The 57671-nt window shown below is 29.0% G+C and carries 44 protein-coding genes and 1 pseudogene (1 of these 45 running past the window's edge); 18 read left to right on the top strand and 27 right to left on the bottom strand.

Translation table 11 applies throughout. The features are described 5' to 3' along the window. The 4 genes from MSCUN_RS03650 to MSCUN_RS03635 form a co-directional block, all read right to left on the bottom strand. A protein-coding gene (locus MSCUN_RS03650) for an NAD(P)/FAD-dependent oxidoreductase (protein WP_338041715.1) crosses the window boundary here: on the bottom strand, positions 1-366 show its start. It extends 1221 nt beyond the left edge of the window; the window shows 366 of its 1587 coding nt (coding positions 1-366); it begins with the start codon at positions 364-366; the stop codon falls past the left edge of the window. A 103-nt stretch (positions 367-469) separates the two neighbouring features. Then, positions 470-1528 (bottom strand): Ni-sirohydrochlorin a,c-diamide reductive cyclase catalytic subunit, encoded by a 1059-nt coding sequence (cfbD, locus tag MSCUN_RS03645; protein WP_095607973.1) that lies wholly within the window; start codon positions 1526-1528, stop codon positions 470-472. Then, on the bottom strand, positions 1528-2697 hold the full coding sequence (locus MSCUN_RS03640) for a nucleotide sugar dehydrogenase (protein WP_095607858.1): 1170 nt from the start codon (positions 2695-2697) through the stop codon (positions 1528-1530). The genes cfbD and MSCUN_RS03640 overlap by 1 nt, the downstream gene beginning before the upstream one ends. Before the next feature lie 85 nt (positions 2698-2782). Beyond that, positions 2783-3976 (bottom strand): redox-regulated ATPase YchF, encoded by a 1194-nt coding sequence (locus MSCUN_RS03635; RefSeq protein WP_095607857.1) that lies wholly within the window; start codon positions 3974-3976, stop codon positions 2783-2785. A gap of 293 nt (positions 3977-4269) precedes the next feature. Between MSCUN_RS03635 and MSCUN_RS03630 the strand changes: the two genes are divergently transcribed. Both MSCUN_RS03630 and MSCUN_RS03625 read left to right on the top strand, forming a co-directional pair. Continuing rightward, positions 4270-4518, top strand: coding sequence for a DUF362 domain-containing protein (locus tag MSCUN_RS03630; RefSeq protein WP_095607856.1), 249 nt, complete (start codon positions 4270-4272; stop codon positions 4516-4518). Between the two features lie 61 nt (positions 4519-4579). Beyond that, positions 4580-4828: an ATP-binding protein gene (locus tag MSCUN_RS03625; protein WP_095607855.1), complete on the top strand. Its 249-nt coding sequence runs from the start codon at positions 4580-4582 to the stop codon at positions 4826-4828. Between the two features lie 296 nt (positions 4829-5124). Here MSCUN_RS03625 and MSCUN_RS03620 read toward each other — a convergent pair whose 3' ends face one another. Then, positions 5125-5751 (bottom strand): cobalt-precorrin-7 (C(5))-methyltransferase, encoded by a 627-nt coding sequence (locus MSCUN_RS03620; RefSeq protein WP_095607854.1) that lies wholly within the window; start codon positions 5749-5751, stop codon positions 5125-5127. Positions 5752-5986: 235 nt separating this feature from the next. Here MSCUN_RS03620 and MSCUN_RS03615 point away from each other — a divergent pair, with 235 nt between their 5' ends. Further along, a complete protein-coding gene (locus MSCUN_RS03615) occupies positions 5987-6319 on the top strand; it encodes an NgoBV family restriction endonuclease (RefSeq protein ID WP_282956250.1) in 333 nt (110 codons plus the stop codon). 1 nt (position 6320) lies between these two features. On the opposite strand, the gene dcm is transcribed toward MSCUN_RS03615, so the two are convergent. The 4 genes from dcm to ileS all read right to left on the bottom strand — a co-directional run bounded on the left by dcm (position 6321) and on the right by ileS (position 14746). Then, positions 6321-7643, bottom strand: a complete 1323-nt coding sequence (dcm, locus tag MSCUN_RS03610) for a DNA (cytosine-5-)-methyltransferase (RefSeq protein WP_095607852.1) — start codon at positions 7641-7643, stop codon at positions 6321-6323. 191 nt (positions 7644-7834) lie between these two features. After that, positions 7835-9124: a site-2 protease family protein gene (locus tag MSCUN_RS03605; RefSeq protein ID WP_095607851.1), complete on the bottom strand. Its 1290-nt coding sequence runs from the start codon at positions 9122-9124 to the stop codon at positions 7835-7837. 145 nt (positions 9125-9269) lie between these two features. Beyond that, positions 9270-11444 (bottom strand): phosphoribosylformylglycinamidine synthase subunit PurL, encoded by a 2175-nt coding sequence (gene purL / locus MSCUN_RS03600; RefSeq protein WP_095607850.1) that lies wholly within the window; start codon positions 11442-11444, stop codon positions 9270-9272. 128 nt (positions 11445-11572) lie between these two features. Beyond that, a complete protein-coding gene (gene ileS / locus MSCUN_RS03595; RefSeq protein ID WP_095607849.1) occupies positions 11573-14746 on the bottom strand; it encodes an isoleucine--tRNA ligase in 3174 nt (1057 codons plus the stop codon). Between the two features lie 412 nt (positions 14747-15158). Here ileS and MSCUN_RS03590 point away from each other — a divergent pair, with 412 nt between their 5' ends. Continuing rightward, complete coding sequence (locus MSCUN_RS03590) at positions 15159-15941, top strand: flavodoxin family protein (protein ID WP_095607848.1); 783 nt, start codon at positions 15159-15161, stop codon at positions 15939-15941. Positions 15942-16236: 295 nt separating this feature from the next. On the opposite strand, the gene MSCUN_RS08290 is transcribed toward MSCUN_RS03590, so the two are convergent. From MSCUN_RS08290 to MSCUN_RS03570, 3 genes are all read right to left on the bottom strand, one after another. Further along, a complete protein-coding gene (locus tag MSCUN_RS08290) occupies positions 16237-16875 on the bottom strand; it encodes a hypothetical protein (protein ID WP_170104027.1) in 639 nt (212 codons plus the stop codon). An 840-nt stretch (positions 16876-17715) separates the two neighbouring features. Continuing rightward, positions 17716-22614, bottom strand: a complete 4899-nt coding sequence (locus MSCUN_RS03575; RefSeq protein ID WP_109582979.1) for a beta strand repeat-containing protein — start codon at positions 22612-22614, stop codon at positions 17716-17718. A gap of 1023 nt (positions 22615-23637) precedes the next feature. Continuing rightward, positions 23638-24861, bottom strand: a complete 1224-nt coding sequence (locus MSCUN_RS03570; protein WP_095607844.1) for a methionine adenosyltransferase — start codon at positions 24859-24861, stop codon at positions 23638-23640. A 315-nt stretch (positions 24862-25176) separates the two neighbouring features. On the opposite strand from MSCUN_RS03570, the gene MSCUN_RS03565 reads away from it, so the two are divergent. Genes MSCUN_RS03565 through MSCUN_RS03555 form a run of 3 tightly spaced genes read left to right on the top strand, consistent with a single transcriptional unit; the run spans position 25177 to position 27183 of the window. Beyond that, positions 25177-25542 (top strand): DUF192 domain-containing protein, encoded by a 366-nt coding sequence (locus MSCUN_RS03565; protein ID WP_095607843.1) that lies wholly within the window; start codon positions 25177-25179, stop codon positions 25540-25542. Continuing rightward, positions 25539-26438, top strand: coding sequence for a metallophosphoesterase (locus tag MSCUN_RS03560; RefSeq protein WP_245837607.1), 900 nt, complete (start codon positions 25539-25541; stop codon positions 26436-26438). The genes MSCUN_RS03565 and MSCUN_RS03560 overlap by 4 nt, the downstream gene beginning before the upstream one ends. Before the next feature lie 31 nt (positions 26439-26469). Then, entirely contained in the window at positions 26470-27183 is a 714-nt protein-coding gene (locus tag MSCUN_RS03555; protein WP_095607842.1) for a flavoprotein, read from the top strand. A 31-nt stretch (positions 27184-27214) separates the two neighbouring features. On the opposite strand, the gene MSCUN_RS03550 is transcribed toward MSCUN_RS03555, so the two are convergent. The 6 genes from MSCUN_RS03550 to MSCUN_RS03525 all read right to left on the bottom strand — a co-directional run bounded on the left by MSCUN_RS03550 (position 27215) and on the right by MSCUN_RS03525 (position 37939). Beyond that, positions 27215-29362 carry a phage holin family protein gene (locus tag MSCUN_RS03550; protein WP_095607841.1) on the bottom strand — a complete coding sequence of 716 codons (2148 nt, stop codon included), beginning with the start codon at positions 29360-29362 and terminating at the stop codon, positions 27215-27217. A 258-nt stretch (positions 29363-29620) separates the two neighbouring features. Further along, positions 29621-30889 (bottom strand): serine hydroxymethyltransferase, encoded by a 1269-nt coding sequence (gene glyA / locus MSCUN_RS03545; RefSeq protein WP_095607840.1) that lies wholly within the window; start codon positions 30887-30889, stop codon positions 29621-29623. 313 nt (positions 30890-31202) lie between these two features. Further along, complete coding sequence (locus MSCUN_RS03540) at positions 31203-33167, bottom strand: CoB--CoM heterodisulfide reductase iron-sulfur subunit A family protein (protein WP_095607839.1); 1965 nt, start codon at positions 33165-33167, stop codon at positions 31203-31205. Positions 33168-33416: 249 nt separating this feature from the next. Next, on the bottom strand, positions 33417-34319 hold the full coding sequence (locus MSCUN_RS03535; RefSeq protein ID WP_095607838.1) for an AEC family transporter: 903 nt from the start codon (positions 34317-34319) through the stop codon (positions 33417-33419). Positions 34320-34509: 190 nt separating this feature from the next. Then, complete coding sequence (gene radA, locus MSCUN_RS03530) at positions 34510-35478, bottom strand: DNA repair and recombination protein RadA (RefSeq protein ID WP_095607837.1); 969 nt, start codon at positions 35476-35478, stop codon at positions 34510-34512. 58 nt (positions 35479-35536) lie between these two features. Continuing rightward, positions 35537-37939, bottom strand: coding sequence for an OB-fold nucleic acid binding domain-containing protein (locus MSCUN_RS03525; RefSeq protein ID WP_095607836.1), 2403 nt, complete (start codon positions 37937-37939; stop codon positions 35537-35539). Between the two features lie 951 nt (positions 37940-38890). On the opposite strand from MSCUN_RS03525, the gene hacA reads away from it, so the two are divergent. From hacA to mmp11, 5 genes are all read left to right on the top strand, one after another. Then, on the top strand, positions 38891-40147 hold the full coding sequence (gene hacA, locus MSCUN_RS03520; protein ID WP_095607835.1) for a homoaconitase large subunit: 1257 nt from the start codon (positions 38891-38893) through the stop codon (positions 40145-40147). Positions 40148-40180: 33 nt separating this feature from the next. Next, positions 40181-40690, top strand: coding sequence for a 3-isopropylmalate dehydratase small subunit (locus tag MSCUN_RS03515; protein ID WP_180738324.1), 510 nt, complete (start codon positions 40181-40183; stop codon positions 40688-40690). Between the two features lie 2 nt (positions 40691-40692). After that, complete coding sequence (locus MSCUN_RS03510; protein WP_095607834.1) at positions 40693-41667, top strand: isocitrate/isopropylmalate family dehydrogenase; 975 nt, start codon at positions 40693-40695, stop codon at positions 41665-41667. Between the two features lie 301 nt (positions 41668-41968). After that, positions 41969-42373 (top strand): 6,7-dimethyl-8-ribityllumazine synthase, encoded by a 405-nt coding sequence (gene ribH, locus MSCUN_RS03505; protein WP_095607833.1) that lies wholly within the window; start codon positions 41969-41971, stop codon positions 42371-42373. A gap of 202 nt (positions 42374-42575) precedes the next feature. Further along, entirely contained in the window at positions 42576-43532 is a 957-nt protein-coding gene (gene mmp11, locus MSCUN_RS03500; protein WP_095607832.1) for a methanogenesis marker protein 11, read from the top strand. 72 nt (positions 43533-43604) lie between these two features. On the opposite strand, the gene MSCUN_RS03495 is transcribed toward mmp11, so the two are convergent. Next, positions 43605-43904 carry a hypothetical protein gene (locus MSCUN_RS03495; RefSeq protein WP_095607831.1) on the bottom strand — a complete coding sequence of 100 codons (300 nt, stop codon included), beginning with the start codon at positions 43902-43904 and terminating at the stop codon, positions 43605-43607. A gap of 114 nt (positions 43905-44018) precedes the next feature. On the opposite strand from MSCUN_RS03495, the gene cofE reads away from it, so the two are divergent. From cofE to MSCUN_RS03480, 3 genes are all read left to right on the top strand, one after another. After that, complete coding sequence (cofE, locus tag MSCUN_RS03490) at positions 44019-44783, top strand: coenzyme F420-0:L-glutamate ligase (RefSeq protein ID WP_095607830.1); 765 nt, start codon at positions 44019-44021, stop codon at positions 44781-44783. A gap of 25 nt (positions 44784-44808) precedes the next feature. Next, the gene (gene cofD, locus MSCUN_RS03485) at positions 44809-45705 is read left to right on the top strand and encodes a 2-phospho-L-lactate transferase (RefSeq protein WP_095607829.1); all 897 of its coding nucleotides are present in this window, start codon (positions 44809-44811) and stop codon (positions 45703-45705) included. 270 nt (positions 45706-45975) lie between these two features. Then, positions 45976-46737, top strand: coding sequence for a GTP cyclohydrolase III (locus tag MSCUN_RS03480; protein ID WP_095607828.1), 762 nt, complete (start codon positions 45976-45978; stop codon positions 46735-46737). Positions 46738-46940: 203 nt separating this feature from the next. On the opposite strand, the gene hemA is transcribed toward MSCUN_RS03480, so the two are convergent. The 5 genes from hemA to MSCUN_RS03455 form a co-directional block, all read right to left on the bottom strand. Further along, positions 46941-48137 (bottom strand): glutamyl-tRNA reductase, encoded by a 1197-nt coding sequence (gene hemA, locus MSCUN_RS03475; protein ID WP_095607827.1) that lies wholly within the window; start codon positions 48135-48137, stop codon positions 46941-46943. A 78-nt stretch (positions 48138-48215) separates the two neighbouring features. After that, a complete protein-coding gene (locus tag MSCUN_RS03470; RefSeq protein ID WP_095607826.1) occupies positions 48216-48848 on the bottom strand; it encodes a precorrin-2 dehydrogenase/sirohydrochlorin ferrochelatase family protein in 633 nt (210 codons plus the stop codon). Between the two features lie 182 nt (positions 48849-49030). Beyond that, entirely contained in the window at positions 49031-49513 is a 483-nt protein-coding gene (locus tag MSCUN_RS03465) for a methanogenesis marker 9 domain-containing protein (RefSeq protein WP_095607825.1), read from the bottom strand. Positions 49514-49711: 198 nt separating this feature from the next. Next, positions 49712-50443, bottom strand: coding sequence for a tRNA-dihydrouridine synthase (locus MSCUN_RS03460; protein WP_095607824.1), 732 nt, complete (start codon positions 50441-50443; stop codon positions 49712-49714). Positions 50444-51246: 803 nt separating this feature from the next. Further along, on the bottom strand, positions 51247-51909 hold the full coding sequence (locus MSCUN_RS03455) for a type IIL restriction-modification enzyme MmeI (RefSeq protein WP_095607823.1): 663 nt from the start codon (positions 51907-51909) through the stop codon (positions 51247-51249). Here MSCUN_RS03455 and MSCUN_RS08475 point away from each other — a divergent pair. The 3 genes and pseudogenes from MSCUN_RS08475 to MSCUN_RS03445 form a co-directional block, all read left to right on the top strand. Next, positions 51908-51988: pseudogene (locus MSCUN_RS08475) on the top strand (hypothetical protein); the annotation flags it as partial. The gene MSCUN_RS03455 and the pseudogene MSCUN_RS08475 overlap by 2 nt on opposite strands. Positions 51989-52168: 180 nt before the next feature. After that, a complete protein-coding gene (locus tag MSCUN_RS03450) occupies positions 52169-54067 on the top strand; it encodes a class I SAM-dependent DNA methyltransferase (RefSeq protein WP_109582977.1) in 1899 nt (632 codons plus the stop codon). 253 nt (positions 54068-54320) lie between these two features. Next, the gene (locus MSCUN_RS03445; RefSeq protein ID WP_095607821.1) at positions 54321-54806 is read left to right on the top strand and encodes a universal stress protein; all 486 of its coding nucleotides are present in this window, start codon (positions 54321-54323) and stop codon (positions 54804-54806) included. 238 nt (positions 54807-55044) lie between these two features. Here the strand turns inward: MSCUN_RS03445 and MSCUN_RS03440 are convergent, their stop codons facing one another. The 3 genes from MSCUN_RS03440 to MSCUN_RS08285 all read right to left on the bottom strand — a co-directional run. Next, positions 55045-55716, bottom strand: a complete 672-nt coding sequence (locus MSCUN_RS03440; protein ID WP_143744836.1) for a hypothetical protein — start codon at positions 55714-55716, stop codon at positions 55045-55047. Between the two features lie 233 nt (positions 55717-55949). Next, positions 55950-56645 carry a hypothetical protein gene (locus MSCUN_RS03435; RefSeq protein WP_095607819.1) on the bottom strand — a complete coding sequence of 232 codons (696 nt, stop codon included), beginning with the start codon at positions 56643-56645 and terminating at the stop codon, positions 55950-55952. A gap of 7 nt (positions 56646-56652) precedes the next feature. Beyond that, positions 56653-57671, bottom strand: a 1019-nt coding sequence (locus MSCUN_RS08285; protein ID WP_170104025.1) for a hypothetical protein, incomplete at its 5' end; no start/stop codon positions are given.

Here is a 57671-nt window from a genome sequence, read left to right as displayed (position 1 = left end):
TCCTGGTATTGGTGGTATTAGTGGTTTTCCACCTGTTGCTATTACGAGTTTATCGTATTTTATTTTTTCATCAGTTTCAGAATCTTTAGTTTTGTATGTTATTTCTGTGTTATCTTTGTCTATACTTGTTACTGTGGTTTCTGTCATTATTCTGATGTTTTTACGCATATATTCTCCTGGTTTATGCATAATTATATCATCAAAGCTGTCTATATGTCCACCTATTACATATGGTATTGCACATGGGGAATATGCTACATTCTTTTGTGTTGTAAATACAATTATTTGAGATTCATCATCATATTTTCTTATGTTGGATGCGGTTGTTAACCCGGAGGCTCCACCTCCGATTATTACAATATTCAATTATGTCACCTTTATACAAAATTATCTAATATATATTATATATGAATTTTATTTATTTTATATTTTAGCTATTTTTTTTAAAAGTTTTTTAATTTTATATATTTTATTCGATTATTCCACGTAGTGTTTGTGCAAATTCTGATTCTACAATATTATCCACACCAAGTGTTTTTGAATGTGCATCTAGTTCTGTTACAACGTAGTCATAACCCATTTCCTGTAATGGTTTTACAAGTCTTGGTCCATCTGTAACTGCTATTGTCATACCTGGTATATTTGCTACATTTACAGCATGTGGAACTCCTAGTATTATTGTTACATCAGAATTAAGATCTTTTAGTATTTCTTCAGCTTTAATACCTGTTATTGGATATTCATCAAGTCCCCCGGTTGTATAGTCAACTGGTTTGCTGATTGTTTCATTCACTGTTTTTGCATGTTTTTGAATGTAGTTAAGTCCAATTGTTTCATCTGTATTTGCAATGTATGTTGGTGGTGTAAGATCATAATCTTGCCAGTTTATAGTCATAATATCAGCAAATAGGTAGCTTGTTTCTTTTTTAGCATTTAATACTATTGTTACTTTCTTGTTATCTTTCATTGCATCAAGTATTATTTTTGCTACTTTTACTTTATTATCTCCATAATTTGGTTCTATGTATTCACCTTTTGCCATTCCACGTGTTTTTTCAAGTTCAGTAGCTTTTTTTAGCATTTCACTTTGTCGTTCTACTTCTTTGTGATTTATTACTCCTGCATCTTCTGCAGCTTTTAGTGTTGCTATTGCACCTGTTGTGTTATCACCAGCACTTACTCCTCCATGTGTTTCAACGATAATTATATCAAAATCTTCTGCAGCTTCTTGTGCTGCTTTTTTCATATCTTCGCCTATTATCATACTTACACATGTTCCAACAATTCCAATTTTTTTAGGCTTAAATGTGTCTGCTACTTCATGTATTGTTTCAATTAGTTTATTTGAAGCTCCGAAGATGTAATCATTTTCATTCATTGCTGTTGTTATTACATGTACTCCATCATCTTCAAGCAAGCGTCCTGTTCTAAAACAACATCCTGCAGGACCATGCATTATTATTACATCAACTTGAAGATCACGTAGAGTATAAAGTGCTGCTGCTATTGGACTTGGTCTTGGGTGTATCATAACATTTCCTCTTTTTTAAGTCTGTATTGTCCAACACTTGAGTATTCTTTATCATCAAATTCATCTTTATTAAGTATTGGTAGTGCTGATATTACAACTTTTTGTACTTTATCATGTTCTAAATTTTTAAATTGTGGATCATCTGTCATTATGATGATACAATCAGCTTCATATGCTTCATCTAGTGTTATTTTCTTTGCTCCATGTTTTTGGATTATTTCTTCTGGTATTTTATCATCACATACTAATACATCTACATCTCGTGATACAAAGTCATCTATTAATATTAATGATACGTTGTTATCTTCTGTTATGAGTTTTGGATCTTCTGTTATTCCTAGTATTGCTACTGTTGTTTCAAACATTGCTAAATGTTCTTTTAGGTATAGTTCTTTTTCTGCCATGTATGCAACGTGGTATGCTACATAGTTGTTTGTATCACGTGTAGTTTGTGATAGTTGTGCTGCTTCTCCATATTCATCAGCTAGATTTACAATTTCCTGGCTATCTCGTATTATATCATTATGTAGTACTGGTTGTGGATTAAGAAGGTTGATATCTTTATTCATATTTGCAAGTTTTATTGCTTCAATTAAATCTATAGTTATAGCTTCTGATAATATAGCTGTTTGGTTTGCTAGTGCTATTAATGTGTCTTTGTATGCATTTTGTATTATTGGTACACATTCTGCTGTTTGTATATTATTTGTTGTTTCAGTTTTTAATGCCATGTCTTTATATAGATCTGTTATTAGGTTTTTTGTATTTTCATTTGAATATCCTATTAGTTGTGTATCATCATCTATATGTGTTATATATGCAAGGTTCATATCTTTTATGATTCCAAGATCATCTATTACTTTTGACATTTTATATACACTTCTTGGTGGAAGTGGTGTATCAAATACTATTGTTTTATTTTCATCTACAAATTCTCTGATTTGTTCACATGCTTGTTTTATGTTTTCTAGGTTATATTTACCAGTGTTAATGCAGCTTTGTGTTAGTATGATTACATCAGCTTCAAGAAGTGTCTGATCTGTGTCATCTTTAGTAATTTGAGTATCGTTTATTTGGACGTTTTTATTATATATTTTTAGATCTGTGTTTAGTTTTTCATATTTTTTAAGATCAGTTTGACTATCTGGGTATATTATTGTTTTCATTTTAGAATCATCTCTATTATTTTTTTTTTATTTTATTTCCCACTAATCCCCTTTTTTTTATAAGTAATAATAATTTGTATAGTTTCTATTTATTTGATATTATACTTATGATATCTGATTGTTTTAGTTCTTGTTCACTTGATATTCTCATGTTTCGTCTTGCATCTATTGCATGGGTAAATCCTTCACCTATATCTGTATGTATACAGTATGCTAGATCTCGTGGATTTGATCCTTTTGGTATTAGTAGTGCATCAGGTAGTATGTTTCCTTTTTGATCTGAGTATTTATGTTCATCTTCAACAGGATATACTACAATTTCATTTAGCACATCATATACAGCTGTATTTAGTGTTTCTTGTATTCCGGTTGATCCATATTTTTTAAGAACATTTTCATCAATATACATTAGAGCTGCTTTTTGTTTATCTGATAATTTAGCTTCATCAACTATTGTAAAATGATCATCACCTGACTGGTATTTGATAAGTCCTGCTTTTTGTGCATTTACTAATGCGAGTTCTGATTCTGCACTTGTTGGTATTACTTGGTCATATTTTTCTTGTAGTCTTTGTATGTTTTCATATGCAGTTGGTGTATCTATTTTGTTTGCTACAATTATGATTGGTTTTGCATGTTCTAGTATTTTTTCAATAAAATCTAGTATTTCATCTTTTTCCCATTTATCATAATTTGTATCGGTAATGCTTCGTTCAGCTTCTAGTACATCATCAAGAAATACTCCTGCTCCACTTAGTTGTTCTGCTATTACTTTTGCAAAGTTAAGATGTTCTGACATAACTTTTCGTATGAGTCGTGGCCAGTTACGTTCAAGTATTGAGTATACCCACATGGTTACTTCTCCTTTTAGGAAGTTTACATCATCTAGTGGGTCATGGCTTCCAGCTTCACATGGATTTCCCTCAGCATCTGTTGATCCTGATGCATCTATTATATGAATTAATGCTCGAGCTTGACTTAAATCATCAAGAAATTGGTTTCCAAGTCCTTTTCCTTCATGTGCTCCTGGTACTAAACCTGCTACATCTATTAATTCTACTGGTATGTAGCGAATGTGTTCTTCACATTTTCCTGTTCTTGGGTTGCATGTAACTTCTAGTTCTCCACATGGACATGGACTTGTTACATATGCAATTGCTGCATTTGCATCTATGGTGGTAAATGGGTAGTTTGCTACTTCAACTTCTGATAGTGTTGCTGAGTTAAAGAATGATGATTTTCCAACGTTTGGTTTTCCTGTTACTGCTATTTGTAACATGTTATTTTTTTCCTCCTGAAAAATATTTTTTTTTTGAAAATGATTATCTTTATTTAAATTAAAACAATTTTTTTTTTATTGTAATTTTTCTAGTATTCTAATATATGTTTATCTTTTTTCTAATTAAAATTAGTTGTTAATAAAAAAAAGTTAGTATTTTATGGTCGTAAATATTAAAATTTAGTTGATTTAAGCTCTTATATTTAGTATAACCTAAAATGAACTATGGAAATCTTAAAATATAATTAATTTAAAAGTAGTCTATATCAAAATAAAAAATATAGGTGATAAAAATGGTAGTATATACAATTACCACAGCATGTGAAGGATGTGAACATGGACCATGTCTAGATGCATGTCAATTTGATGCAATAACAAAAGGAAATCCATACAAAATCAATCCGGAAATATGTACAGGTTGCGGAGCTTGTGTAAAAGTATGTCCGGTAGATGCAATTGTACCAATACAAGAAAGTATTAATTCAGAAGCACAAAAATATGCAGAAAAATACGTAGATGAAGTAGTACAACTTGACGACTAAAAAAAAATACACATAAAAAAAATTGAAATCAAAAAAAAGGAAATAAAGTAGGTGATTAATAATGGTAGTTTATACCGTAACAACAGCATGTGAAGGCTGTGGACATGGACCATGTCTTGATGCATGTCAATTTGATGCAATAACAGAAGGAAATCCATACAAAATCAATCCAGAAAAATGTACAGGTTGTGGAGCTTGTGCTAAAGTATGTCCGGTAGAAGCAATAGTTGAAGTTCAATCAAGTATAGATCCAGAAGCTGAAAAATTATCAGAAAAATACGTAGATGAAGTAGTGCAACTTGATGATTAAAACATTATAGGAAGAATATGCTATTAAAAAGATAATTTTTTAATGCTTTTTCTTTTTCTTTTTTTTATAATTTTTTTTACAATAATATAAATTTCATTTGAAAACTCATTTTTTTTTGGGGAAACTTATATTTAATTTTTTTATAATAATAATTCTTATTTTTTCATATGGAAGTATAGTTAAAAATAATAAGTTAAAAAAAAATATGCTCTTTAAATAATAAAGATTTTAGTGGAGATGAAATTTGATAGTATAAATTAACACTATCAAAAAGATTTTTTTTCTTTATAGTAGTATTATATTACTACAATACACATGTAACCAAATTCCATTTGTCTAGCTTCACCTAGTGTTACATGTACTATTTGTTCATCAGGATAACTTAGTTTTTCACAGATTATTATTTCATGTTCTGGACTATATCCATGATCAATAAGATATTCTGCAAGTTCACTTATATGTCTATTTGGTAGTACTATGTTTTTCTTATTTTCATCAAGTTCTTTGAGTAGTTTCTCTGTTGGTGCTCGTCCTCCATGTATTGTTATGAGATTTGCATCATCCCATGGTATTTGTAGTTTTGCTGATGCTAATTGTATTGAACTTATACCTGGTATTACATTAAGTTTTGTTTTTGGTGATAGTTTCTGCATTGTTTTAAGCATTCCTGAAAATCCTGGATCTCCTGTTGAAAGTATTGTTACATTAAATCCATCATCTAAGTATGATACTGCTTTTTTCACTGTTTTTGGAATGTCTCGTGGTTCAAGTACTACCATTTGTGCATCAAGATAATCAAATGGTTCTAGTGATCTTTTACTTCCTACTAGTACATCTGAGTTTTCTATTGTTTCAAGTGCTCCTATTGTTAGATATTCACGATCTCCTGGTCCTATTCCTACTATGTTCATTTTTTTAGTCATACTATCTAAATCCTCTATAATTATTTAAAATTATAATCTTATGTATAAGTTTATTAAACTGTTAAATATTTTATCTTTTCTGTATTTTTAATATAATTATCTTATTTAATTTTTTTTATAAAACATTAAATAATTGTTCTTTTTGATAGATAATAAATAAATATGAAAAAAAAGAAGGGGATTCTTATTCAAAAAAAAGTTACAGCAACATACATTCTTAAAAGTTTAAGAAAAGATCTTAAAAACGAATTATCTAATCTTTGGTTATACAATGAATGATGGACTAATATCTATTCAAAAAATATGGCTTAAAGAAATTTGGGAAATTACAGGAACTTCTAAAAAATATCCTTTAAAACTTCAAGTAAAACAAAATAAAATATATAATATAAGACCAAATTCTAACTTTAAATATGATAAAGAATGTGTCTTTAAAAACGAAACTGATTTTCTAAAAGCTCTACTTAAAACTATTAAATTAGAAAAAGGTGAAAAAGTAGCACAAAAATGGAAAGAAGAATTTTATAATAATTATGAGAAATATTATCATAAAAATATTATTTTTTAACTTATAATTCTAAAGCTATTTTATTTGCTACTTCATATACAACAGGAATAACAACGGTATTACCAAGTAAGTCAAAAGCCTTTGTAATTCCTTTACTATCATTTTTAAACATTGATAAGTTATAATCTTCTGGAAATCCAAATAAACGTAGACCTTCTCTAATTGTAATATTTCTTATTTTTTTATTATCAATAACACCTACTCTTGATATGTCTGTTGCAACAAGTGTAGGAGCAATATCATTAGGATCAAGAATTTTTGTAAATTCAAAGCTTAATTTTCCAGTAACAATATTATATCCTTTAGGTTTACTTTTATCTTCACATCGTTTACTTATTTCTTTTCCATTTTTAGATTTTACTTTAACTAAATCCTTTGGATATTCTTTAACAAGATAACCTTTCTTAACAAGGTCAATAAGCATACTTTCAAGATTTTCAGAATCATAAAATGTAGAAATTTGATCTTTTGTTAAAGGCATTCCATCCATCCATTTAATTCCAATATCTTCAGCCCAGTGTTTTTTTCTTCTTTCACGTAGCATTTTTTCAAGTAACTCTTTTTGTTGTTGAGATACGCTTCCTTTTATTTGAATATCCCAACTATGAATATTATTTTCTCCGCCTCTTTTATCTTTAATAGCTTTTCCATATAATTCTTCAGGTTTATAATGTTTTAATATACATCTTGTAAACTTAGTATTTTTTGTTGGTTTATTTTCTTCTAATATTTCAGATAAAACACTTTGTTTACTATTAAAATGATCTAAATTAATTTTTTTATCTTTTGTCCCTACTATGAAAATCCTTTTTCTTGATTGCGGTATTCCAAAATCTTTACTATTTAATAACTTCCATGTAACTTTATATCCTAGATTTTTTAGATTATTTAATATTATTGTTAAAGTCCTACCTATTTTGTCTGTTTTTTTTATTTTATCATGGGTAATTAATCCTTCAACATTTTCTAGTATGAATCCATAGGGCTTTTTTTCACGTAGAATTCTTTCAACTTCAAAAAATAATGTTCCTCTTGTATCATTAAAACCTAATTGATTTCCAGCTACACTAAATGATTGACAAGGAAATCCAGCAAGTAAAAAATCAAAGTCTGGTATTTTTTCGGATTTTATTTTACATATGTCACCTTGGATATCCTCATCATTAAAATTTTCTTTTAATGCTCTAATTGCATGAGGCTTAATTTCAGATGTTAAGACACACTGTGTTTTATATCCTAAATCATTAAAAGCACTTTCAAAACCAATTCTAAGACCACCTAATCCAGCAAATAAGTCAACAAACTTTATAATATTTTTTTCCATTGAATTAAACCTTCTATACCTTTAATTATATTGTTTTTTGTATTTGATAAATAGTTTTTAATAGATTTTTTTTTATTCGGACTTCTAAAAATAACTATGTTATAATTATATTTTACTTATATAAGTTAAATTTTTTTATAATATGAATAATCAAAAAAAAATAAGTAGAAAAAATGAGGTGTTGAAGTATGTTATAGCATTTGTAGTATTCCTGGTACTGTTCCATAGATTATAAGCATTAGTAGTATTACAATGAAGAATGTTGATATTGCTCTCATTATGATTGCTACTTTTTCATCACTTATTGGATGATTAGCTATGAAGTTTAATAGACTATTAAATCGTCTACTTATAAAGCATCGTATTGACATTGGTAAATGTCGTGTGTAATGATTTAGTGTGTCATTAAATTCTTTTCGTCTATCATCACGTATACGTGTTTTTAGTATTTCTTCAAGTATTAATCCACCATCAAGTGGTTTCATTGGTAGTAGGTTGAATGTTCCCACAGCAAAGTTTAGTAGGAAAATTAATGAAAATAATTCTTCAAGTGTTGGTAGTATTGATGGTAGCCATGTTCCATATTTCTTTTGGGCTTCAGGTGTTATTATCTTATGTTCTCCACTACGAACTCCCATGTACGACTTTGTTGAATTTGATGGACTTTCAGCTAATGTTAGATTATAATGTCCCGTATTTGTTGTTATATTAATTCTATCACCTATATGTGTATTATTAAGTGCTTTTATATAGGATGAGTAGTTATTTGTTGTTTGATTATTAATACTTGTTATAATCATTCCATCTTTTAATACTCCTTCAGCAGGACTTGATGGTACTACACTTGATATTTCCATACCATCTGATGTATATAAGTTTTCTGATGCCATAAATCCTGAAATACCACTCATAATAACAAAAGCTATGACACATAATACAATATTTGCCATAGGACCTGCAAAGTATACACGAAGCTTACTTATACCATTTGCCTTTTCAACTTCCTGTTGATTTGGTTCAACAAATGCTCCTGGAATAACAGCTAAAAGTAATAATCCAACAGAATCAATACTAATATTTTCAGCACGAGCAAGAACACCATGACCTCCCTCATGTATAATCATAACAGTAGCAAGAGCAATAAGACCTGTACCAAATGGAATATAAAGAGGAGATCCTGGAATATCAACACCAGGTAAAATTAATGAAACTGTAGGTTGTGTATACATAAGTTGTAATGAATAAATAACACTAATTACCATTACAATTATGAAAAATACACCAATAGGCATTAAAATATTTGTAAACTTCTTCCAAAAGCCATGTGAGATACCAGCAATTCTATCTATAACTCCACGTAGCTTATCAGTTTTAAGCATTATAACAATACCTTCAAATGATATGTAAGGCTTTTTGCGTAGTGCAAATGCAATTATGTATACAATGATAAAACCAATAGCATAATAATATAATGCATTCATAAAAAAATTTACCTCAAAAAAATTTTAAATATTTTATAAAATATTTTTTCTATTTTCTAATATTTAATATAATTTATCATATAATATTTCTTAAAAAAATAATAAAAAAAAAGTAAAATGGTGGTGAATTAGTATAAAAAACTTTTTATGTCATTTGATCTTCAATTGTTGTTGTATTATATTTAACGAGATCATCAACACTAAGATGTATAAGTTCATCATCATCTTTTTTAATTGTAAGATCAGATGGTACAACTTCTCCAATTTCAGCATGAGCAATACCAAGTTGTGTTAGAGCATCTTTAATTGTTGAGAGTGCTTCTGGTTTAACAGTTATAAGGAATCTACTGTTAGATTCTGAAAATAGCTGCATTGTTGTTGTAAGATCTTCTTTTGATGGTATATTATTAAGACTAATAAATGCTCCTTTATTACTATTAATACACATTAATGCTATTGCAACAGCAAGTCCACCTTTAGATAAATCATGTACTGCTGTTATATTTTCTGATTGATTTTCAATTATTGTACGTATTGCCATTGATGTTGCATAGTTTTCATCAAGTCTTAGTATAGGTGGGAATCCTGCTACTGTTGCATGTACTTCTTTTGCATATTGTGATCCATCAAGTTCATCATATGTATTTCCAACAAGAAGAATTATATCTCCATCGTTTTTAAGTGTCATAGTTTTAATATTTTTATTATCTACAACTCCAACTGTTCCAACAATTGGTGATGGATTTACTGTTACACCTTCTGTTTCATTGTAGAAACTTACATTTCCACTGATAAATGGTGTGATAAATTTACGTGCTACATCACTCATTCCACGAACTGCTTCTTTAAATTGCCAGAATACTTCAGGTTTTTCAGGATTTCCAAAGTTTAGACAATCAACTAATGCTATAGGACGTCCTCCCATACTAATTGAGTTGTTTATACTTTCAAGTACTGCTGATGCTGCTCCATCATATGGGTCAAGTAGTACATGAGTACTATTACAATCTGTACCAATTGTAAATGATGTATCTTCATCTACTTTTACTACTGCTGCATCATCACCTGGTTTTACTACTGTTCTTAGTTGTACTTCATGATCATACTGGCTGTAAACCCATTTTTTACTTGTAATATTTTCTGATTTAAGTAATTTAATTAAATCTTCTTGTGCATTAGTTGTTTCAGGTATTTCTACATGATCAAGATCTTTTTCAGGTGCTTTTGCAGGACGTTCTATAATAGGAGCATCTGTAAATAATACATTTGGTGCATGACAAATTACTTCACCATTATCTTCTATTATAAATTCACGTTTATCTATAATTGTACCAATAACAGCACATGAAAGATCGTTTTTCTCACATATTTTAGTTGCTTTTTCTACATCATCTGGTGATATTGCAAATACCATACGTTCTTGTGATTCTGATAGCATGATTTCATATGGTGTCATGTTTTCTTCACGTAGTGGTATTTTTTCAAGATCAATAAGTGATCCATTTCCGCCTTTATCTGCCATTTCAGATAAACAGCATGTTAGACCTCCTCCACCTAGATCTTTTACTCCATGTACATCAATAGTATCAAGTATTTCATATGTTGCTTCCATTACACGTTTTTTTGTAAATGGATCTGCTACTTGTACAGCTGGTCTATCTTCTATTTCTGAGTTACTTGTTAGTTCTTCTGATGCAAATGTTACACCATGTATTCCATCACGTCCTGTGGTTCCACCCATAAGGAAGTATACATCTCCTACTACTGGTGCTGATCCATATACTATTTCATCTTTTTTTACAAGTCCTGCACATACAACATTTACCATTGGATTATATTGGAAGTTATCATCAAATTCAATTTCTCCACCAACTGTTGGTACTCCTATACGATTTCCATAGTCTGAGATTCCTTTTACAACATAATCAAATATGTATTTAGATCTTTGATCTGACATGTGTCCAAATCTTAGTGCATCAAGTAGTACTACTGGTTTTGCTCCCATACTTATAATATCACGTACTATTCCACCAATTCCTGTTCCTGCTCCTCCATATGGTTCGACTGCTGATGGGTGGTTGTGGCTTTCCATTCCTATTGCAAGTGCATATTCATCTGTTAAACTTACAATTCCAGCATCATCTCCAGGTCCTAGTATTACATCAGGTCCATCTGTTGGGAAGTTTTTTAGTATTGGTCTACTACTTTTATATGAGCAGTGTTCTGAGAACATTACATCCATCATTCCAAGTTCTAATTCATTAGGTTTACGTCCTAATACATCTTCTATATATTCAAGTTCATTATCAGTTAAAACCATAAACTCATACAACCTTTTAATTATTATTATTTTTTTTTATATTATTATTTTTAGTTTCTTTTTTTTTTAGATTTTACTTTTTTGCTATTAAAAGTAAAAAAAAAGGTTAACAGAAAGAATATTATAATCTATTCTGTTATTGATATTTTTAGTTCTTCATCTTCAATTTTCCAGTCTTTCATGTATCCATCAAACTCAACGTCTCCAAATTCTAGTGTTTGTGCACGTACTTCATTTGATATGTAGTCAATGTGTGGTTCTACTGCTTTTTGGAATTTGTCACTACATTTGAGTTTTACATCGATGTTTGCTTCTACATTTAAGTCCATGTCTTTTCTCATATCTTGGATACGACGTATTAATTCTCGTGCCATTGCTTCTGAGTATATTTCATCTGTAAGTTCTGTATTTACATATACACTTCCTTGGTTAAATTCACAGCTTACAAGATTTTCTGGTACTTCTTTTTCAAAGAGTATTTCATCAGTTTCTAGTGTTATGTCTTTATCATCAAAGTGTATTGTGTATGTTCCATTAGCTTCTAGGTCTTGTTGTATTTCTGATCCATCTACATCATCACGTTCGAAGTATTGTTTTACACGTCCTAGGTCTCCTCTGAGTTTTGGTCCTAGTATTGCCATGTTTGGTTTTGCTATGATTATTGCATTATCTAGTTGTTCTTCGATTGTGATTTGTTTGGTGTTTGCTTGTTCTAGGAAGATTTCTTCAAGTGATTCAATTGCATCTTTTACTTTCATATCCTCTGTTACAATTGTAATGTTTTGTACAGGCCATCTTAGTTTGAATCTTGCTACATCACGTGCATGTGCTGCAGCTTCTAATATGTCACGTATGTAATTCATGTTTTCTTCAAGATCAAGATCTATTTCATCTTCATCATATGTCCAGTCAAGCATGTGTACACTTTCAGGTGCATCTTCTTCTACTTCTCTTACAATGTTTTGGTAGATTTCTTCTGCTATATGTGGTGCTATTGGTGCAAGAACACAAGTTAAGTCTTTTAGTGTGTTATATAGTGTATAGTATGCACCTAACTTGTCTGGATCATCACTTTCTACCCATGTTCTTCCACGTATTAATCTTACATACCATCGACTTAGATCTTCTAGTATGAATTCTGATATTTTTGCTGTTGCACGGTTAAATTCTAGATCTTCAAGGTCTAATCCTACATTTTTAATTAATGAGTTAATTTTTGATCTTATCCAAAGATCTTCATCACGGAAGTGTAAATCTTCTTTGTTATAAAGTGTAGGATTAAAGTTGTCAAGACTCATATATGTTGTTGAGAAGTAATATACATTCCATAGTATATTAAATAGTTTTGCTGAGTTTTGTACTTCATCCCAGTGGAATTTTAGATCATCCCATGCTTTGTTTGCATCAAGTAAGTAGAAACGTAGAATGTCAGCTCCATATTTTTCTATTACTTCTTCAGGTGATACAACATTTCCTAGGGATTTACTCATCTTTTTACCTTCTTGATCTAATGTAAATCCATGCATTAGTACTTTTTTGTATGGTGCTTTTCCGAATGCTGCAACTCCTAGTCCTAGTTGTGAGTAGAACCATCCACGTGTTTGGTCGTGTCCTTCTGTTATGAAGTCATATGGGAACCATTCTTCAAAGTTTTCTGATGGATCTTGTGGGTAGTGTAGTGCTGCCCATCCTGCTACTCCTGAGTCTATCCATACATCAAGAACATCTTCTACACGATGCATTGTATGTCCACAGTTTTCACATTCAATAGTAATGTTATCAACATGTGGTCTGTGTATGAAGTCACCTGTTAGTGTTATGTCGCCGGATTTTTCGATGAGTTCTGCTTTTGATCCTATTACTATTTTTTCTCCACATTCATCACATGTCCAGATTGGTAGTGGTATTCCCCAGTATCTTTGTCTGGATATTGTCCAGTCTCGTGCATTTTCTACCCAGTTTTTAAATCTGCTTTCACCAGCCCATTCTGGTACCCATTCTACTTCATCAATTTGTTTAAGCATTTGATCTTTAATTTCTGTTACTTTGATGAACCATTGACGTGTTGCTATGTATATAATTGGTGTTTTACATCTCCAACAGAATCCTACTCTGTGATCTATTGTACCTTCATGCATTAATGCTCCTGCATGTAGTAGATCATGTGTTATTTCAGGATTTGCTTCTTTTATTGGTTTTCCTTCATAGATACCTGCTTGTTCGGTGTATACTCCATCTTCTCCTACTGGACAAAATGGTGGTATGTTATTTTTCATTCCTACTTCGTAATCTTCAGGTCCATGTCCTGGTGCTGTATGTACAGCTCCTGTACCATCTTCTAATGTTACATGATCACCAAGTATTACTTTGTGTATGAATTCTTGTTGTTCTGGTATTTTATCAGCTAGTGGATGTTCATATACTAGGTTTTCAAGTTCAGATCCTTTCACAGTTTTTATGATTGTTTTTTCAACATCACCAAGTACACTATCAACAAGTTCTGATGCCATGATTAATATTTCATCTTTACCAGTTTCATCATTATATACTTTTACGTAACTGTATTCATAGTCTGGATGTACACTTACTGCCATGTTTGCTGGTATTGTCCATGGTGTTGTTGTCCAGATAAGTATGTATGTATCAGCATCTGAGTATGGTTGTTCTTCTAGTTTAAATTTAACATAGATTGATGGATCTATTTGATCTCCGTATTCAATTTCTGCATTTGCAAGTGCTGTTTGACAGTGAGGACACCATGTAATTACACGTTTATCTTCAACTAGCAGGTCTTTTTTATCAGCTTCTTTTAGTGTCCACCAACATGATTCCATATATCCATTATCATATGTTACATATGGGTCATCCCAGTCCATCCAGATTCCCATTTCTTTGAATTGTTTTGTCATATCTTCTTTGTTTTGGACTGCGAATTCTTTACATTTTTCAACAAACTTGTCTATTCCATATTTTTCTTCAATTTCTTGTTTGCTTTTTATGTCTAGAAGTTGTTCTACTTTATGTTCTATTGGAAGACCATGTGTATCCCATCCTGCTTGACGTCTTAAGCTGTAGCCGTTCATACTTTTGTATCTTAGGAATGCATCTTTTATTGTTTTATTCCATGCTGTTCCTAGGTGTATTCTTCCACTACAGTATGGTGGTCCGTCTAAAAATGAGTATTTTGGACGGTTTTCTCGTAGTTTGTTGACTTTTTGGAATATTTCATTTTTATTCCAGAATTCTTGGATATCTTTTTCAAGTTTACTATTATATCCTTGTTCTACCTCATTTATCGGCATTTATTTTATACTCCTATTTCTTTTTTGTTATTGTGTTATTTAAAAGTAAATATTTTTTGTTTAAAAAAAGGTTTTTTTTTAGTATTCATTCAAATGAGTTTATGGTTTTTTATCTTTTTTTTAGATAGATGAATAATTTTCCTTTTTTTATATTTCACATAAAAATTTCCATATATTGTATATGATTTTTTAATTTTCATCAAAAAAATTGTTTTAACATATAAAAAAATGGATTTAGATGTGAACATTTTTTTTTATTAATCATTTATAAGTTTATATTATATTATTATCTATGTAATTAGTTAACCTAATATTTAACTATATTTTTCATAAAAAAAATTTTAAATTTCTTAAATTAAAAAATAATATTAATAATACTCAAAAAAAAATACATAGGAGATTTTTTTTCAAAATGCAATATCTTATAATAAATGGAAGTCCAAGACACCAAAACACATGGAAAATAGTAGAACGAGCAAAAAACAGATTATCAGATCATGAAAAGGAAGCACAATTTTGGGAAGTAAACCTAATTGATGAAGATATTTCACAATGTATTGGATGTTTTAACTGCTTTATAAATGGAGAAGATACATGTCCACATGCAAATAAAATACAACCAATAGTAGAAAAGATGAAAAAATGTGATGGACTTATAATAACAACACCTGTATATGCACTTAATGTATCAGGACTTATGAAAACATTCATAGATCATCTTGCATACTTTTATCATAGACCCTACTTTTTTAAAAAACATGCAATGATAATAGTTACAACAGCAGGTATGGGAGCAAAAAAAGTGGGAAAATATATGGATGAAACATTAGAAAGCTTTGGATATAATCAGAGATACAAGTTATGCTTCATAAATGCATATAGACCAGATGGAAAACTACCATATAAAACAATAGATGAAATATATAAACAAACTGATAAATTCTATGAAGATATTATGAATAAGAAACTTTATTCACCATCAATGAAAGCATTATATTCATACAATGTATGGAGAGCAATGGCATATAATAATCATGTTGCTAAAGATACACACTACTGGAAAAAACATGATATGTTAAATGATGAATATTGTCCACAAATACCATGTAATGTAGTTAAAAAGCTTCCATTTAAGATATTTTACAAGATGATGCAAGGTTTTCTTAAACAAAATACAGTAAAATCAGAAAAATAGTAAAAATTTAAAAAAAGAACCCCCTTTTTTTTACTATAGAATGTTAATATTTAAGGTAAATAATATTAATTTTTAAATAATAAGAATTTCACTCTCCTCCTTTTTTTTCTTTAACTAAAATAAAAAGTAGTTGTAAAAATCTAGCTTCAATTTTTTTTTTAATACATAATAAAAAAATCAACTTTTATCCTTCTTTTTTTTTAAAGGAATGTAATTTAAAATTCATTTTATAAAAAAAATAAAAAAAAAGATATGGGAGGTGAGAGTATTTATTTTTTTATTTACATTATTAAGACTATAATGCCTTAATTTCTGTTTCATTTTTCATTGTACTATTTTGACTATCATCAATAACTGGCATTGTGATAAATAGTATAGTATCTAAGCGTAGTGAATTATATGCATTATTTGCACCGAAAACAATTGTTAAATTGTAATGACCAGTTTTAAGTGATTCTGTAGGTATTACAATATTAGCTGAACCATTAGTATATACACTATGCACATAAGTTTTACCATTAATTTTCACTGCTAGTTTATTATCACGAATGATTTGTCTACCTTTCTGATCATAAAGTGTTATGTTAAGTGTGGTGTTTTCTCCATGAACAGTACTTATAGGTGATAATTGTGTTTTTGCGTTACTTTTAATAATTGTTAAATTAACTGTTGATTCTACTCTATTATAATTATTATTAGAATAAACAGCAGTTATGGTATAATTTTTAGCACTAAATGATGAAGGTATAGTGTATGAAATACTTGCAATACCATTAACAACTGTACTATTAACAGCTCCACCATCACTATTACGTAGTGTTACTCCATTAATTTTGAAGATAACAATTCCATCATTAGCAATTCCTTCATCTTCAGCAACAAAAACTACAGTAAATGATGGATTTATTTCATTATTACCTGGAAGAAACAACATTGATGTTTCAATTAATGAAGATAGTATATATCTTAAATTTACTAATAGCACTGATGTTATTGTAAGTAAATTAGATACTACAATTGCTATTGATAATATTAATAATGTTATTGCAGGTGATAGTGTAACAATTAATGGTAAATTAACAGATAGTGAAGCTAATATAATTGCTAATGCAAAAGTAACAATCACAGTAAATGGTGTAACATACACTCTAACAACAGATAAAGATGGTAAATTTAGTCAAGTAATTCCAACAACAAAAGCTGGAAATCTAAATATAATTACTACATATGATGGTAATGAAAGATATGATGCAACTCATAATACCAATATGATCAATATAACTAAAAGAAATACCGTTTTAAGTATTAATAATACTGATAATAGTCTTATCAACGATACTTTCATAGTAAATGGTAAATTAACAACAGATGATAATAACATCTTAGATAATGCACCTATACTTATTACTATTAATGGTATGAACTATATCACTCATAGTGATGCTAATGGTAGTTTTACTCTTAATGTAACTGCTCCAAATAAAACAGGAAATCACACAATTAATGCAGTTTATATTGGTAATGATTCCTTTATGAGTAGTACCACTAATAGTCAAGTAAATGTTAAAAAACTTAGTACAACTACTACTGTAGAAAACATTACAAGCAAAGTTAATAGTAATGCTGTTTTCACAGCTAAAGTTGTTGATGAGAAAGGTAATGCTGTCTTATCAGGCAAAGTAGTATTCAAACTTAATAATAAAACTATTGGTATTGTAAACATTATCAATGGTATTGCTTCTATGGAATATAAAGTTATTAATAGTCCTAAAGATTATGAAATAACTGCTAAATATGCAGAAAGTTCAGCATATACTAGTAGTGAAACTATTGGTGTGTTACATGTTATTAAACGTGATGCTAATATAACTTTAATGAATATTAGTGAGTCTATCGTTGGAGATAAAATTAACATAGTTGCTATTGTTGTAATAGTTGCTGTGTATGAATATTTACTTTCACTATCAGTTACAACAGTTGCTACTTGTTTACCATTAATGTAGATTATTACAGTTTCACCTGCAACAATACCACTTTCACTATTTACAACTCCTGAAATTGTGATAGAATCTTGTGGATGTTTTAATCCAATTTCATCAATAGTAATTTCAGTAATTGCAGATTTACCAACGGTAACTTTCATTTCAATATTATTAACTGAACCTGAATATGTTAGTTTAACTGTGTAAACTCCTGTGTTTGTGAAAGTATAATTAGCAACAATTATACTATTATCTATAAGAACAGCATTAACTGTATTTTCTAAATTACCTTCAGGATCATAAATTTCATATACATAATTATTAGAACCACTTGTATCTGTAATTGGTGAGCTAATAGTAGTGGTTTGATTTGCAAATGCAGTTCTATCATCTAAGTTAATAGTATTATCATTAGTATTTAGAGCTTTTGTTGTGTAAATAGTTTCACCATTAGCACCATTATTATTAACAAAGTTGTTAGTATCTAATGTTAAAGTTCCAGCATTATAAAGTGCTCCACCGACATTTGCAGTGTTTTGTTTAAATGATGAATTACCTACAGTAGGACTTCCACTGTTAACATAGAGTGCTCCACCATATGATGCATTATTATTATTAAATTCTGTATTGTTTATTTGACCATTATTATAGGATAATATTGCTCCACCATAAGTTGCATTATTATTACTGAAATTAGAATTAATAATGTTTGATGAAGATAAATTTGGTCCTAGTAAGAGTGCTCCACCTAATGAAGCATTATTGTTAATAAATTTTGAAGAATTTATTTGAATTTCTGAGTTATCAGCATATATTACTCCACCATGACTTGTTGCTTTGTTATTTTCAAATGTATCATTTTTGGATGATAAAGTTGAACCTGTATAGGACATTATTACTCCACCCATGGTAGCTTTATTTTCTACGAAGTAATTGTTTTCAAATATCATATCACTTATTTGTGAATATATTGCTCCACCGTAAGATGATACTGAGTTATTTTTAAATGTACTATTTGAAACGTTTAATAATGGATGTCCATTAGTTGATGATACTCCACCAATATGTATAGCTCCAGCTAAGCTTGCTTGGTTATTTGTAAAGTTAGTTCTTACTACTGTTAATACAGGTTTTGTATTAGTAGCCATACTATTTAGTACTATAGCTCCTCCTGAACCTACACGTTTTCCACTACCATAATCTTCCATTATGTTTTTATCAAATAGAGAGTCTGTAATGTTTAGACTGTTGTATGTTTCTATTGTACCATATACTCCTCTTGAGTTGGTGAAAGTAGTGTTTGTAATTGTTTTTATTCCTTCATCAGAGTTACCATTCATTATTAATATTGATCCACCGTGACGAGCACTATTAGCATCAAATCTGGAATTATTAATGTTTAGTTTATTGGTACTGTTAATAAAAGCAATTGCTCCTCCATTTCCTCCATCACTATTTGAAACATTATGGGTATAATTTGCATTATTGTTTATAAATGTTGTATCATTAATGTCTAGTGTAGCATTTGAGAATATTGCTGCTCCTCCATAATCATTACGGTTAGCACCTTCAACTTGTGTTTGTGTGTTGTTAGTAAAGGTAGCATTATTTACTTTTAATGTACTATCAAGTACAGAATATATTGCTCCACCATATTTTGTTGCTGAGTTATTTGTGAATTTTGAGCCAGTAATTGTTAAGTTGGATATTCCCGTGCTTATTGCTCCACCCCAATTGTCAGCTTTGTTGTTTGTGAAGTTAGTGTTAGTTATTGTAATATCAGCTGGGTATGTGCTTATTGCTCCACCTGTTGAATATGCATGGTTATTTTTAAAGTTACTGTTTGTAATTTCTAAGGTTGGTGCTGCAAATGTGGTTGGAACTGGTGATCCTGTACGTATTACTCCACCTTCTGTAGCTGTGTTGTTTTCAAATGTTGAATTATCAATTGATAATTTTATACTTTGTGCTGTAAAGTAACTATTTAGTACTATAGCTCCTCCTGAACCTAAACGATTTCCACTACCATAGTCTTCCATGGTGTTATTTGCAAATACTGTACTTGTAATATTTAGGCTGTTGTATGTTTCTATTGTACCATATACTCCTACAGATCCATTAAATGTTGTGTTTTCAATAACTTTTAATCCATCATCACTATCACCATTGTATATTAGGATACTTCCTCCATGACGTGCTGAGTTATTATTAAAGTTTGAATTTTTGATTATTAGGTCTTTTATACTGTTGTAGTGTACAATTGCTCCACCGTTTCCACCATCACTATTTGCTACTCCATGTGTGTAGTTTGCATGGTTGTTTGTGAAGTTTGTACTTGTAATGTGTAATCCACCTTCGGAGAATATTGCTGCTCCTCCATAATCATTATTGTTAGCTTTAGTTGTGTTAGTATGACTGTTTTTATCAAATATTGTGTTTGTAATATCTAATGTGGATGATGCATTATTATATATTGCTCCACCTCTGTTTGCTGCAATGTTATTTGTGAATTTGGAGTTGGTTATGTTGGATGTATCATTTCTAGTAAAGTATATTGCTCCACCGTATGATGCATTGTTGTTTGTAAATTCAGTGTTAGTTATATTTGTACGTGCATTTGTATATATTGCTCCACCATAGGTATAGTTTGTTTCATTTATTGCTTTGTTATTATCGAATTTTGAATCACTGATTGTTAAGTTTTTATTTGGTGTTATAAATATAGCTCCACCTTTAAGTGTTGCTGTGTTGTCAGTAAAGTTGTTGTTTGTAATGTTTAGATTTCCAGAACTATATATTGCTCCTCCACCAGTTGTAGAGTTTGCTTTATTATTGTTGAAGTTGGAGTTGGTAATTGTTAAATTACTTGTAGTTCCATGTATTGCTCCACCTGTCATAGCTTTATTATCTGTGAAGTTTGTATTTGTTATCATAGTTAAGCTAGTAAGAGATATTGCTCCTCCATTAGTTCCGGCGGTATTTTGTGTAAATTTGGAATTATTTATATTTACAGGCATAGTTTTAACAGTGTTAGCTGAATGAATTGCTCCACCTTTAGCACCTGCTTTATTATTGGTGAATGTAGTGTTATTAACAGCTATATGTTGTGTAGCTATTGCTCCACCATTTGATGATGCAATATTATCTGTAAATATTGAATTTTTAATATTAAGTGTGTATGGATTAGCTGATAGTACATTTACATTGTAAACATTTATTGCTCCACCATTTGATGTTGCATTGTTTTTTGTAAATGTTGAATTATTAATATTTGCATGTCCTTTAAGATATAAAGCTCCACCAAGTTTTCCTGTATTATTATCAAATATGGAGTTATCTATTGTAATATCACCATATTCAAGGTAAATTGCTCCACCATTTGTTGCATTATTGTTTTTAAATGTGGAGTTATTAATAGTTACAGTTGCATTTTTACAATCTCTTGTTACGGAAGCTATGTCTATTACTCCACCTTCATATGCTTCATTTTTATCAAAGATAGAATTATTTACTGTTAAACTTGGACTAGCAGTTTTATTATAAGAGTTAATTAGTATAGCTCCACCTGATGCATGATTTGATCCACTACCATATCCACTCATAATATTGTTTTTAAATGTGGAATTGTTAATAGTTAGTGTATTGTATGTTACAATTGTTCCATATACTCCTTGGTTGTTTGTGAATGTAACATTTTTAATTGTTCTTGTTCCTTCATCAGAGTTTAGGTTCATTATTAATATTGCTCCACCATGACGAGCACTATTATTATCAAATCTGGAGTTAGTAATAGTTAAATCGTTTGTACTAGTTACAAAAGCAATTGCTCCTCCATTTCCACCATCACTATCAGTTTCAGTATTAGTATAACTTGCAAGGTTGTTTATGAATGTAGAATCATTTATATATAATGTACCTCGAACACTAAGTGCTCCTCCATTATAACCTTTACTATTACCACTAACATGTTCTGTTTGTTTGTTACTATCAAATGTGGATTTTTCAATAAATAAACTACTACCTGCAGTAGTATATATTGCTCCTCCATTTGCTGGTACTGTGTTATTAATAAAAGAAACATTATTAATTCTCAGTGTTCCTTCATCATATATTGCTCCACCTTTTTCAGCATGACAATCTGCTATAATAATATTATTTAATATTACAGAGCTAGTTGCACCAATTATCATAAATTGGTTTGTTTGTGTACCATTTATTATTGTTTTTCCATTTCCATTTATTATAAGAGTTTTATTTATATCCCATGTTATTGTATTTGTTATTGTGTATGTTCCTTCATTTAGACTTACTGTTTCTTCATTGTTTGTTGATGAGTGTTTAATTGAGTCTATTGTATTATATAGTTCTTCATAGTTATTTACTGTGTAATCTTTCTTTGAATTTTTATATACTGTATCTGAATTTATTTTGTTATTTTCTATTTTTTGTGTTTTTATTTTATTATTAGTATTTTCATTTTTTATATTTTTATTTTCTGATTTTGTTATACTTTTAATACTATTATTTTTTTGTATTGTGTTCGTTTGTGTATTTAGCAAATCTTGGGTATTATCTGCTGTTTTTATTGCATTCATGCTTGTATTATCGTCTGTTGCGTTAATTGCACTTATGCTTATTAGTATTGAAAGTACAAGTAATCCTATTAATAAAAACTTGGAATTTTGTTTCATTAAGACCTTCTCCAAAAAAAATTATTAAATTATTCCTTGATTTTTAATAAGGTTTACTTTTGCTTTAAAATAATGAGTTTTCACTTTTTTTTAGAAAAATAAGATTATAATAATAAAATATTAAAGATGAATACTATAAAAAAATAGGGTGATGATTTATAATTTAAAAAAAATTTATTTTTTTTCTTAAATGTTAAGAAATTATTTTTTTTTTCTTATCTTATTAATTATCTTTTAAATATCCTAAATTTTTTTTTGTATCTAATAAAAAATCCATAATTTTCTTAATATGAATTAAATAGATTTTAAATTAGAAATTTAGAAAATCTAGGAAATTAAATATTAAGGAAAAAATAATATAAAAAATAAAATTTCTTATATGGAAAAAATGTATAGTAAAAGATTTTTTTTAGATTAATTTTTAGATTAATAAATAAAAAAAAATTTAAAACATTAAATTAAAGTAAATTTTTTTTATAAAAAATAGAATATTACCTTAAAAAAAATAGACATACAGGAAATATGTTATTTTTTTATTAAAATTCATTTTATTTAAAGATTTTTTGCACTTATTATTTATCAATATTTTAGTTAATAAATATTTGCTAATAATAAGATAATTTTTTTTAACTTAAAAAAAAGTAGGTAAGTATTTATGTTAAGTTATGTTAAATTAGGTCTTCTTTTAATAATAGTATCTTAAAAGGGTGAAATATTTGTATTTCATAAGACTTTTTTTCTTAAAATTAGTATTTTTTTGATTATAAACTTTATATATAGAAATTAGTTGATTTTATTCCCCCTTTTTTATTTTTTAGTATTTAAAAAATTAAGTTTATTTCACGTGTTTTTTAAGCTTAATAGTGACTATATTTTGTTTATTTCAAAATGAGTGATTTTATTTTTAAAATTAGGTTTTTTATTCAAAAAAGTTATATTAATAATTAAAGAAAATTGTTTTTTTTTTGATTTAGAAAAAAAAGATTTAATAAAAGTGGGGGAGAGGTAAGAATTCTATTTTTTTTATAATGTTCTTAGTTTTCCTTCAAGCATGAAGTCTTTGATGTCTGTGATGTTTTCAAGCCATCTGTCGATGATACGTGTTACATCTTCTTCGATTTCATCAATTGTGTATCCATCTTCTGTTTGGATGTGAGCTGTTGCTGTTCTTGGTTGGTCGATTGGTTTTCCTATTTGACTGAGTATTACCATATCTATATTTTTTACTCCTTCAACATCACTGTATACTTCACGTGTGATTTCGTTAGATAGAAGGTTGTAGATTTTTCCTACGTGGTTAATTGGGTTTTTACCTGATGTTGCTTCCATTGACATTGGTCTGTTTGGTGTGATGAGTCCGTTTGATCTGTTTCCTCTTCCTACTGATCCATCATCTCCCATTTCTGCACTTGTACCTGTTACTGTAAGGTAGTATCCTGATTCGTCTTTTTTGGTTTCATCATCTGCTGTGTTGATAAGTGTTTCAACGCTTAGGTCTGTTTCTTTTGCTGCTAAATCTGCTACGATGTTGTTGATTTCATCTTTCATGTTTAGATATGCATCTACATCATCTACATATTTTGATACAAATGCTGATGCAATTGTAAGTGTGATTTCGTCTTTTTCACGTAATCCCATTACTTTTATGTCTTCTCCAACATAAGGGTGATCTTTTTTGAAGTCTTTTGAATTTAGAAGTTCTTCTGTTTTTAGTACTAGGTTTTCAGTTTCTGTTAGTGGGTAGAATCCTACTCCAAATGAGGTGTCGTTTGCTGATGGTATTGCGTTAGGTCTTTGGAATACATCTCTTAGATCTGCTGATCCTTGTCCTATTTTACATTCTACTACTGTTCCGTAGTCTATGTCTAGGTTTATGATTGTTTCATCTAGGAATTTTTTTGCAGCTTCAATTGCTATGTAGTCTACTCCTACTTTGTGTGTTTCACCATTTGGTAGTGTGAATTCATTTGCTGCTCTTCCTGTTAATAGTATTTGTATAGGTTTGATGATTTGTCCACCACCAAATTTAGGATCAGATTCTCCTGCTGTAAGTTGTACTTCGTCTGTGTTGTGGTGTAGTACATGTCCTACTTTTTCTTTGTATGTTCTTGATAGTGTTCGGCTTACTGCTTCTGCTATTCCATCACTTATACTGTCTGGGTGTCCGATTCCTTTTCTTTCTACTATTTCGATTTCATCGTTTGCTGCTATATTTTGTACAGCTTTTTCTATTTTTATATTTCTCATTTGTACACCTTTTAAAGAGTTGTTTGAGGTTTTTTTTGTAATTGTTATTATTTTACTATTATTTTTTTGTAAGTTCCTTCTTGTAAAGTATGTATTTTTTATTTTACAAGTCCCTTTCTTTTTTTTAAAAAAAATATATATTATATCAAGTTATATTTTTTTTTGTATTATTTGATTTATTTTTTATAGTAATGTTACTATATTTCTTTTTAATTTATATTTAAGATTTTTTAAAACTACTAAATATTATATTATATGTATTTCTACTATAATTTTAATTATTATGAAAAATATATAACTAAATATTAATATATCATGTACGAACTAGTAATTTATAACAATAAAATTGAACAAAAACATATAAAACTTGAATATGCATCAAACTTCTATAAAAGACTTATAGGTTTAATGTTTAAAAATACGATAAAACCACTATTATTTACTCAGAAAACATCTAAAAGACACTTCTCATCGATTCATACATTTTTCATGAAAAAAACAATAGATATTTTATATATAAGTGAAGATAATAAAATACTTGAATATGTTACCCTTCCACCATGGAAAATGTATATACCAAAAAATAATCAAACAAAATATATAATAGAACTACCTAAAAACACAATAAAGAAAAATAAGATAACAACTAATACAACAATAGAAGTCGTGAAGAGAATATGAATAACAACAACAAAAATACACAGACAAACAGGGATGAAAATCACTTTCAAATAAATCATAATATGAAGTTTAGATATGATCTTCAAACATTTATGAACAATGCACGAACATTACTAAATATGGGAAAATTCAATCCCAAACACTTTAAAATAGTAGATCTTGTCATATCATCAAATAAACTACCTGGGGAATTTGATGGATATAAAATCGTGCAAATAACAGATATACACCTAGGACAGTGGTTAAATAAGGAAAAACTTGATGGTGTAGTGCAGATAATAAATAATCTAGAACCAGATTGTGTGGTACTTACTGGTGATTTTCTATCATACCAAGCTAATGAATATCTAAATCAACTTACAGATTCATTATCTAAACTACAACCAAAAGATGTTACATTATCTGTTCTTGGAAATCATGATCATTGGACAAATCCAGAAGCTGTAAGATGGGCACTTAGAAATGCTGGTGTTATAAATCTTGATAATGATATTTATACAATAAAACGTGGATCTGATAAACTTCAAATAGCAGGAGTTGATAGTATAACAGTAGGATATGATGATATTAAAAAGGTAGAATCAAAACTAGATTATGATGCACCTGCTATAATGCTTGCACATGAACCAGACTTTGCTGATACAACAGCAAAACTTAAACCATTCATACTACAACTTTCAGGACATTCACATGGAGGACAGTTTGAATTACCAGGAATCAGAACACCAATACGTGGTCGTAATTTTAGAAAATATCCAGTTGACACATATCAGGTAGGTGATATGATACAATATACAAATAGAGGTATTGGTACAAATTCATTCTGGTTTAGAATAAATTCATTTTATGAAATAACACGAATCACACTTAAAACTAAAAAATACCACTTAAACTAGGAAAAAATTAGGAGAAATATGTTGATTATTTATGAAAATATTATGGGCAATAACAGGAGCAGGACACTTTCTAGCTGAATCTCTCAGTATACTTGAAAATCTAGCATTAGATGATAATATAGTTACAATTACAACATCAAAAGCAGCAGATGAAGTAATACAACTTTATGGATTCAATGAAAAAATAGAAAATATTGTATCTTTAAACTACGAAAATAAGCATATTAAAGATGAAGATCAAGAATTTAGCTATCCGTTATCTGGTAAACTTACACATCAGAAGTATGATGTAATAATAATAGCACCATTAACAGCAAATAGTACAGCAAAAATTGTACATGGAATTGCAGATACTCTTATTACAAACATAGCAGCTCAATCTGGAAAAGGTCAAATACCACTAATAGTCTTACCTGTTGATCAAACACCAGGTCTAATAACAACTACAATACCACCATATATCAGAAAAGATAGATGTGTAGTACATGAAAATTGTATTCCAATGAGACTATGTCCAAATGATGCAATTAATCCTCCATATATTGATAAGTCAAAATGTGTTAGTTGTCATATATGTAAGGATATTTGTATAAATGATGCATTAGTAGTTGATGAAAAAATAGAACTTTACATAAGAAAAATAGATGCACAAAATACTCAAAAACTCTCAACAATAGAAAACATAAAAACAGTATATCAACCAGACAAAATAGTTGAATATATAAAAAAAATAGAAAAAGAATAAAAATTTATATTCTTTTATAAAAAAATTAAAGTTATTTATTTTCTTTTAATTTTTCTTCTTCATCCCATATCTTATTCATCTCATTTTTGAAGAATTTATGAACATTTTCAGCTCCAATAATTGGTTTACTAGGATTCCAAGATTTAGGTGCAAATATGAATGGATATTGTTGTGTTCCACCAGCTCCACCATGACTTCCAATTAGATTTTCAAATGCATAAACCTGATCATCATCAACGTTATATGTACTATTTACAAGAATATCTGGCACATGTTTAAAACTATCTGTACGTCTAAGATGATCTGCAATATTATCACCATATTTATCTAGGAATCTATCATTAGGATATTTATAATAATCATCATCTAAGTAGTATATGTTATCATCATTAAATACTAATGTTCCATATACCGAGCTTTTTACCATTATAAATCCTATTCCGGGATGTGATGCAAGTCCACGGATAAGACCAGGGAATGCATCATTTATTTTTTCATATGTTAAGCGTTTATTCCACTGTGTGAAATATATTAATCCTAGATTTCCTGAAGCTAATACTATTGTTTCAACCTCATCAATATCTACTACATCATCATGTGTTAAATCTATATCAAATCCCATACTATTTGCTATATCTTCAATTTTATTTATCATAGGTTCAGCTTCATTAAAGAATTTTCGATCTAGTAGCCTATCTTTTTTATTTCTTAGTATTTCTGCAACTTCTCTTAGTTTTTCATGTTCTTCTTTAATTCTGTTTCTGTTTTGTTTTAAGTGTGTTGATAAACTTACATTATCAAATATGTGATCATTGTTTGAATATAATATACTATGAATCTTTGTATGTTCAGGTAGATATGTTCGTACTAAATCTTCTAGTGTTAATTTGTATTTCATCTTAAATGTTGGTCCTACTGATTGTCCATGATCTGATAGTATGATTAGCTCATATTTACGATTTGCTGAATCTATTACACGTTTAATATTACTAAATTGTTTATCAATTTGTCTTAGTGCATAGAATGCATCAGGATCTCGTATTCCACTATGATGTGCTATTTCATCATATCCCATGTAGGTTGTATAAACTTTATCATATTCTCCATCAAGTACATCTCCTATTATTGCAGATGTTGCTGCTTCACGCATTATTACATTTGCACCAAAACGTGCTATAAAGTATTTAAGTCCTCGTCGTTTTAGGCGTGGATTTATATTTTTAAGTCTATGGTATATTCGTGAAAATATTTCAACAAGTATATCCCATAACATTAAAGATATCACACGTGCTATGAAGTATGGCTCTGAAAACAGGTAATACCATGTTTTTGTATGTAAAACATGTCTATCTGATAGTTTACTTAGTGTTAATATAAAATCTGGTGCATCTCCTGTAAAGAGATTACATCTACTACCACCATTTTCAGATAAAAGACCATGATGATTTGATATTCGCTCCTCAATTAGTCCTGAGTCTCCAAATCCATTTGATGATACTATTTTATTATTATTGTCTTTTTCAACCCAACGAAATGCTGGTATATCATTGTTATTTCCATGTAAAATTCCAGCTTGTGATGAGCTTGTCTGACTTGATAAATCTGTTTCCCATTTAATAAGATGATGTGAATCATCCTCCAGCATACTTTTTACAGTTGGCATATCATCATTTTTTATTGCATCAACTAATACATCATATGCTAATCCATCTATTTCAAGAAAGATAAATCCACGTTTGTCTGGTTGTTCATCATCTGATTTATCAAATCTTTTTCGAATAATATTCCGGTAGTATATTTCTTCATTGTCAAAATTTAGAATAATAGCAAGACCTGAATTTATAATACCAATTAGAAGTGGTGCTGTTATAAAATCAGCAGGTTCCATTATAAAACCATGTATAAAATAACTTAGAATTAATAGTATTATTCCATCTATTATAAATGTTCCAATACCAAATGTTAAGACAAAAAAGTTTAGTGAGAAGTATGATATTATTGGCCAGAGTATGGCATTTATTACTGAGACTGTTAAAATTATGAGAAAAGCAGTTTTGAAGTCTATAATTCCTATAATATCAAATAGATTGTTTAAGTCTAGAAATATGATAACTTCAAGTATAAAGAGTATTATTGTTTTAACAGTTTTTGTAACTGAGTCTGTGAATATATTTACCATTTATTACCCTCTCATCACTTATTTTGATTTCATTCATTTTTTTTTATATTATTATATATTAAGTATTTAATTTAAATAAAATTAGTGATTTTGTTGGTAAATTAGATATAATACTACTTTTTTTTGAGTAGTATGATGTGAAGTGGAATAAAAAAAAAGTTAGTGTTCTTTCTTTTTTTATACTAAAAAAAGAAATAAAAAATTGGGGAGAAGTTTTATGATGTTTTTTCTCCTTTATTTTTTGGTAATTTTTTTTTCTTAGAATTGGATGTAATCGTATCCTTCTTCGCCTTCATCAAAGGTGTAGTGTACTGTTGTGTAGTCTTGCATGTAGTTTGTTACATCTTCTGTTACATCTTTTTCATCCATTACTACAGCTTTTATGAATTCTGCTACATCTTTCATGTTGTCTTCTTTAAATCCTCTGTGGGTTAACTCTTGTGTTCCCATTCTTATTCCTGATGGGTTTGCACTGTCATTTACGTCATCCCATGGGAGGAGGTTTTTGTTAAGTATAATGTTGTTTGCTTCTAGTGTTTTTGCCATTTTAGCAACATCGCCTAGTTCTTTTACATCCATTACTACTTGGTGTGATTTGGTAAATCCTTGATCTTCACATAGTACGTTAAATCCAAGATCATATAATTCTTGTGCTAGTGCTTGAGCGTTATTTACGGTTTGTTTTGCGTAGTCTTCTCCAAATTCTAGCATTTCTGCTGTTGCAATTCCTAATCCTGCCATATGGTGGAGGTGGTGGTTACTTACAAGTCCTGGGAATACACAGTTATCTATTTTTTTATGTAGATCTTCTTTACATAGGATGATTCCACCTTGTGGTCCTGGGAATGTTTTGTGTGTACTTCCTGTTACAATATCTGCTCCTTCTGCTATTGGATCTTGGAATTGTTTTCCAGCAATAAGTCCTAGTACGTGTGCTCCATCATACATTACACGTGCTCCTACTTCTTGTGCTGTTTCTACAACTTCTGATACTGGGTGTGGGAATAAGAATAAACTTCCTCCAAGTACTATTACTTTAGGTTCAAGTCTTCTTATTTTTTCTTGTGTTTTGTCAATGTCTACATTCATTGTTTCTGTATCCATTGGTATTGATGATATTTTAAGTCCACGTACTCCTGCTGCACTTACTCCAGCGTGACTTATATGTCCTCCTTCTGGTACGTTGATTGACATTATACGATCACCAGGTTGTGTTGTTGCAAAGAAGCTTGCAAGGTTTGCTATTACTCCTGATGTTGATTGTACATTTGCATGTTCTGCTCCAAATAGTTTTTTTGATAAATCTATTGTTATATCTTCTATTGCATCGATGTATGTACATCCTTCATATAATCTTTCTCCTGGAAGTCCTTCAGCATATCTGTGGGATAGATCTGATGCCATTGCTTCTCTTACTGCTCGGCTTGTTATGTTTTCTGATGCAATAAGGTTTAAACTATTTTTCATCCAATCGTGGTGTTGTCTTGTTAAATTTTCTATTTCTTGTGCTTCTTCAAAATTAGACATTATATAATATTCCTCCGTAAAAATAATGATAGGTATTCTATTGTAATATTCTTCCAATATTTATATACTATATTTTTTTATTATGTTTTTAATCTTATAATTAGTTTTTCATATTTTAAGTATATATTTTATAAAGAAAGGTTTTAATTAAATTTTTAAAAAAAGTTTGTTTTTATTTTCTTTTTAAAGAAAAGATTGTGGTAGGAGAATAATTCTCCTAAAATGTGTCTTTTCTTTTTAATCGTCTGAGTACAAAAGTTTTATTCAACAGTCAATATGTATAGTGTTTTTTTCTAAGTTAAAATTTCTATACTTATAATTTTCCGAATGCAGCTTCAATTTGTGCAAGGATTTGGTTGTTTTTGAAGTGAGCTTGATCAAGTGCACCTGTTGGACATGCTCCTACACAGGTTCCACATCCTTTACATAATGCTACGTTTACTCCACATTTACCATCATCTTCAATGGATAGTGCTCCGAATGGACATAGTTCAATACAGATTTCACATCCACCACAGTTGTCTTTGTCAACTTCTGCGATGATAGGTTCAATGTTTACTTCTCCTTTAATCATAGGAATAGCTGCTCTTGCTGCTGCTCCTGATGCTTGTGATACTGAGTCAGGAATATCTTTAGGACCTTGTGCTACACCAGCAAGGTATATACCGTCTGTCATGGTGTCAACTGGTCTAAGTTTAGGGTGAGCTTCCATGAAGAAGCCGTCTGCACTTTTAGAAATTCCGAGTGTTTGTCTAAGTTCGTCTTGTCCTTTTGGAGGTACAAGTCCTACGGATAGCACAACAAGGTCGTATGTGAATGCTGTGATTTTTCCGAGGAGACTGTCTTCTGCACGTACGGTGATTGTTTTATCAGGGTTTTCAATAAGTTGTGCTGCTTTTCCTCTGATGAATTTAATTCCGTATTTTTCTTGTGATAGTCTGTAGAACTCTTCGTATCCTTTACCGTATGAACGGATATCAATGTAGTATATAGCTACTTCGGTATCTGGTTCGTGGTCTACACATAATTGTGCGTTTTTCATTGCGTACATACAACATACTCTGGAACAGTATGGGTTTCCAACTTTTTCGTCACGTGATCCTACACATTGTAAGAAAGCAACTCTTTTTGGTGTTTCTCCAGATGAAGGTTGGATAACGTGTCCTTGTGTTGGTCCTGATGCGTTGATGTATCTTTCAATTTGTAATCCGGTAATTACGTTTTCAGCTTGACCGAATAAGTATTCTTCTTTTTCTTCTGCATCGAATGGGTCGTAACCTGTTGCTACTACTATTGTACCGATTTCAAGATCTACGTATGAAGGTTCTTGATCGTGTTCAATAGCTCCGATTTCACATGCTTTGTCACATAAGTGACAGTTGATACAGTAGTCTTTGTCGATTGTTGCAACAAGAGGTACTGCTTGTGGGAATGGGATGTATGCTGCTTTTACCATACCGGTTCCTTCATCGAAGTAGTTTGGTATTTCAATTGGACATACTTCTTGACATACTCCACAACCTGTACAGGTTTCAGCATTTACATATCTTGCTTTTTGTTTTACTGTTACTTTGAAGTTTCCGATGTATCCATCTACGTCTTCTACTTCTGAGTATGCGAGTAGTTCAATGTTTGGGTGTTTACTTGCATCTACCATTTTAGGTGCTAAGATACACATTGAACAGTCAAGTGTAGGGAATGTTTTATCGAGTTGTCCCATTCTTCCACTTAATGTTGGGTTTCTTTCTACAAGGTAAGTTTTGAATCCCATATCTCCTAAGTCGAGTGCGGTTTGAATACCTGCAATTCCTCCACCAATAACCATTGCTGTTTTGGTTACTGATACTACTTCAGGTGTTAGTGGGTTGAGTAATCTTACTTTTGCAACTCCCATACGTACTAAATCTTTTGCTTTTTCTGTAGCTCCTACAGGATCGTCTCCGTGTACCCAGGAGTCTTGTTCTCTTAGGTTTACAAATTCGAATAAGAATTCGTTTAATCCTGCTTCTTTTACACATCTTCTGAATGTAGGTTCGTGTAAACGTGGACTACATGCTGCTACTACAACTCTGTTTAAGTCTAATTCTTTAATATCATCTTGAATTAATTTTTGTCCTGGGTCTGAGCACATGTATTTGTATTCACGTGAGATTACTACATCAGGAAGGTCTTCTACATATTTAGCTACTTCTGCACAGTCTACTACTCCACCAATGTTTACTCCACAGTGGCATGTGTAAACTCCAATACGTAATTCTTCGTTATTATTATCTGCCAAGTTAAATCACCTATTTAATAAGACTATGATGTTTTATTATATAAAAATCGGATTTTTTTTTCTAAAAAATCTATAAAAAAATTCTTGTTAACTATTAAAAATTTAACAAATTATATCCTATATTTTAAAATTAAGTTTTCTTCATATATATAATTATATGTTGTTTGTATAAAAACGAATTAATTAATTTTTTAAAAAAAATAAAAAATAAAAATTTAATTTTAGTCTAAACTAAAAATAAATTACCTTTTACATTATGAGTGAAATCCAACATGTTAATGTAATTAAACTAAGAAGAACATCAACAAGGATAATTGAACTCATAAGTCTATCATCAAGCTTATATGTGATAGCAAGAACCAGGGCTGTCATAGCAGTAGACATACCACTTTCTAAAACTGAAACATCAAATACCATACCAGTTATATGTAACAAACTAAAAGTAATAAATACAATACATGGTGCAATAAGTAATCTGATAGCTGATACAACAACTGAATCACTCATATACTTTTTAACATCTCGGAAATTAATAGTTAAACCGAGTGATAACATGATAAGTGGCACTGTAGATTCTGAAAGATAGTTAAGAGTACTTCCAATTACATAGCCTGGTTGAAAATGCACAGCATTAGCAATAAGACCAAATATTACACCCCAAAGTGGCATAAATGTAAGACCTTCACGAATAACACGTTTGCGATCTCCACCAAATTCACGTACAAGAATCATACCATAAGCTACGAAAAGAATAGGTGTTACAAGATCAAAGAAAATTGCATGAATTAAACCTTCTTCACCAAATACACCAAGAGTAATTGGATAACCAATAAATCCAGTATTCATCATAGCAGCAGCAATCATAATGGTCCATGTTTTAATCTTATCATAACTGCGACTTTTACAATAAGCATATGCAATAATCATTCCAATAACACTTATAATAATTGATGTAATAGGAAGTATTCCTAAACTTGGATGAATAGTTGCCTTAGATAAGTTAAGAAATATCATAGCAGGCATACTTACAGTAATTACAATAGATGATAAAACATTACTATCTTGAGGTTTTAAAATACCAAGTCTTTTAAATAGATATCCTATAACTATCATGAGGGTAGGAATTAAAATAATTTCAATTGCACTAGCCATTTTAAAATAAATCCTCCTTTAATTATTTAAAAATAAAAAAAATTATAACATTTCCATTTATAATAAAAAAGTTAAGCTAAACCTAATGTTTGTTATAAATAATATATATTAATTATCATATATTAAAAAAAATTATTAGTGAATAAAAAAAAAGATACGGGGAGGGGGGGTTAAAATTTAAATACTATATCTAGTCAACAAGTCCTTCTGTTGTTACTTTAAATACAGCTTCACCTTCAGGTAAATGTGGACTATCTACAAGTCTTGCTACTCTTTTTCCTGATAATCCTTTTTTAAGTAATACTCTGTATGTTGATGCGTGTCCTAGAACGTGTCCTCCAACAGCTTTTGTTGGTGTTCCAAAGAATGCATCAGGTTTTGATTGTACTTGGTTTGTAATTAGTACAGCAACATTATATGAGTTTGCTATTGTTTGTAGTGTGTGTAGGTGTTGGTTTAGTTTTTGTTGTCTTGTTGCAAGTGATTCACGACCAACATATTCTGCTCTAAAGTGTGCCATTAGAGAATCTATGATGATAAGTTTAATTGGTACTCCACTTTGTATGAGTTCATTAATTTTATCAGCCATTAATATTTGGTGACTACTGTTAAATGCTCGTGCTACGTGTATTCTTTTTAGTACTTCATCAACATCAAGTCCGAATCCTGTTGCAATTTGTGCTACACGTTCTGGTCTAAATGTGTTTTCTGTATCTATGAATACTACATCTCCATCAAGTCCACCTTCTTCAACTGGTAGTTGTGTGGTTACTGCAAGTTCATGTGATATTTGACTTTTTCCTGATCCAAATTCTCCATATACTTCTGTAATAGACTGGGTTTCTATTCCTCCACCGATGAGTTCATCGAGTCCTTTACTTCCTGTGGTGATACGTCCTACATCAAGTCTTCTTTGGGATACTTCAAATGCACTTTCAAAGTCTATTTTTTCAGCTTTTCGTGCAGCTTCAATTACTTTTGCTGCTACTCCTTCTCCAATTTCTACTTTTACGCTTAACTCTTTTGCTGTTGCTGTTGCAAGACGCATCATATCTCCAAATCCTGCATCTCTGAGTTTTTGTGCTGTTTTTTCTCCTACACTTGGTAAGTCTTCTAGTTCTATTTTTTCTTCTATTATTTCTTCTTCTTTGTTTGTCATGGGTATCGTTTTCCTAATATATTTATTATGTATATGTAGATTTTATATTAATTTTTTTTTATACTACTATTTCTGTTTTTTTAACGTTGAGTTTTACATCTTCTTCATATTCATTAAATTGTGCATCTGCTACAATTGTTACTTCATGTCCTATGAGATCTTCTATTTTTGCAGCTAGTGATGATTCATCTCCTGTTTTTTCAAAGATTTCAATTACTTCATCTGTTGTTGTGCTAATTAGTTCTTCTGCTTCTTTTCTGAAGAATGTTGCTGAGATTGTTCCTGTTTCATCTTCTAGTACTGTTTTTATAATCATTAAGTATTCTGGTGTTTCTATTTCTTGTCCACAACTATTACATTCAAATCCATTTTCACTTCTGGTTGCTCCTTTATGACAGTATGGGCACATTGGATGTAGTATATTTTCACCATCAATTTCTTGGATATTTGCTTTTATGCGGATGTGTCTATCATCATCATCTATGTCTTCTATTGCTTTTTCTGGGTATAGTTTGTTTCGTATTTCATGTACTGTTGGTATACTTTGAGCTTCATCTTGTGTTGCTTGACGTAGATTTGTATCTGATGCTACGGTTAGACGTAGTTCATCGTTTCCTTGGAGTTGTATTCTTGGATTTTCTATTACTATTGCTGCTTGTTCTGGGAATTTTAGATCAGTGTCATTTCCCCATAATGATACTTGTAGTTGATCTGTATTATCTGCAACATAGATACTTCGTACTTTTCCATCTGTTCCATCATCACGTGAGAATGTATTTATTTCTCCTATATCCATGATTCTGACTTTAACTTTTACGTCAGTTTCTCCATCTTCTAGTTCTTTTAGTGTTTTTTCATGGTAGCGTTCTTCTGCTAGTTGTTCATATGATGGTAGTTTTGCTACTTCTTCATCTGATGGTGTTATTATTCTTGATGATCTTCCTACACTTAACTCCATTTTAGATTGTCCAACACGTGTTTTTGCATTTTCTATTTTTATTGCATCACCTAGTGATTGGTTTATATCTGCTTTTTCATCCCAGAGTGATGTTCGTATTGCACCAGTGTCATCTGCAATGTCAAGACTTCTTACTTGTCCTGTTGTTCCATCAAATCTTTCAAATTCACGAATATCGGCAATACTTAGAATTCTTCCTATTACATCTATGTCTCGTCCTTCTTCTTGATTTATGTCTAGTGCATCTTCTATTGGTGTTGGTGTTGTATTTATGAGTGCTTTTAGTTCATCATGTGTTTGTGTATCTATGTCTGGGTTTATTTTTATTGATGCATTCCATCCTGTATTTAGACGTACTCCATCGTTGTAGTCATCTTCTTCTATGTTTGCATCTTCAATTTTGATGATATCTCCTTTATCCATTGCTATTTCTGTTTCTTTATTCCATAGTGTTACACGTATTTTTCCTGTTGTATCTGCTACTTCTATACTTCGTACTTTTCCATCTGTTCCATCTTTTCTTTGGAATGTTATTGGATCATATACACGTGTGATTATTCCTAGGATTGTTACATCTTCTGCTGGTTTTGCATCACCTATTTTTAGAATTTCCTGTTTATATTCAGGAAGATCATAGTCACCTTTTACTATTCTTCCATTCCAACTATTAGTTAGTCCCATTTGGTTGTATCTGTATTGTGCTCGTGCTTTTAGTATTTTAATTGTATCATTTTCTTGTAAATCTAGTGTATCTATTAGGTTTATGTCTTTGTTCCATAGTGTAAATTCCATGTTTGCTGTGTCATCCATGAGTGTTAGTGTGATGAGGTTGAGTGTTTTATCATCTTTTGGTATTTCACGTTCTGTTCCAATTTTGATGATTCTTGCTATTATATTATATTCACCATCTTCTTTGATGTCACCAAGTTTTGTTATTTTTTCTTCATATTTTGGTGCATTTGGTGCTGCTTCTTCTGGTAGTACTTGTATTGATGAGTTGCTTCTCATTACAACTTCTAGATCTCCTGTGTAGCCTTTTTGAACTTCAAGGTTGTTGACTTTTATTATGTCTCCTTCCTTTATTCGGTTCATGTATTTCATGTTATCTGTCCACATAACTACACGTACTTTTCCTGTATCATCTTCCACTGTTAGATTTGCTACTTTTCCTTCTTTGCCTGCTTTGGTTTTAAATGTTTTAATGTTTGATATTGCTAGTAATCTTCCTTGTATGCTGATGTTTCCATTTCCTTCAATAAGTTGGCTTATTTTTTCTACTTGATTTGTGTGTGTTTGTTGGATGTTTTGTCCTTCTTCAAATTCTTGTATTGCCATATCTAGTATTCCATCTTTTGACATGAATGCTGAGTCTTTGTATGTATCAAGGTGTAATTCTACTCGTTGTTTAAATTGTTTGTATTCTACTTTTTCTTTGACTTGTTGGTAAGCATCTTTTATTTCATCTTCTGTTATTATTATTTCATCCTCATTTGATTCTGCCATTGTGTTTGATACCTCACATATATGGTGTTATTTAATATTTTAATCCCTATAAAATTTTTTTTTAGGTGTAGTGTATAATTTATGAAGTGTTTTTTTTCATAATTTAAGTTTTTTTACATATAAAATTTTATTATAGTGAATTGCTTTTTAAAGTGGTTGTTATATCATCATTTTTTTCTAAGTTATCATATGCTGTTTTACTACATTTTTTTGGTGATCTTTTTTTCTTAGTTTAATAATTAATATAAACATTTTCTTTTTGAATTTTATAAAAAATATTATTTTTTTTTATATGTAAATTTTTTTGATTATTTTAAAAAAGAGGTTTTGTCTTTTTGGTTTATCATTATAATAATTTAAATTTTTTTTTATGGGGATTTATGATTTAATATTCTAATATTTTATTATTTTTTTTTATACTTATCATATTTTTAAAAGTTTTCTTTTTTTTGTTACTATAATATATATTATAATAATATAAAATTGTCTTTATTTAGGTTTTTGTTTCTTATATTAAATGGCTGTTTTGTTAGCACATGATAAGTAATAAGTATTATTATATTTGTTATATATTACTTATAAATATTATGATTTTTACTATTTTTTAATTATTATAAGTATGCTTTTGTTTTATTTTTATACTATTTTGTTATAAAATATAATATTATAAAATTTAAAACTTATCTAAAATTTAAAATTATCATGATAATAATTTCACATCCTATTTTTTCACATATAATAAAAAAAGATAATAAAAAAGAAAATCAGAAATAAATATATTATAGAACTATAATTTTAAACCTTGAAAAAAATAAGTTAACACTAATTTTAGAAAAAAATAAAATTACACAAAAAAAGGGCTTAAAATACTTGATTATAGTATTAAAAAAAAATACAAAGTTTTTACATTTAAAAAAAAAATTAACAAAAAAAAGGAAGGTAGAAGATAACATGTCAATGACAATGTCAGAAAAAATATTAGCAAAAGCTTCAAATCAAGAAAAAGTCGAAGCAGGCGAAATAATCATGGCAGACATAGATGTAGCTATGATACATGACCTAACAGGACCACTTACACTACAAGCACTAAAAGATATAAACACAGACAAAGTATGGGATTCTGAAAAAATAGTAATACCATTTGACCACCAAGTACCAGCAGACACACTAGTTGCAGCAGAAAACCATCAAATGCTCAGAGAATTTGTAAAAGAACAAGGAATCGACAACTTCTATGATGTATATGAAGGAGTATGTCACCAAGTACTACCAGAAAAAGGACACGTAGTACCATCAGATGTAATAGTAGGATGCGACTCACACACCTGTACTTATGGAGCACTCGGTGCATTTTCAACAGGAATTGGATCAACCGACATGTCAATGGTATTTGCAACAGGACAACTATGGTTCCGTGTACCTGAAACAATCCAATTTAACATCAACGGACAACTAAAAGAAAACGTAACAAGTAAAGATGTAATACTAAACATCATAGGACAAGTAGGACAAGACGGTGTACGATACAAAGCAGCAGAATACACAGGAGATACAATTGCAAACATGGACGTAGATGACCGAATGGTACTAAGTAACATGGCAATAGAAATGGGAGCAAAAACTGGACTAATAGAACCAGATCAAAAAACAGAAGCATACCTAAAAGGAAGAACAAACAAACCATACACAAAAGTCTCAACTGATGCAGATGCACCATCACTTGAAGTAATAGACATTGATGTAGAAGATCTAGAACCACAAGTAGCATGTCCAAACTATGTAGATAACGTAAAACCAGCAAGTGAAGTTGAAGATGTAGAAATTGATCAAATATTCATAGGATCATGTACCAATGGACGTATAAACGACCTAAGACAAGCAGCAAGTGTACTTAAAGGAAACACCATCAAAAAAGGAGTACGAGCACTTGTAATACCAGCATCAAGAACAATCTACCAACAAGCACTAGATGAAGGACTAATAGACATATTTGTAAAAGCAGGAGCATTAGTATGTAACCCATGTTGTGGACCATGTCTAGGAGGACACATAGGACTAATTGGAGATGGAGAAGTAAGTCTATCAACATCTAATCGTAACTTCAAAGGAAGACAAGGAAGCCCAGAAGGATCAGTATACCTAAGCTCAGCAATAGTAGCAGCAGAAAGTGCAATAACAGGACACATCACAGCACCAGAAAAAAAATAAACATAAAAAAAAGGAATTAGGAGTTGAATAAGAATGGAAAAAATTATAGAAGGAAAAGTACTAAAACTAGGTAATGACATAGACACCGATAGTATCTTACCAGGACGATACCTAACATTAAGTAATCCTGAAGATCTAGGAAAACATGTAATGGAAGGATATGACCTTCACTACAAAGATAAAATAGAAAAAGGAAACATAATGGTAGCAGGAACAAACTTCGGATGTGGATCATCACGTGAACATGCACCAATAGCACTAAAAGCAGCTGGAATAACAGCAGTAGTAGCAGCATCATTTGCAAGAATCTTCTATCGTAACGCAATAAACATAGGACTACCACTAGTTGAAGTACCAGAAGGAACAGATGACATTATGGAAGAAGACATCATAAAACTAGACCTTGAAAATGGACTACTAGATGATATAACCACCAACAAAGAATATACAACAAGTAAACTACCACCATTCATGTTTGAAATATTAGAAAATGGTGGATTAATAGATTATCTAAATAAAACAAGATTTAATGAGGAAAAATAATTATGTATAATATAGCAGTACTAGGCGGAGACGGAATAGGACCTGAAGTTGTAGAAGCAACAATCACAATACTAGATAAACTTCCAATAGAATTTAACTACACATATGCAGATTGTGGAGATGCATGTAAAGAAAAAACAGGCGTAGCACTACCTGATGAAACAATAGAAATAGCAAAAAAATCAGATGCAGTACTTTTTGGAGCAGCAGGAGAAACAGCAGCAGATGTAATTGTAAGACTAAGACGTGAACTTGAAACATTTGTAAATCTAAGACCTGTAAAATCACTTGAACCTGATAAATATGGTGATATAGACTTCATGATAGTACGTGAAAACACAGAAGATCTATATATTGGTGATGAAGAACTAACCCCTGAAGGAGCAATAGCACGAAAGAAAATCACCAAAAAAGCATCAGATAAAATATGTGACTACGCATTTAAATATGCAAAAGACACAGGAAGAACACAAGTTACATGTGTACATAAAGCAAATGTATTAAAACTATCAGATGGACTATTTAAAGAAGAATTCTATAAAATAGCAGAAAACTATCCTGATATTGATGTAAATGATTTCTATGTAGATGCAACAGCAATGTATCTAATAACAAATCCACTAGACTTCCAAGTAATAGTAACCATAAACCTATATGGTGACATATTATCAGATGAAGGAGCAGGACTTGTAGGTGGTCTTGGAATGATACCATCAGCAAATATAGGAGATAATAATGGACTATTTGAACCTGTACATGGTTCAGCACCTGATATTGCAGGTCAAGGTATTGCAGATCCTGCAGCAACAATACTATCAGCTTGTATGATGCTAGATTATCTTGGAGAAAATGAACAAGCACGTCGTGTTGAAAATACACTTATTGATGTAATTCGAGAAGGTGTAAATGTAACACCAGATCTGGGAGGAGAAGCAACAACACAACAAATGGCAGAATACATTGCAAGTAAATTATAAAAATTAAATTATAAAAAAATATAACACTACAAAATAATAAAAAGATATAAAAAAAATACTAACTAAAAAAAAGGGTAACACAACACACTACAAAAAAAAAGGGAGATTAGAATACAATGGAACGAGTAAAACTAATTGCAATATTCATTATAGCTATTATGGTTATAAGTTCAGTGTCAGCATTTGTCTTATATCTTATATAATATTAATTATAAAAAGTAACAATGAATAAAAAAAAATACAATAATATTTTTACAATAATTTAATTTTTTATAAAAAAAAGTATGGAGCTTGATAAAACATGATTAAAATAGGAGCAGTAGTAGCAGAATTTAACTTTGACATAACAAGTATGATGTTAGAGCTTGCAAAACAACATGCAAAATTCCTTGATGCAGAAATAACAGAAACAATAGTAGTACCAGGAGTATTTGACATGCCAATAGCAATAAAGAAAATGTTAGATGATGGAAATGTAGATGCTGTAATTACACTTGGATGTGTAATTGAAGGTGACACAGACCATGATCAAGTTGTTGTAGCACAAGCATCACGTTTAATTGCAGATTTATCACTACAATATAACAAACCTGTAACACTTGGTATTTCAGGACCTGGTATGACAAGACTTGAAGCTCATAAAAGAGTTGAATATGGAAAACGTGCTGTTGAAGCTGCAGTAAAACTTGTAAAAGTACTAGAGTAAATACTTTATTACATGTTAAATGTAAAGATAGAAAAAAACATTTCACCCCCATAAATTCTCTTTTTTATAAATAATATATAATATCAATATACTCTTAAATAAGATAAAAAAAGGGAAAAAATAATATAAAAAGAATAAAACCAAAATTTTTTATAAAAAAAATATATTAAAAAAAATAATACTCAAAGGGAAATAGGTAAATATGGAAACTTTAACACCTTCTCAATTAAAAGAAAAATATGATGATGACTGGATAACACCATATCATGAAATAATCACAATAACTGATGATGATGAGCAAAAAGTTGAACTAATAGAATATCACCCATGTCCCATAGGATCTGACTGGATGATAACACAATATATGCGAACAAGTCCACTAATAATAGATGCTCATCGTGATGGAAATAAACACACATACATCGTAAAATGTGGACATGTAGATTTAGAACTTAAACCAAGTTTTCAAGCAGCAGGAATAAGTGATGTAATAATTGATGATGATGAAATAAAAATAGTACATGCAGGACTAGCTGGTGCAGGTGTTGGAGCAGCATTTTGTCGAGGAAAAGCATCTGGTGTAAAAAGAGTTGAAATATATGAAAAAGGTGGAGGATCCAAGGTAGGACGTGCAGCAGTAGTAACACCAAAATATAAAAAAGTTATAATAGGACTAGATGATACAGACATACCAACACAAGGAGCAACATGGACACTTGCAAATAATATTGCAAATGAAATCCAAAATGAGAAAGGATACAAATACCTAGAACATATCACATGTCAACTATTTCCTGAAAATCCAAATAAGACAAAAAACTGTGTATCAATAATACTAACATTTGCAGTAAAACCAGAAGATGAAGAAGATCTAATACAAACAATTAAAACTAAACTAGAAAATAAAACATTATCAGATAAAACAGCATTTGTAGTATATGATAAACTAGATGTTCCTCAAGATGTTCAAAATTATGCAATAGAAGCAAAACAATCAATGAAATCATTAGATGAAGCTCAAAAAATAGCAGAAGATAATGGTATAAGAGTTGAATATATAACAGGAAAAGAAGGTCTAATTGGAGCTCTTGCAGCATTAGGATTATATAATAATCCAGATGAATATGCAAAAGTATATGGAAAAGGTAGTGAAAACTAAAAAAAAAGATTCCTACCCTTCTTTTTTTTTAACAAATTAAATTATTTATTTTAAATTTAACACTCTTTTTTTTTAATCAAAACTTATTATAATATCACTAAATTCTGGATGTTTCATAATAAATTCACGCATAAGTGCAGGAAATCCCTTAATTCTAACGTTAAACATGTAATCATCAAAACTCTTAGCAGCCACCATATTAGATACATAAAATTCATTAAGCTTATTTGTATATTCTGTACTAAAAAATGGTATAAGAGGTACACATTCTTCTGGATGTTCAACTTGGAAATTATAAAGTTCATCTTCTATTTTCTTGAAGTTTTTAAGATTAAAAACTACACCTTGAAAAAACTGTTCATCATTTGACATAATACTATATATTTATAATTATAAAAATTCTTAAATCTTATGAACAAATATAGATAATATTTATTAAAATTAAATAAGACACCTATATAATAACAAAAGGGAGAACATGAAATAATGAAAATTGAGGTAGTGGGAATAGAAGATATTCCAATAATAAAAAAAGATGATAATCTTGAAGAAATAATATATGAAGCAATAGAAAAAAATGGAATTAAAATACATGATGATGATATATTTGTAGTAGCAGAAACTGTAGTTGCAAAAGCTGAGGGAAACCTGGTAAAACTTGAGAATGTAACACCAACAATGGAAGCTTATAAAATGGCAGAAGTTTCAGGAAAAGATCCAAAACAATGCCAAGTAATACTAGATAACACAGTAAATGTAATAAAATGTCTACCAGGTCTTATAATTACAGAAACACCATATGGATTTATATGTGCAAATTCAGCAGTAGATAATAGTAACTGTGAAGAAGGATATATAACACCACTACCTGTTGATCCAGATTTAAGTGCTCAGAAAATCAAAAAATACTTAGATGAAAAAAGTGGTAAAAAAACTGCTGTAATAATATCAGATACCCAGGGAAGACCATGGCGTGTAGGAGCAATGGGTGTGGCTGTTGGTATTAGTGGTATGCATCCATGCACTGATTTTAGAGGAATGGTAGATTTATATGGACAACCTCTTCAAAGTACAATTGAAGCAACAGCAGATGAACTAGCATCAGCAGCATCACTTATTATGGGACAAGCAGATAGTGGATTATGTGTAGTATTAATACGTGGATATAATCTTACAAATGTAGCATGTAATATTGGCGAATCAATGATAAGTGAAATACTAAGAGACCCAGAAAATGATGCATTTAGATAAAAAAAATAATTGGTTTTGATATAAAATGATCACAGTATTATCAGGTGGAACAGGAACACCAAAACTACTTCAAGGAATAAAAGAAGTAGTAAAACCGGAAGATTTAACAATTATTGTAAATACTCTTGAAAATAACTACTTCTCAGGTGTATATGTTGCAGCAGATATTGATACAGTAATGTATACAATGGCAGATTTAATAAATGATGAATTTTGGTATGGACAAAAAGATGACACATTCACAACTCATGAAACACTAGAAAAAATAGGATATCATGAAACTCTAAAAATAGGGGATAAAGATCGTGCAATAAAAATTCAGAAAACAGAACTTATGAAAAAATATTCACTACAAGAAGCTATAAAAATACAAAAAGATGCACTTAAAATAAAATCTACAATCTTACCTATGAGTAATGAACAATCAAATGTAAAAATTAAAACTACAGATGCTATTATGGATTTTCATGAATTTCTAATAGAAAATCAATCAAAACCTGAAGTAATAGATGTGATGTATGAACCTGTCACACCAGCAAGTGGTGTTATTGAAGCAATTGAAAATAGTGATCAGGTAATAATAGGACCATCAAATCCTATAACATCAATAAATCCAATAATACAAATGCCAGGAGTTATAAAAGCACTTAAAAAAGTACATACAACAGCAGTATCACCATTTATAGGAGAAACAGTAGTATCAGGACCTGCAGCAAAATTCATGAAAGCCCTAGGTTTTCCTGTTAATCCGGTTGGAGTAGCTCAAATATATAAAGACTTTCTTAATCATTATATAATAAATACTAGCGATGATAAATATATAAATATAATTGATGAAAATATCACAAAAGTATCTTTAGATAATATTATACTAAAAACAATTGATGATAAAATTAATCTAGCACATAAAATACTTTTATAAAACTCATAAAAATATAAAGAAAGATAAAAAAATGTAGTAGAAAAAAAATGGGATAATTTAGATAAAGTTAATCATATGAAAAAAATAATAATAATAAAAAAATATATCCTTTTATCTAGAATTTATACAAATCTTTTTACATTTTTTTTATAATAAAATTATTTCTTTTTTATAATTATTTCATACATAATCTCCCCGAAAGAAAAAACTTTTTCAAATAATAAATAAAACAACACAAAAATAATAATAAAATTAATTTTAAGTGATTGAATGATACAAATTACATTGATTCAAATAGATAATTATGGACCTTGGACTGTAACACCAGGACCAAGAGCTGAACCAGATTTACAAACATTACAATCAAGACTATATGGTGATTTAGAACGTGAATTTGGAGCACATGGAGGAATTGTATTTTTTAACAGATTTGATAATCTAATAGCTATAAGTAATGGTATGGATTATGATGATCATAAACTAATACAAGATTCAATACGTAACCGTTACCCAATAACTATAAGTATGGGTGTAGGATCAGCAGATACAGCATATGAAGCACAAAAAATAGCAACAGAAATGATCCAGAAAGGTGGAGGTGCACAAAGTGCATCTCGATGTGAAGTACTAAATATAGATTCACTAGTAGATGATGATGATAGCTATGTTCAAATTGCACATATTGATATTGATGATGTAACAGGACTATTAACTGATGTTGAAACAGCATTTGATACATCAATTAAGGTATATGAAGTACTTAATGCATTGATGGTAGAATTAAGTCAGATTGGAGGACTTTGCTTCTTTATTGGTGGAGATAATTATATGGCACCGTCAAATAATATATCAGATGACATTTTACGTGATGCATTAGAACGTGTTGATACTAAAACTGGTGTTAGACTTAAAGCTGGTATAGGACGATCTAAAACACCTGCAAAGGCAGCTGACATGGCAGATATTGGTCTTGAGGATATACGAGCAGGTAAGGTAGATGATACTGTAATTATATATGATGATCGTAAATAAGGAATTTGAATTTCTATCTTACAATTACATTCACCCTCACTACTTTTTTTTTTATTAAAATATTTTTTTACCTATTTTTTTTTAAGATTTTTATATTTATTTTTTTTTAGAGTTTAAAAAAAGAGTATTTTTTTCAGTGGTAATTAAGAGATTATAAAAAAAAGTTTGAATTAAATGGGAAAAATAGGGGGGGATTAACACATTTATTGTGTGTCGTATTCTATTAGTATTTTTTTTGCAGCTTCAATAGTTTTTTTATCATCACTTTTTGCTGCTTGTTTTAGATTTGCAATAATGTTAAAGAGCATTTTTTCAGTTATACTTCGTGTAAGTTTATCTATTTTTTTGTTGTCTTTTTCATTTGTATTTATCATATGTAGTGTCTTATCTAGTTCTTGTTTTCTGATTTTTTCAGCTTCAATATTTAGTGATGAGAGTATTGGTGTTATTTCCATTTCACGTAGACTATCTTTTAGTAGGATTGTTTCTTCATCTATTATTGCTTCAGCTTTTATTGCTTCTTGTACTCTTTTTTCCTTGTTTTTATCTGTTATATAACGTAAATCATCTATGTTATATAGTTTAACTTCTAGTTCTCGTACGTTATCTTCTATATCACGTGGATTTGCTAAATCTAGGAGTACCATTTCTTTAAGATGTTCTGAGTTTACTACTTTTTCAAGACGTTCTCTATTTATAATTGGATGTGGTGCTCCTGTTGCACTTATTACTATATCAATGTTTGAAAATGCATCATCAAGTTTATCAAAACGTATTGCTTTTCCATCAAGTTCTGTTGCTAGTGCTTGTGCTTTGTCAAATGTACGGTTTGCTACTACCATTGCATTGGTTTGTTTTTCAAGTAGTGCTTTTGATACTACTGTTCCCATTTCTCCTGCACCGATAATTAGTACATTTTTACCCTCAAGTGATCCATATTTTTCTTCAAGTAATTCAACAGCTCCACTTCCTATTGATACTCCACCTTCGTTTATGTGAGTATTTTTTCGTATGGATTGTCCTACATGTATTGCTTTTGTGAAGAGTTTTTCAAGTTTTGGTCCTATTGTCTTGTTTTTTATTGCATTTTTACGTGCTGTTTTAATTTGTCCTAGTATTTGATCTTCTCCCATGATCATTGATTCTAGTCCTGATGCAAGTCGTAGTATGTGGTTGATTGCCATATCATTTTTTTCTACAATGAATGTTGTAGTTGGTATATTTACTTCTTCATCTACTATTAGGTAGATTTCATACCTGTTACATGTTTTTAGTGTTACTTCTTCGAGGATATTTAATTTTTCATGTAACTCTTCATTTATCTGGTCAAGTTTTTCATATGATGCTTCCATAGTTTCTATGTCAGCTATTTTAAAGTCTATACGTAAATTTACTAACATCTTTTTTTTATTCCCCATTTTCTTTGATTTTTTTAGTGTTTATTATATATTCATTATAGTTTTTATAGTATTTCTATTTTATTTATATTCTTTTAGTAGGTTGTGTGCTTTTTCTTCTGCTTTTTGTAGGTTGTTTTCATCTAGGTATTTTTGTATTTCAGAATTTGTTGTTATTTGTTTCATGAATTTTTTACGATCTTGTTGTTGGGGTATTGTTTTTTTAAGTGTGTCTCTTATGTTTTCTTGTAGTTTGATATTTAGTATGTCTTTTGTTGTGATTGTTTGTTGTATTTTTTTTCTTAGTTTCTTTGCCATTAGTGGACTTTTTGATCCTGTATATAGTGATACTGTTACATCTCCTATTTTAAATGTAGAAGGTACGATTACATTACTAAGTTCTATGTTACTTGCACAGTTTATTAGTTTATCCTGGGCTTTTTTTGCTATTTCATCATTAAGTTGTGTGTTGTTTGTTGCAGCTACGATAAGATCACATTTTTTGATTAATGAATCAAGATGTGTGTTATCATAGAATTTTGCTCCTTTTTTTATGAATTCATCTTTTATTTGTGGATCTATGTGTTTGGTTATTATGTATACATTAGCTTGTGTATCTAGAAATCTTCTACTTCGTCTTATTCCTACTTCGCCTGTTCCAACGATTAGTACGTTTTTATCTTGCATATCTAGAAATAGTGATGTAAGTGTCATTTTATATCATCTTTTTTTCGCAGTTTTATTTTATCAGAATATATAATTTTTTTTAAGAAAAGTTAAAAGTTTTTTTTTTGAAAAAAGTTAAAAAAAATATTATTTGAAGAGAATAATGTTAAAAAAAATGTTTATACATATTCTTATTTTTTTCTCTTCAAAAAAATAGAATTAGTTTATTTTTATAAGTTTTTTAGTCTTAAATTCTTTATTGCAGTTTTAAGGTCATTTCCTGCTGTTTCAAGTGCTTCTTTAGCTTCAGATTGTGGTATATTAAATGTTTCTGCTAGTTTTGCTATATCTTCATCTGAATATTTGATTGTATTTACATTAGATTTTGCTAGTATTTCATCAGCTAATTGTTTTTTAAGATCCATGTACCGATCGTGTGATATTCCTAGTGCTTGTAGTTGTGAATCTCTTAGAGGACATGGTTTTGATGCTTTACAACACCATACTAGTGATCCAAAACATGTATTTGGTCCTCCTCCTAGTTCTGTTTTTTTACCAAATTCTTCTTTTAATTCTATGAAGTCTTGTGGACTAAGTCCTATTTCTGCAAGTTTATTATGTACAGGGCATGGTTTTACTGGTGGACAGCAAAATGCAAGTCCTCTAGCATCTCCTCCTTTACATACATGTGCAGGTGCATCTTCCCAAGCCATTATATATTTCACTCCTTAAAAATTTATTTATTTAAATAATATTTATTAATATTAATTTTATAATTATTTTTCAAATCCTATTATATTATTATTACATTTATTTTTCATATATAATGTAAATTATCATTTTTTTGTAAGTATGAGTAAAAAAAGAGAAAAAACTAGTTTAGAAAAAAAGGGGATGATAGTTTAAAATTTTTATTTAAATATGTGTGTTATATCACCTTTTAGTGCAGCTCGTGCTACTGATACACTATGAGCTTTATGATTTATCATTTTAAGATAATCATCATATGTTGTTATGGAGTTATTTGCTATGATGTGTTTATCTGTATTTTCTGATATTTTTTCAATTATTTCATAATCAGCACACATTATACCTGGTTTCATAGCATCTATGTGTATATATTTAACAGGATATTGATTTATTATGTCAATTATATCAAGTATATCTACACCCCTAACATTTGCACGTAGTTTTATTGATGTATCATAATTTTTATGACTTGAAACTTCACATATAATATCCTCTAAAATATCAAGGTTATATTGTAGATTTTGTCCACTACCAACATCTGTGATTGGTTTTTGTCTACAATGAGCATTAATTTCTAAAATATCAATATCTGTATTATTTTTTAATATTTTAAATCCTTCACTATTTGATCCTCGTATATTAACACATATTTTACCATTCCAATCTGGGTTATAATCATGTATAATTTTAACATTATCAGTAATATAATTACTTAAGTTACATGGTTTTATTGTAAATTCATCACGTCCCATATCTTTAATCATACAAGATGCTTCATATGTAGGTATATCACAACTAAATCCACCAAGTGTTATAATATCAACATTCTGATTTGTAAATTTTTTTGTAAATTTACCATCACATATACCAGCCATAGCTCCTAAAACATTCATAATAAATCATTAAACTCCTATATATAATAAAAATTTGAGTATTTATAATTTTAAACTTTTATTATTACTAGTTATATTGTATGTTTAAATTAAAATATATAAAAAAAAGTATTCTAAAAAAAATTGTATCTTAAAATAATTAGAAATAAAATTAAAAAATAAAAAAAATTATAAGCATGAAATACTCAGTTACAGGGCATCTGAACATTTTTCACAACTCCCACATTGCAAAGATAATTCAATTAACACACCATTTGAGTAGTTATATCTTCTAATATAATAAAATATTGACCAACGCTATTTTATTATATGAAGTAAGTACTTATAATTTAAACAACATGAAATTAAAATTTGATAATAAGAAATGAAAAGAAAACTTAAAATTCAAATTCTAAATTCATCACTAAAATATAAATCATTAATTTTATAAATAGATAACCCTTAAAAAATAACTAAAATTAAAAAAAGCTTTAAAAATCAACTCATAAAATCATAAAAAAATAAAAACATAATTATATATTAAAAAAAGCTTTAAAAATCAATCTATAAAATCATAAAAAACAAGAATGAAGTATTAAAGAAAACTTTAAAAAATACACAAGTAAAACTTTAAAAAAATAGTATCAAAAAAAATTATATTTATTTAATTTATATTTCTTTCCTATCCTAAAAACAATATATTTTTATGTTTTTTTTTATCTGAAATATATATTATATAATAAAACAAAATTAATTATTTTTAAAAGGAATTAAATTCATTAAATAATTAAAAACTATTTAATATAAAAAAATAGTTCTTTTATTTAGGAAATTAATAAAATATAGGGATTTTTATCTGAAAGTTTGATATAATCATAAAATTGGTATTCATCAAATATTCCTGTATCCTCTGCATATAAACAAAATAAGAGTCTTATTAGGAAGATTTCTAAATCTTTTTCTGTATAATTTGTTGATACTAATTGATCATGAATTTTTGCAAGAACTTCTGAAGCTTTTAATGTTAATTGTTCTTGTGTTGGATGAAATTTTTCTCCATAATTATAAATAAAATCAAAATTTTCAATATAATCTGGTAGTTCCTCTAAATTAAATTCTATATCCTCATTTGTTTTAATATTTGTTAATCTAAATGTATTAAAATCACAGACTATAATATAATCCACTCTATCTTCATTAGATAGTAAATTAGAATATCCTAATGCTTGTTTAAAAGCCTTATCTAAATTTCTTCCCCTAGTTTTTTGTTCTACAATGAAATTACCTTTCCAAATTACATCAATATATCTAGTTTGATTATTTCCATCTTTTATCTGATATTCAAAATTAAGTACCTTATTTTTAATATCAAAAATTTTCATGAAATCTAACCAAAATGAACTTGTTTCTCCTTTTTCATAAGAAGTATCTTTTTGATCTTCTGCAAATTTCTTAGCTTTTTCCTTTAATAATGTTAGATTAACCATAAAGAAAAGTAGGACTATTAATAACTTAGGTCAAAGAATCAATACATTATTTGAAATATTAGATGAAAAAGAAGATGAAAGACAGACTAATTTTTCTGATGAACTAAAAAATTTTCCTTATGTAAATGGAAGTTTATTTAGTGAACCTATAAAAACTCCCGTATTTAATGATGAATTATATCTATATTTATGTGAAGCATGTAATTTTGAATGGAATAAAATAAATCCATCAATATTTGGATCATTATTTCAATATGTGATGGATGAAAATATGAGAGGAGATCTAGGATCTTACTATACAAGTGAAGAAAATATATTAAAAGTTATAAATCCTTTATTTATGGATAATCTTAGAGAAGAATACAATCAAGCACTGAAAAAATCTTCAAAAAAAGATAAAAAATATTATTTAGAAAAGTTACTAGAAAAAATGGGTAATTTAAAATTCTTTGATCCTGCATGTGGATCTGGAAACTTTCTTATTGTAACTTATCGAGAATTAAGATTATTGGAATATAAAATTTTGGAAAAAATTAGATCACTTGAAAGTAATATTAAAAAATGGAAAGATAAGCAAACTATTCTAATACCAGGTTCAATTACGAAAATTAAGATTGAGAATTTTTATGGAATAGAAATAGATGAATTTTCATCAAAAATTGCACAAGTATCTATGTGGTTTATTGAACATCAAATGAATTTAAAATATGAATCATTAGACTTACATGAAGATAATCTTCCATTAAAACAATATGTCAATATAAAAAATGAAAATTCATTAAGAATGGATTGGAAAGAGGTTGTACAACCAGATAATAATGTTTATATTATTGGTAACCCACCATTTGGAGGAAAACAAAATCAAAATAAAGAACAAAAAGAAGATATGAAATTAGTCTTTAAAGGATTTAAAAATATTGGGACATTAGATTATGTGACTGCTTGGTATAAAAAAGCACTTGATTATATGAAAGGAACCAAAATAGAATCAGCATTTGTATCAACAAATAGTATATGTCAAGGAGAACAAGTACCTAACTTATGGATACAATTACGGAAAAAATATGATGATTTTTATATAAATTTTGCACATCAAACATTTAGATGGAAAAATGAAGCAAAAAAGAATGCTTCAGTATTTTGTGTTATTATAGGATTTAGTTTTAATGAAAGAAATAAAAAATTTTTATATACATATGAAAAACCTACATCATTACCTGAAAAACATGAAGTATCTCAAATAAATAGTTATTTATTAGATATGGATGAAATAGTTCCAGAGCCTAAAAAATATAAACCTATTTGTGATGTTCCTAAGATAGAGGCTGGAAGTATGCCAAATGATGGTGGAAATTTAATAATTAAGAATGAAAAAGAAAAAAATAAACTTATAAAAGAAGATTCTAGAATTGAAAAATATATACATAGATTAGCAACTTCAGAAAAATATATCAAAGGTGAAGTCCAGTATTGTCTATGGTTTAAAGATGATTTAAATTCAGATCTTTCAGATGTTTTAAAAATATCGGTAATTAAAGAAAGAATTGAAAATGTCAAAAATAAAAGATTAAAAAGTACAAGAAAAAAGACTAGGCAATTAGCTGAATATCCTCAATTATTCGGGGAAATAAGATTACCTGAAAATAAGGATGATGAATCATATATCTTTTTCCCAGCAACAACTACTGAAAATAGAGAATATATTCCACTTGATTTAATAGATCAAGAAGTAATTACAAATAATTCAGCATTTATTATTTCAAGTTCTAGTAAGTATCTTTTTGGAATCTTATCTTCTAAAATAAATATGATTTGGATTAAATTTATTGGCGGAAAATTAGGAGATAATTTTAGATATTCCACTACTTTATATAATGATTTTCCTTTCCCTGATGTATCTTGTGAAGATAAAGTAAAAGTAGTAGAATGTGTTCAAGAAATATTGGATATACGTAAAGAGTCTAAGAAAACATTATTTGATTTATATGATCCTGAAACTATGCCTCTAGAATTAAAAAAGGCTCATAAAAAACTAGATAAGGAAGTAGAAAAGTTATATAAATCTGAATCTTTCTATGAAAAAGGTGTATTTACTAATGAAGAGAGTACTTTAAAATTTTTATTAAAATTATATGAATATAAAAAGAATAATAATTAGAAAATTCTTTCTTTTTTTTGTACATAAATTTACAATTATATATTTTATAATGTATTATAATTAATTATACTTTTTTAAAATATCTTATGTTAATGTAATTTTTATATTATAAAATTGTACATGTTGTATATTTTAATATTTTTTATCATACTTTTTTATATTTACTTTAAATATTAAGAGTCTCCATATGTATTAAGTAGAAGTAAATATTTTATTAAATTACTAAATAATTAAAATAAGAGGTGTATAATTTATGTATAAAAAAATATTACTACCAACAGATGGTTCAAGAAATTCAGAAAAAGCAATAGTTCACGCAGCAACAATAGCAACAGATGAAGATGCAGAGATAGTTGTACTTAATGTAGTAGATAGTGTTTACCTTTCAGGTCTTCCTGAAGAAGAACTTATAACAGATACAGAAATTGTACTTGAACGTGAAAGTAAAAAAGTAACACAACGTGTAAAAGATATCATCGTAGAATATGAAGAAGAACATGGATTTGATCCTGAAAAACTTAAAATAAAAACTCTTACAATGGAAGGAAATGCAGCAGATGTTATCTTAAAAGTATCAGAAATAAAAGAAATTGACATGATTGTAATGGCAAGTAGTGGAAAACACATGATAGACAGATTCCTACTAGGATCAGTTACAGAAAAAATAGTAAGACACTCAAAAGTACCAGTACTTGTAATACCAAACAATTATGAAATAAAAAAAGATGAAAATAACTAGATAAAAAAAATAAAGGTTATTTGAAAAATCTTTTTAATATTTTTTTCCTCTCCATTTTACTACTTTTTTTATAGTTCTATAAAATTATTATCATACTTTATTTAAATTCTCTTTTTAAAAGAAAAAAAGGGGAGATGATAGAGACTATTAAAAACTAAAGTAGCTTTAAAGTCTTATTTTTTTTAATATCAGTTTATTAAAACTCTTTTTTTTAAATTACTCGTAATGGGTATGATAATTAACTAAATAATACAATAAAGACAATATAAAGAATAGGTATCACCATAAGAAAACTTTCCACAAAATTTCCTTTTAAACTTCTAAGATCCCATGGTAGTACTTTATTCATATAATCAGGGAAAATATAAAGATGTGCTACTATTAATAGTACAATTATACCATAAATGAAACTTTGTTTATATGTTACAATATATAAAAAGAAAAGTATTGTAGAATAAAATGAAAGAAGTATTGTCCAAGTATAACTAACTTTAGGATAACTTCCAGGACATCTTTTTTCACATTCAGCCTTACTTCCACCATAATAGAAAATCTTCATACGAAGATATATTAAAAAAGTAAAATATACAACTAAAGCACATCCAAAATATCCAGCATATAACATGGGATAATTTCCAGCTAATGAATATATTATTCCTGTTATAAAAAGAATTAATAAACAAATATATACTGAAGTAAAAGGTAAACCTACAGAATCTATAAGTTGACGAGAACCTGAATATTTCATATATTCCAGTGAATCATATCTACGTCCAACTCTAACTTCATTAATATAATCTATAGTTTCATCAGGATTAGTATCTCTAATATAAAATATTTTACGTCCAGTTAAATTATAAAAATAATCACTTGTTAAAAACTTAGATATCAAAACAAAACTTACCATCATAAAAAAAATTCCACCAATAATCAAGTAACCTGATGCAATATAAATAGTCATTTTATTTAACCTTCTTAAAACTTTATAATTTATTAAATTCTTTCATCCATAATAAGTTTATACTAGATTATTATACATATTATTTTTTTTTGATGAAAATTTTTACCATATATATTAAATAATTTTTTTTAACTATTTTTTTTATTCTTCTAAAAAAAATAAGAGAAAAGAGAGTTTGGCAATTAATATAACAACATCAAAATTACAATAATCATGATGGGTGATATTATAAGAGGAGTCTCTAAACAATTTCCTTTAAAAGTTCTAAGATCATATGGTAATACTTTATTCATATAATCAGAGAAAATATAAGCATGTGCTAATATTAATAACCCAACCATACCATAAATTAAAATCTGTGCATGTGATGCTATATATAACAGATAAAATAGTGTAGTATGTATAGAAAGATACAATGTCCAAGTATAACTAACCATAGGGTAACTTATAGGATATCTCTTTTCACTTTCATACTTATCTCCATTATAATAGAAAACTTTTATACGAAGACATATTAAAAAACTAAAATATATAATTAAACCGGAAAGAAAACATCCAAGATATAATATAAGATAATAATCACCGAGCAAATATACTGAATATCCAATAAAAAGAATTAATAAACAAATAGTTATTGAACAAAGAGGTATACCTATAGAATCTATAAGTTCACGTGAACCCTTATCTTTAGAATACAACAATCTACGTCCAGTTACTTTATAATATTCATCTTTAATTTCACGAGCACTAAACTCTCTAACATAATATATTTTACGCCCTGTTAAATTATAAAATAAATCACTTTTTAAAAATTCATATATCGAAAAGAAACCTACTAATATAATAATTACACCAATAGGTAAAATTAAAATACTCATATCATCACTAATTATTTTTTTCTAAATAAGGGTTTAAAAATTCTTTAAAAGGATCTACTAATATTTTATCCATTGCTTCTCCATATAAATCTCCTTGAACTTCATCAAATCCTTTTAAAATAACTTTTCCCATTTTTCCTACTTTTCCACCTTCATCAAATATTTTCCCACTCTCTGTTGCCAGTTCAAATACTTTAAATGTTCTTGGTACAAATGATACTGGGAAAAAACACAATGCAATATCTAATCCACTAGAAAAAGCTCTACTCAAATTATATCTATCAGTTGTCCAACCATTAGCATCAGCACATAAAAGTGCCCCACCAACCAGCATCATACCTCCACCAACAATAAATCCAAAACCATCACCAAATCCAGTTGCAAATACACCTGCACCCACATCAATTAATATTCCTCCCAGCATTCCTTCAATTTCTGCCCATCCAGAATCTAGTGGTAATCCTAGAATATTTTTTGTTTTATCTTTAAAGTTTAGGCATAATATATCTTCAAAGCAATAATTTGATGGAGCTTTATTTTTATTTGTTTGGTTTATTATATCAGGTGTTAAATTTTCTGTTATTGCTCCTTTATATTCAAATCCATCAATACATAATATGTATGTCATAATTCCTGTTTTTAAGTCTAATATCATTGATACATTTTCTGTTAAGTTTGAATGCATCTTAAGTATGCCTGTTTCATTATCTAGGAATAAATTAACCTCTGAATTTAGTTTTAGTAATCCTATTATTTCATCCTTTGTTGTTGTTGCTATATTATATTCTATTGTATTTAATACAAATTTAGCACAATTATACGAAAACATTGACTGATACATATTAAACATTACTATATTTGTATTGTCTTTTATTGTCATTCCTGCTAATGGATCATTATAGTGTATGTAATTCATTCTACTATTTTCTATTCCCACCATACACATTACTTCATCTGTTATAATTCTTGTTGTATTTAATTTTTGTGCTACATAATCAGAATAAGAATGCATCATTGCTAAAAACA

Origin of the sequence: Methanosphaera cuniculi (assembly GCF_003149675.1) — an archaeon.
Classification (GTDB): domain Archaea; phylum Methanobacteriota; class Methanobacteria; order Methanobacteriales; family Methanobacteriaceae; genus Methanosphaera; species Methanosphaera cuniculi.
Note: the sequence above shows the minus strand (reverse complement) of the source record. Positions and strands in the feature narration are given on the sequence as shown.

Bases quoted from the DNA above. Each gene is read 5' to 3' on its own strand.
- mmp11 (WP_095607832.1), top strand. From the start codon at position 42,576: ATGGAAACTTTAACACCTTCTCAATTAAAAGAAAAATATGATGATGAC.
- MSCUN_RS03535 (WP_095607838.1), bottom strand. From the start codon at position 34,319: ATGGCTAGTGCAATTGAAATTATTTTAATTCCTACCCTCATGATAGTT.
- MSCUN_RS08290 (WP_170104027.1), bottom strand. From the start codon at position 16,875: ATGTTGTTTCTTCCAGGTAATAATGAAATAAATCCATCATTTACTGTA.
- MSCUN_RS03565 (WP_095607843.1), top strand. From the start codon at position 25,177: ATGTACGAACTAGTAATTTATAACAATAAAATTGAACAAAAACATATA.
- MSCUN_RS03480 (WP_095607828.1), top strand. From the start codon at position 45,976: ATGATACAAATTACATTGATTCAAATAGATAATTATGGACCTTGGACT.
- MSCUN_RS03510 (WP_095607834.1), top strand. From the start codon at position 40,693: ATGTATAATATAGCAGTACTAGGCGGAGACGGAATAGGACCTGAAGTT.
- purL (WP_095607850.1), bottom strand. From the start codon at position 11,444: ATGGTTTTAACTGATAATGAACTTGAATATATAGAAGATGTATTAGGA.
- MSCUN_RS03470 (WP_095607826.1), bottom strand. From the start codon at position 48,848: ATGACACTTACATCACTATTTCTAGATATGCAAGATAAAAACGTACTA.
- MSCUN_RS03440 (WP_143744836.1), bottom strand. From the start codon at position 55,716: ATGATGGTAAGTTTTGTTTTGATATCTAAGTTTTTAACAAGTGATTAT.
- MSCUN_RS03495 (WP_095607831.1), bottom strand. From the start codon at position 43,904: ATGTCAAATGATGAACAGTTTTTTCAAGGTGTAGTTTTTAATCTTAAA.
- MSCUN_RS03590 (WP_095607848.1), top strand. From the start codon at position 15,159: ATGCAATATCTTATAATAAATGGAAGTCCAAGACACCAAAACACATGG.
- MSCUN_RS03515 (WP_180738324.1), top strand. From the start codon at position 40,181: ATGGAAAAAATTATAGAAGGAAAAGTACTAAAACTAGGTAATGACATA.
- cofD (WP_095607829.1), top strand. From the start codon at position 44,809: ATGATCACAGTATTATCAGGTGGAACAGGAACACCAAAACTACTTCAA.
- MSCUN_RS03570 (WP_095607844.1), bottom strand. From the start codon at position 24,861: ATGAGAAATATAAAAATAGAAAAAGCTGTACAAAATATAGCAGCAAAC.
- MSCUN_RS03550 (WP_095607841.1), bottom strand. From the start codon at position 29,362: ATGGTAAATATATTCACAGACTCAGTTACAAAAACTGTTAAAACAATA.
- MSCUN_RS03525 (WP_095607836.1), bottom strand. From the start codon at position 37,939: ATGGCAGAATCAAATGAGGATGAAATAATAATAACAGAAGATGAAATA.
- ribH (WP_095607833.1), top strand. From the start codon at position 41,969: ATGATTAAAATAGGAGCAGTAGTAGCAGAATTTAACTTTGACATAACA.
- cofE (WP_095607830.1), top strand. From the start codon at position 44,019: ATGAAAATTGAGGTAGTGGGAATAGAAGATATTCCAATAATAAAAAAA.
- ileS (WP_095607849.1), bottom strand. From the start codon at position 14,746: ATGCCGATAAATGAGGTAGAACAAGGATATAATAGTAAACTTGAAAAA.
- MSCUN_RS03450 (WP_109582977.1), top strand. From the start codon at position 52,169: ATGGATGAAAATATGAGAGGAGATCTAGGATCTTACTATACAAGTGAA.
- MSCUN_RS03640 (WP_095607858.1), bottom strand. From the start codon at position 2,697: ATGAAAACAATAATATACCCAGATAGTCAAACTGATCTTAAAAAATAT.
- MSCUN_RS03605 (WP_095607851.1), bottom strand. From the start codon at position 9,124: ATGAATGCATTATATTATTATGCTATTGGTTTTATCATTGTATACATA.
- MSCUN_RS03560 (WP_245837607.1), top strand. From the start codon at position 25,539: ATGAATAACAACAACAAAAATACACAGACAAACAGGGATGAAAATCAC.
- MSCUN_RS03555 (WP_095607842.1), top strand. From the start codon at position 26,470: ATGAAAATATTATGGGCAATAACAGGAGCAGGACACTTTCTAGCTGAA.
- hemA (WP_095607827.1), bottom strand. From the start codon at position 48,137: ATGTTAGTAAATTTACGTATAGACTTTAAAATAGCTGACATAGAAACT.
- MSCUN_RS03455 (WP_095607823.1), bottom strand. From the start codon at position 51,909: ATGGTTAATCTAACATTATTAAAGGAAAAAGCTAAGAAATTTGCAGAA.
- MSCUN_RS03630 (WP_095607856.1), top strand. From the start codon at position 4,270: ATGGTAGTATATACAATTACCACAGCATGTGAAGGATGTGAACATGGA.
- MSCUN_RS03635 (WP_095607857.1), bottom strand. From the start codon at position 3,976: ATGTTACAAATAGCAGTAACAGGAAAACCAAACGTTGGAAAATCATCA.
- MSCUN_RS03460 (WP_095607824.1), bottom strand. From the start codon at position 50,443: ATGAATGTTTTAGGAGCTATGGCTGGTATATGTGATGGTAAATTTACA.
- MSCUN_RS03625 (WP_095607855.1), top strand. From the start codon at position 4,580: ATGGTAGTTTATACCGTAACAACAGCATGTGAAGGCTGTGGACATGGA.
- MSCUN_RS03445 (WP_095607821.1), top strand. From the start codon at position 54,321: ATGTATAAAAAAATATTACTACCAACAGATGGTTCAAGAAATTCAGAA.
- dcm (WP_095607852.1), bottom strand. From the start codon at position 7,643: ATGGAAAAAAATATTATAAAGTTTGTTGACTTATTTGCTGGATTAGGT.
- glyA (WP_095607840.1), bottom strand. From the start codon at position 30,889: ATGTCTAATTTTGAAGAAGCACAAGAAATAGAAAATTTAACAAGACAA.
- MSCUN_RS03435 (WP_095607819.1), bottom strand. From the start codon at position 56,645: ATGAGTATTTTAATTTTACCTATTGGTGTAATTATTATATTAGTAGGT.
- radA (WP_095607837.1), bottom strand. From the start codon at position 35,478: ATGACAAACAAAGAAGAAGAAATAATAGAAGAAAAAATAGAACTAGAA.
- MSCUN_RS03465 (WP_095607825.1), bottom strand. From the start codon at position 49,513: ATGGCTTGGGAAGATGCACCTGCACATGTATGTAAAGGAGGAGATGCT.
- hacA (WP_095607835.1), top strand. From the start codon at position 38,891: ATGTCAATGACAATGTCAGAAAAAATATTAGCAAAAGCTTCAAATCAA.
- MSCUN_RS03575 (WP_109582979.1), bottom strand. From the start codon at position 22,614: ATGAAACAAAATTCCAAGTTTTTATTAATAGGATTACTTGTACTTTCA.
- MSCUN_RS03620 (WP_095607854.1), bottom strand. From the start codon at position 5,751: ATGACTAAAAAAATGAACATAGTAGGAATAGGACCAGGAGATCGTGAA.